The following is a 57,671-nucleotide window of genomic DNA, read 5'->3' on the forward strand; positions in this document are numbered from 1 at the left end:
CGCAAGTGGCTTTCGATATACGCCTGCATGGTCTATTTTGTTCCATACAAAATAAGACATTTCCTCCTTCCATGGCGGTCAGATGCAGAAGGTAGAGCGAAGCACGACTAAATAGTCTATTTTGTTCCATACAAAATGAGACATTCCCGCCATCCTTGGTAGTCAGATTTAGGAGGTACGAGACCAAGGATGGTCGAAGGTAGAATAATGCAGGAGCAATTATCGAGAGTAATGCATGGAGCGATTACCGAATGCTAGAGCCGAGAATAACTATTAGCTACAACCCACGTGCTTGTCTAAAGTGATTTAAATTCCCGCTGAATGGTCAACTCTTTAATGGAATTGGTATTAGCTGCATATTAATATAGCCCACTATTGATAAGATAGTGGGCTTTATACCAATCAGTATTATTTGTATCGGTGGGCAAGTTACTGCTTTACCGAGACCCAAACACTAGTGTTATGTTACTAACGTTTCGGCTGAAAATATAAGGTCTGCTTTAAGGTATTTTACGACGTAACATCGCAGTGAACCACAGTAAAAGTAGTGCGTAGCCAAGTGCACCACCGCTCGATTTCTCAGCGGGAGGATCGACAGGGGTAACGACTTGCTGGGCGGCAACGATGACACTGAATTGATCTGCAACACTAAACTCACCATCAGAGGCCGAGAGCGTTACGCTGTAACTGCCCGCTGCACTGAAGGTTACACTTAATGTATTATCCACAAGGCTAATTCCCTCAACACCTGACGCGGTTAGCGTTAGAGGCTGCTGTTCTGCATCGCTAAACACCTCGGATACATCAATATTGACGCTAACAGTGCCGTCAGACGACAGTTGAGCTTCAACATCGCTAAGTGGCTTTGCAACAGTCGGCGCCGTGTTTACTGGCACCTCGACAGGCGCGAGACCTGTCACTTTTATCAAGGTGCCACCGATATTGCGTACTAAGTTTGAGGTGGTGCCTAACTCAAGCAAGCCATAATAGACTTCACCTTCTTCAAGTGGCGTTACAGTTTGGCTATCATCTAGAAAACCGTTAACGCTCAGGGTTACGTCAAATACTTCATCTTGCGCAACGCTTGTTGGGGCATCAATATCAAAGCTGGCTTCGTTTGTGTAGTTAATATGGGTTAGCCGCACGGTGACATCGTCTGGCTCGTCTGCTGTTGTGCCTTCAAAGTTGTGTGCCAATATCCAGTAGTTACCTGTTCTCGGTGTTTCAATAACACATTTCTCGTTGGAATCGATTTCACCGCTTATACACACCAATGAGTAATACATCTCATAGGCGTCAGCTTTGCCGTCGTTGTTTTCATCGATACCGACATAGAGATCCATATCTGGCGAAGTTGAATCCGTTATCTCAACAACTAGGCGTTTGGTGTAAGGCTTAACAACCGTCGTGGTTGTGAACAGCACTTCTTGATTGTATGCCGGGCTATTACGTTCGACATCATTTGATGCGCCAATAGCTGTGCCGTTAGTGCTTGTCGATTTAAACAAACCAAAACCTTTGACTTGCAGGTCGTTGCTACCTGAGGTCTTAATGTCATTAAGTTCGATGACATTATCGACATTGTTTAGCTGCGCTGAAACCGTGTCGATGATCTCTCCGGCTTTAAAGCCAATAGTCGCCTGCAGATGGGTATCACTCATGCTGGCATCTGCATTGTGAAGATTAATGTAACCATGTACCCATTCATCAACGAGATCGACATTGGCAATGGCTTTAATCGTTAAGACTTGAGAGTCGCCTGCTTTAAGTGCAAATTGAGATGGTGTCACCTCAAATTCGAAGCCACTGTTTAAGTACTCATAACTGGCTGTCCAGCTGCTGTCTTGTGTTGCGGTGACAGTGCGGCTCCAAGTGCAGTTTGAAATACACTCGTTATTAACCATTGAACTCGTGTTTAAATCACCTGGGTTGCCTCCAATTTCAGGGTTAGCTGCTAGATACTCAGCTTTAGTGATGGCCATTAATAAGCCGGCTTTTAGCGCATTATTAATGCGAATACTGCCCGCCCCTTGAGTGAAGAAATCAGCGCGCTCTTTTACACCGTCATTGTCATCATCTTGGTAGGTTGTTTGAAAGGCCGTTGACATAATGGCTGATTGCGCTTCAGCTGGTGTCCACTGTGGATGCGCGGCTTTCAATAAGGCTAGCGCTCCAGCAACATGAGGGCTAGCCATTGATGTGCCCGACATCGACGTATATGCAATATGACCTGTTTGACCTTTAAATACCCTGTCTTCTGCATTGGCGGCATAGATATCAACACCTGGTGCGGCAATATCAGGTGCGAAAATATTGGGATAAGGTAGATTAGGGCCACGCGAGCTAAATACACCTGCAATATCGCCGAGTGTGTCATCGGTACTGGTGACACTGGCTTCTATTGTCGCTTGATGATTGCTACCGCTTGCTAGCCAATCAGTGAGTAATTGACCATCAGTATCATTTAAGTGAATAGCGGGCAGTACATGATTATCATCATTGACTGTGTCAGCTCCACCATCTAGATTGATTAGGATCATCCCACCAGCGCCGCCATCTCTTACGTTTATCCCTTTACGCACACGGGCATTGACGCCGCGTTCACACACAACGATCTCATCGCTATTGAAGGTGCCAGCGGCAAAGACCTGTTCACACATGGCGTCATCATAGTCTTTAGCTTGGACTATTTTACCGGTGAAGCCTTTGGTTATGCTGCGACCGAATAAGTCAGCAAGGGCTGTGTCACCGCCAGAAAATTGGGTTAGGCCTTTTTCATCAAAGCTCAGATTATGCGTATAAGCGGCAACAGTGGTCACCCACGGAGCATTACCGGGTGAGCCTAATGTGCTGGCCGTCGGGCCTGCGTTACCTGCCGCTGTGGCGACATGGATGCCGGCTTCACGGGCATTTAAAAATGCCTCAGTGCTCACAGAGCCCCACGGATCGCTGGCAGAACCACCGACGGAATAGTTAAGTACTTGGACACCATTTTCAATAGCATGTTCAAGGGCTTGGATCGTAAATTCAGGGTAGCAAGCACCGACGTCGTCACATACTTGATACGACACTAAATTGGCATGTGGCGCAACTCCGCTAATGGCTGGAAACTCAAAGGCGCTTTTCTCTGCAATAATATTGTCGTCATCTTCTTGAACTTCAAGATAGAAGCTGACGTCTTTAACAATGTTACCGGCGGTGGTGGAAGCAACGTGAGAGCCGTGGCCATGAAAGTCATAACCAACCTTGGCTTTATCAGCCAAATCGTCAAAGGATGAGTCATCAAGGTTATCGGCGGTACTGGCTCTGTGCTCGACAAGGTCTGGATAGCTGATGATGCCGATAAGTTTGTTATTACAAAATTTAGGATATTGCTGACAATCACCAAAATACTGATTTTCGCCCAGTGGGTTTTTATAAACATGACCATCATCGCCAACCGCTTTGAATGATGGGTGAGTAGCATTGATACCTGTATCCATAATGCCGACAATCACGCCTTCGCCTTTGGTACCAGGAATATCGTTAATGCCTTGCCAGACTTTTTTAGCGCCGATAAATTCAGGTCCGCTAGAGGTATGAATGAAGTGCATACCGACGGGCTCGACACTAAGCACATTAGCATCTTTTAAAATGATTTTAACTTCAGTTGCATTGAGCTTTACGGCTAATGCATTAGCAACTACTTGATATTGCTGTGTCGGTTTAAGTGTGCGGTTGATTTTGCCACTTAATCTTTGGGTAATTTGAGACTGTTTATTCTCTAGGTAGCGCTTATAAGTCACACTGGCTTGAGATTTGAGGTTTAATACTCCAGCAGCCGTTTTATTGGTTTGATTAGCCTTAATGCTGGTGGCGGTATACCCAGTTACCGAACCGTCATAGCTGGCGAGTGCACTGTCTTTTAGGCGCACAAAGTACAGCCCGTCCGTGCGTAGTTTATCGGCGCGTTCTAGTTTTAATTTTTCTTGGCCGGTATTGATGCTGTTAAGAGGTTTTCCTGAGTCTGCATGGCTGGTAAAAGCCAACATAGAAGTCAGCGCACTAAGAACCAAATATCTACTACTTGTTTTCATTTGATAACCTATTTTTGCTATATAGAGGGAAGACTCATTAGAGCCTTCCCTGCTGATGGATATGAAGAGATGCTTAACGGGTGTTAGGTGCGACGACGTAGCGCAATTAAACCTGCAAGTAGCAGAGACCAGATGCCTAAACTGCCGCCATCATCGCTATCAGCTTCAGGCTCAATGGATGCAATAACACTGAGGTTATGGCTGACTTGGTGCTGGCCATCAGATGCGGTAACCGTTAATTGATGGCTTCCCTCTGTATCTAGTTGGCCTGAAATTTCACTGCCAGAAATAGAGAGAGAGCTGAAACTTGAACCATCAACAGCATAGCTAAGAGGGTTGCCTTCGGCATCGGTAAATAGGCCGCCGATATTGAGTGTGAAGTTCGCTAATTCGCCCTGTTTAAAGGTCAGATTAGTGATAGAAAGTGCTGCTGCAACGTCTTCATTAACCTCAGGCGCAATGTCGTTAACGTCGGTTACCATGATGGTAATACTTTCCGTTTCTCCTATGCTATTGCCTTTTTGAGCGGTGATTTTTAATTCAAACTCTTGATTGTTTTCATAATCAATTGCCGCAGGGTTAGCCACATATAACTCATGGGTTTGCTGATTAATCGCAAATGGAGTACCCACTAAGGTGTTGCTGATATGCAGATAAAGCGCTGCATATTCTGTTGAGTCGTAAGTGAAGAAGCCTTGTGTGTCTAATTCAATCCTGCCAACGACAGTGCCCACTTCAACACCTTCAGCAACACTGAATACTTGGTTTGCATCCGCTTTTGCGATAAGTGAACCATCGCCATCGTCTAGAGAGTTGTAACCTAGCTGCATAAAGTCGTCGTTAACGCTAACGACCATAAAGCCTTTAGGTTTCGCTATTTGGCCAATCCCCGCTAGCTCAGATGCACCGACTGAAGCAATATAGATCTCTTCGCCCGGTTGCGCGGTGTAAGTCGGGGTGAATTCAAGATCCCCGATAGCCGCATCTTGCCCCGTAGCTGCAAAACCTATGTGTACCGTGCGATCATCGGCTGTGGTGCTGCATACAGTTCCGCCAGTCCATTCATCGAATCGGCAGGTTTCCATTTCGCTATAGTAGCCACTTTTAATGGGGTTAAATTGTGCTATAGCTTCATATTGTTCTGTACCAGTATGGCGATCGGTCTGGATATGAAAGCCAAAGTTTTGGTCAAAGTCTTCGACGCTATCGAGTTCATGATGGAACATATCTTCGAGACAAACCTGCGATACAACATTCTTGCCGTTATTGGCAAAAAACGCCGGTAATGATGATTCTTTATAGCGGCCGCTTGGATTGCTATAGTCATAGGGAACGTTGTAATCAATGACGTAAGTGGTTGGTTGGCCTTTGGCATTAAGCGCGACAAAAGGTTGGTTCACTTTTTGTGCGTCGTCCCATATGTTGGCGCCTTCAAAGCTCTCGTTCCAGCCATTTTCAAGTACCAGTGATTCTAAGAATAGATCGTAGGCAAATAACTGTGGTCCGCGCTCTTGATAGTTGGCAATCGCGACGTCTGCACGGTCAAATAGACTGACGGCGATATTGAGTTTTTTGCCGGTAACACTGCACATGGCATCGTCATAAACAGCGCCGGCTACGGCCTTGATTTTATGTCCTTTAATATTTTCTAATTCAGAGCGCACTTGGCTGTTTTGCAAGATCAACGGGTAGGCTTGGAAGCTGGTTTCTGTGGCTGAATCATTGATAAAGGTAGCCACATAACCTTGGTAAGAACCATTACCAAACTGATTATCCGGGTATAATTCTCTCCCCCAGGCTAGATGGTCCCATTCTGTCTTGGATATATCTGGATTCCAACCCAAATAGATGGGGAATTCAATGGCGTTGGGGCGTTTGGTGATAGTCGTATCGTGACGTGCCTTCACCATCCAGCCTAGATTAATTTCAGGCTTATCTTCAGAGTTGAGGCTAATGTAACCATTCAGTTCTGTCGCCTTTAGATTGACATCGCTGTGATCTGTTGTTCGTACCAGAGGCCATTGCGGCAGCTTTGCCGCGTCTACGATCATAGTGGCTGGGATAACCACACTTGAGTTAGCAGGTATGCTGACAGACTCTGGTAGATTTAACGTTAATGCTTGATGGGCCGTTTTGTCGCCAACCATCTTGAACGAGAGGGCGTAGGTTTGCGCGCTGTCAGAGAGGTTGCGCAGCGTAATATTTTTATTAATCGTCTTACTGCCAGCAATCTCGTGCATACCAAATTGAACATAAGGCTGATTCGAGCTGGTCTCCCAAGCGACTATTGGTGAGCTGATAGCTGCATCTACATTTTCAATACCGTGACCAATCGAGTAGATCTCAGCCGGTGTCATGCCGTCGCTTTCTAAAATGCTATCGATGTTGGCGGTATTGGCTAATAGCGCCTTAATCTCAACGGGACCAAAGTCTGGGTACTGACTCTTAATGACTGCAGCCGCTGCGGCTATTCTTGCCACAGCAGACATAGCCCCTGAACGAGTTCCGTATTTAGCGGCGGTTTCATCGGCATTAGAGATTTTTGCCACAGGTTGATCAGCAGTAAAGGTCACCACTTCTGGTTTTAAATTTTGTGAGCCACGGACTGGCCCCATGGCTGCCCAACTCGGAACGACCAGTGTCTCACCATCTTCGGCATAATCGACAGCACCCACGGTTATGGCAGAAGTCACGCTGCCTTCTGCGGAAATCCAATTACGATGTTTGGTATCAGCGTCACCGTAAAGTGAGTACTCGGCAAGGTCACCAGCATGAGTAATGACCGTCATGCCTTGTGCTGATACGCGGGCCAGTAACATCTGGATTAAACTGACGGAAGTATTGCCATCGATATCAAAAAATGCGCCAGCACCAGCCGCTTCTAATAGTGCGATATCGATACGATCACTGGTATCGCCATCTTGGTTAGGATCGAGTGCGTGTTCGAAAGCTTGCACTAATTTATCTAAGGTTGGCGCTGATGCCGTGATATAAGAGGGATCCCAGCTTGCGCCTGACACGTTAGAGATTTTATAGGCATGCAGGCTGGCTCCTGGCGCAAGCTGGTGGACAATACTGGCAAGCTCAGTTCCCATGCCTGTTGGGTACACCCAACCATTCCACGACTCGTAACTTAAGTTTTGATCGATTGGGTTGGCGTCGTTGCCGTAGTTCTCACTAGAGAAATCCCAGCCGCCAGCGATGACAGCTGTTGGAAAACCGCTGTACTCAATCGCACCGTTTTCCAAAGCCTCTAAATAACTACCTGCTGGAGGCGGAGTTTCTGGATCATCATTCTCGCCATACACACCTGAGCCGCCAAAAATAGGCAAAGTGTAATCGATGCCGGTAGACATTATCGCAACACTCACTCCAGCACCTGCAGAGTCGTTACCTGTATATGGCGTGAGTAAAGCCACCTCTTTCTCGGCTGTAGTCGATGCTGCTCGTGCAGTGTTCTGAAGACTATCTCTTTGCTTGACGCTTGAAGTATTGCTAGCACTGAAGACTCGCTCAATCGCTACAAGCGCTTTAATTTTTTGGAGTGAACTATTCTGCAGTTCAACATTGATCATATTGGCGACGAGTCCTGAGCGAGCAACAAGTGTCGCGTGTGGATCAATGGCCTTAATTTGGTTGAAAACTTGGTCTTGGAAGTGACTGACTTGAGCAAGGCGCTGCTTGTAGTTTTGGTTATTACCTTGGACTTCGGTAGCGGAGGGACTCGTTAAATACAGCGTATAAGTAGCACGTTCTTGTTGTTGAGTGCTTGTATATGCTGACAGTGATTCAGTCTGAGTATTCGCTTGTAGAGCACCCGACAGAATGGCGGTAGAGACGCATAATGCGAGTGTGCATTTATTAAACTTCATTTCCATTCCTTCTTATTATTAAATTGTAATGCCACCTGCAAAGTGGCCATTACAATTTAATAACCTGCAGCTAATGCAGGTACAATATGAAGGAACTCAAATATTAGCCGTATTTTGTTCTTTTAAGGTATTTTTAATGTCCGATAAACATCTATTTTTAATTTTATCAAATAGTTAATCGCATTCTAATTTTGATTTTCTACTAATGAATAACCAAAAATATCCGCCTCATTTGCGACTTTTAACGTGGCAAGAAACGACTGGTTATCCGCCGAGGAAAGGCCAAAAAATTTGCGGACAGAATTTGCTGGAAACTGCTTGATAATTTGAACCTCTGAGGTGTTTGTCACTGCAATACGTTCGATAATATCAAGCTTAGATTGCCGTGAAATATAATAGAGATAGCCTTGCTCATAATAGAACGAGCCAAAATCAAACTTCGCCAATTTATCGGTAACTTGTACGAGTTCACCTGTGACTTGGTCATAACGCCAGATGCCATTTTCGTTGAACTTGGACAGATAGATAACAGAACTTTTTTCGCCTTCAACGGCATAAACGGCATTATTTTGAATGATGCTCTCGAGCTCGCCTGAATTAACATGAAGCTTATAAATGCCGACTTGATCGTGACTAGAACCTTTAAAGTAAAGATACTCTCCGTCTTTAGACCAGCTGAGGTTATCGGCCTCTAGTCCATTGATGTCGATAGCACTAAAGTTTTCAGAGTTTATATCGCCTAAAAATAGTGAGGAGCGACCATTATCAGTGATGTTGACTGCAAAATCGGTATTGACGGGAGAGATAGCGGGTACGGTAACGTTGCCGAGATTTTTAGTTAAGTTTTTACTGCTGACTTGGTTATTTTTCCAAACAGACCATAGTTTGGAACGATTCGACATGAATAATATATCATCGTTAGTGGTTGAGTATCTGGCATACATATCTCGAGACGATGATGAAATACGTCTAATTATGCCGTCTCCGTTATAAGATTGCTGGGTAATATACTCTTTGGATATATGCTCAGTGATGTAGAGCTGGTCGTTGATATCTGATTGGGTGATACTGCTCGGTAAACTGGCGTTTCGAATAGGTGCTAACCTTGTGCCATCACTGCGAATACGTGAGATAATTGCGCTAGCACCATCGACGTTATTGACGTAAAAAAGATCGTTTTTGGTTGAATAATCAAAGTCGACAATGCTGGCGTTATTGGCGATTAGCGTTTTTACCTCACCATGTCTATTTTGTAGTATGAGGTTTGCTACTGTTGCCGTTCCACTCTCGCGTATATAGGCTATTTTACTATCAGCAGCTAGCCACTTTGGTGCATAATCGATCTCATTTCTGTTTGGGAAGGTAAGTTGTTTGCTGTGACCTGTGGTTAAGTTATAGCTGACTAGGGCGACACTGTCTTCATTTTGCTTAGCGTAAACTAAAAGGTCGTCATCCACACTAGACCAAGAAACTACGCGTTTGTATGGCAGATAAAAACAATCCGATGCGATAAGAGAATCAGTATTATTAACTAGGTTTCTGACTCTGACTTGGCACTCACCACTTTGATTAATGCGCACGTAGGCGAGCTTCTCATCTGAGACCGACCATGAAGGGGAGGCCTCTTCATTATTTTCAAAGGAGATAAGTGTCAGAGGTGCATCTACGCTAATAAGATCTTTAATATAGATCTTGCCAGTTAAGTTCTCTGTTCGCCACTGCATGGCAAGTTTAGTTCCATCATGTGACACACTAAGGTGCTCCTCAACACCTTCATAATTGGTCACCTTGATTTTACTCGTTTTGAAGATGTCTGTTGTCACCGCTGCAGGCTTGTTGGTTACCTCTTTAGCTGTACTTTGGAGGAAAAAGAATCCGATTATGCCGATAAAAAGCAGGCTAAGGGCGATGAGTACAATTTGCTTTTGGTTAATACTGCGCTTGGTTGTTGATGGTTCAGCGAGCTTAACTGTGAGTGTTAGCTGATAGCCTAATTTTGGTAAGGTATTAAAAACTTCATCTTCAACACCTAACTCTTTGAATGCTTTTCTGATCACCCAAATAGCATTGGTAAATCCCTTCTTGCCAACCGCTTCATTGCCTAGCCATAAGCTGTCAGTAGCTTGCTGGCGGGATACGATATTGTCTGGATTATTAATGAAGAGTAATAGTAGCTGGTAAACTTTTGATGATAGTTTTATGGATTGAGTCTGATAATTTAGCGACATAAGTTTGCAGTCCAACTCACACTCGCCGACTTGGTATTTAGCACTTGTCATTTAAAAAGTGAACCTATGACTATTGTAATTATTATTGAACTATCATAGGTGGATCACCCTGTATAACTCAATAGCTGAGAAAGAGGGTTTTAGCTGTTAATATTAAGCCTTTGTTTTATTTGGTTTTAAAAACGTTACAGTTTGTTTGGGTGGATGTATTTTTGTAAATGCTAATGTATAGGTCTTTTTTTGTATGGTTATTTTCTAGTATTTTGATTGTGACTATGGCTGCTATTTACTACAGAAACCAAGTATCGGTGGATAATGGCTTCTGTATTGGTAGTTAGAAAATATATGAGGTTAGGATTATTTCAATTCACTATTGCGAGCATTGATTAGTTGCACTTTGGGCGACTGAGCAGTTTAATAACGCCTCAGGACCTATACCTGCAAAACCTTTACCTAAAGCTACTTGGCCTGATATAAGATCGTGGTACCAGTCGATCCAAGGATATTGATAACCATACGCCGTTGCTGAGTGTAATATTAATTTGTCAGTTGGTGCTATTGGCGTATTGATGCCACGCTCTGGGTAAAATTGTTCTATCACCACATGTAACCACTCATGGGTCCAAACACCTGGATCGTTATTGAGGTATTCGGTGATTTTGTTTTTAACGCCCATCTCTTCAGGGTTGAACTTTACTGTGACATAGCCGGTTTTGTTGGTCTCTTCTGACATAGGTTCTAACCAGGCAAGGCCAAAGTAAGGGCTTTTAAAGCTACAATCTCGCTGCTGTTCGCGCCAAAAGAAAAATATGGTGTCGTATTCGCCAGGCTTTATATCTGTTAAGTGTGCTAAACCTTGTTCTGGCTCTAATGTGAACCATTGGTTTTTAGGATTGTAAGTTAACTCAGCTGGCTCGGTAAGATCTCGGCGATCAACTTGCCATTTTATGGTGTTGTAAGAAAAAGGCTCAACATGCTGCTTGAGGTTCTGTTTAAAGAATTCAAAGCCATCATCTAAATCAGTTTGACTGAAACTGGTGCTACATTTACCAAGCTCAGTTGTACCTTGGCTGGTTGGCACTCCAACAAACAGTGCTTTCCAGACTTTTGGTTTTACGAGGTTATTTTGATTTAGATTTACTGCTAGTGGCTTATCTTTATAAGTCACTTCACGCCTTAAATACTGCCTTTTTTCATCGGTACCTACCGAGATAATATGTTGACCGTCGTCAAGGTTGAGCATATTTGGCGTACTCAGCCCGGTATAAGCACCGTCTAAGTATATTTTGCCAGTATCCTCACTGGTAACTAGGGTATTGCCTTGGCTGCAATCGACAGTGGTTTGGCAGAGCTTATTGAGTATGCTGGCTTTACTGTCAGGCGAGAATTGTACACAAGCTATAAGTATTAAAGTTGAAATTTTTGTATTCACCAAAATCCCTTAAAATGGTTTCCTAAAAGAAAGGTGCTGCAATGTATCTGTTACAGCGAATTTTCATTCCCCTGCAGTTACTTCGCAGAATGAAATAAGCAAAGTCTTTGAAGAGTTATAGGCGAAATATAATGCTAATCATTCGCCAATTTTTGGGGGGAAGTTCAACATTGATACTGGACTGCTATGACAACTTTTTCTTCCTGAAATATAGTTGATTAGTCTCGAAAGCAAAGAGCAAGTGTATCAGGTAGTTCTACTTACTCTCTTTGCTCGAGGAATGCTGTGAATGCTCACTGCTTTTCTTCTCTACTCTTAATCTTTCAATGCGAAATAGATATCTGTAACCAGCTCGCTTTCTGAGACTTCTGGAAACAGATTGATGTATTGAAAAAATAGTGGGAAATCACTCAGAGATTCACCACTTTTAGGTAACCATTCACGATAAAATTGATAGATCTTGTCATCCATCTGTTGGTGAGATCCTAAGTGGCGGATCTTAGCGAAGCGACCACCTGGAATGGTCTTAGTCATAACGCCATCAACATTAGGTTGCACCTCTTTAGTAACTGAACCACAGATATCAAAGTGAAACTGCTCCGCCGGCACACTATTGGGGTCGTTATAAGGGATGCCAATAGTCTCACTTGATGCAATTGGAGACTCTTGACTAGCTTTGCGCCAAGTAATAAATTTTTGGATGGAATTATTTAAGTTGCTGGGCGCGCCATGGTGCTCAAAGACGGCAACCATGGTGGCTGTTCGTGTTGTTAATTCTACTTTCACAGAGTCATTCCTCGTTAGCTGTACCTTGTCATACTCGCTGCTCCATTGTTGCCAATTGGGAGTGAGTCGAAATTGAGACGGCGTTTGTTTAAAGGCTTTTTTAAATGCACGAGAGAAAGATTCAGAGTTTTCGAAACTAGCATCGAAAGCGATATTCGTTATGGGCTCATTCGTGTGAAAAACTAATTGGTATGATGCTCTTTTCAGGCGCATCATCGATATATATTTTCCAACGTTTAAGCCGGTGTATACCTGAAACTGCCGATGAAAATGGTACTTTGAAAATTGAGCTATTTGGCTCAGCTGCTCTACATCCAGTTTGTCATCTAAGTGCAGGGCTATATAGTCGCAAACCGTGACTATTTTTGCTGAATAGTGTTGCTTTTCCAGTGGGCTCAAATCAATCTCTCCTCAAGTGCACAGCTATTATTGCAGTGATGATTAAGCGATACCTGACCGAAATTGCTGCTAGAAAATATACTGACTAAAATCCACGGCGCTTCCAGAAAGCGCCGATTTTGTCATCTTCTTGGTTCATGTGAACTTTAAAGGTTTTCTCTGCAATGACCTTGCCCTTTAGCTCAAGTGTCATTCGCCATTTACCGACTTTGTTATGCTCAGGAGCCCAAATGGTATCACCTATATAGAACTTCCAATCGTTAGATTTTACGTAGACTTCGCCGTCAAATGGCGGGCGTATATCGCCGTTGTCATCTGGAATATTAGGATGGTAGATGCAGTAGCGTAGAACTTGATTCTTGGCTTTTTTAATTTGAGCGACAAAACCAAATTCAATATCGATTTCGGCTGGAACATGCACTGTAGCTTTAGTTAATTTTGGCAGTTCATCGCTATCTTCATCCCATTGGGTAAATATACCGCTGCGAATGATGGTGACATCAGGCTTGAGTTTAGACACAGGTTGCAGGTCTTCGTTTTATCTAGTTAGAGAGAAAACTAGGATACTTAAAATACTTCCTGTATGCATTCTATATTGGTTTAAGTTGAACGTGAATATTTCGATACAGTATAAAACACTGTTTGATTGGACATTATTAGTGAACAAGGTAATCTGAGGTGGTTTTTATACGAAGGGGCAGTCATTTGATGATGTTTCGGCAGTATGAGGGTGAATCCATCAATACTGTGGCTTATATCCATGCAAGTCCCTCAACTTTCAATATTGATTAATGATCAATTTACTCTGGGTAATGTCGACGATATGAATCTTGCAACGCTATTTTATGTTTATGATCCTATGTGCAGCTGGTGTTGGGGTTATAAGCCTACATGGACATTCTTGGAGGAGCAGCTTAAACAGCAGTTCCCGCAGCTTTCTATAGAATATCGATTGGGCGGGCTTGCAGCTGATACAGATGAACCTATGCCCGAAGAGATGGAAGAGTTTTTACAACAGACATGGCAACAGGTTTCACAGCAATTGGGCACAGAGTTTAATTTTGATTTTTGGGCAAAGTGCCAACCAAGACGTGCTACTTATCCTGCTTGTCGCGGTGTATTGTTGGCACGAGATAAAGGCTTGGAACAGCAGTTTTATCAAGCAGTGCAACAGGCGTATTATTTGGAGGCTAAGAATCCATCAGATGATGACACGCTAATCAGTATTGCAACTGAACTTGGTATGGATAGTTCTGCCTTTGCCTGCGCGTTAAACAGTGAGGATACTCAGCAACGTTTGCAGCAAGAGATTAATCAAACGCGTCGCTTGCCTATCCAAGGTTTTCCCTCGTTAGTGATGGCGTTAAATGGCGATCTGATATTAATTGAATTGGATTATAAAAATGCGCAAACAAGCTTTAAGCAGATAGAAAGCTTAATGCAAGAAGTGGTGCTCGATGCTTAACCCCATCGTTACTCTATGCAGCTTACTTGATGTTCTCTATTAATGGTGAGCGTTAAGACTTTCATATATTGGTTGTGAGTGACGTAGCCACAACGACCATTAATTTGTTGTCCAGAAGATAATCTTACTCGGTAGCTATATTCACCGTCAGCTTGTTCTGTGCTGTGGTGAATTCGCATGCTTTGTGATGGTTCAATACTGTCGAATACCAGATTGTTATTAGGCAGGCTAACTTCGACACGCGTTAGTAGTTGTCCTGACTCATTATTGATTTTGACGCTAGGCATAATAAAAAAGTAAGCGTGGTAGCCGATAAACAAGCACAGCGCAGTAAAAAGAGAAAATATAAGGGTGTTTCGCATAAAGCTCCTAAATGAATAGCAACATAATTTGATTATAGAAAACCGTTCAGCTTTAATTTACTCTGTTTATTATTGCTTTTGGTATTAGCCTCGATTAATGGTGATGTCAGAAATATAACCATGTTCTGTTGCTGTTAGCGCTTGCTTGAGCATTGTTGCCGCTTCGTCAGCACTCATAAAGCTATCGGTATTAAGGCTTTTGCCGCTGGTATCCCAAAAAGAGGTTGCCATACCGCCAGGGTATACAGCTATAAGTTTCATTGGCAGTCCTTTTAATTCAAGTCTTACCGACTCAACAAGACCGCGAACTGCCCATTTAGCGGCGCAATATGTCGACTCTTCTGCTTTGGCGATTTGCGCTGCAGTCGACATCACCATCACCACAGTAACAGGCTTATTTTTATAACGTTTTACAGCTTCACGTAACAGCATTATTGCTGAGGTGACATTGTTGTTGAGCAGATCTTTAATTGCGACAGCAGACTGTTGCTCAATAGCGCCAAAGTAGCCGCTGCCTGCACTATGAATGATCAGTGAAGGTGTGTGTGGCAGAGAATTAAACAGAGAGCTAACTGACTGCTCATCGGTTAAATCGCAACAGTAGGCATTTGCCTTGTCTTCAAGTGTTGCAGCGACTGCTTCTAAGCGCTGAGCATTGCGACCACTAATACAAACGGCTTGCTCTTGGCTATAGAGCTTTGCTAATGCGGCACCTAAGCCAGAGCTTGCGCCAGTGATCAGGATCATTGCGGTTTAACCTCTTAAAAATGTTATTCGATAACAAGAATAGCTTGTTCGAAATCAACTTGGTCGCCATCTTCAATGAGTAGCGTAGTTATGGTGCCACTTTTGTCAGCGGCAATGTTGTTCATCATGGTCATGGCTTCGATGACACACACTATGTCACCTTGCTTTACCTGTTGTCCTACAACCGACAGCGGCTTACCTGTATTTTTGTCATTGAGGTAAAGGATACCCACCATTGGCGACAACAGTTTGTGGATATCACTATCATCGATAATGCTACTGTCATTGCTTACGGTTGGAGTTGCGGTTGCCGCTGCAACACTGCTTGCCGGCGCCAAATAGGTTTGCGAGCCAGCTTGCATCGGTACAGGGCTGTGGCGACAAATACGCACAGACTCTTCACCCTCCTTGATCTCTAGTTCGGCAATATCCGACTCTTGAACCAGTTCTATTAACTTCTTTATTTTACGAATATCCATATTGACTGGCTGACCTTATTTCTGTTTTGTAGCGTTCAGTTGGGTGATCACTGATTGCAGCGCAAATTGATATCCCTGAGCACCTAGGCCGCAGATAACTCCAACTGCTTTGTCTGAAAAGTAGGAATGATGACGAAAAGGCTCACGGCTATGGACATTAGATAAGTGTACTTCAATAAACGGAATTGCAACGCCTAACAATGCGTCACGCAGTGCCACACTGGTATGAGTTAATGCCGCTGGGTTAATAATGACAAAGTCGGCATCTGTGCTGTGAATCGCCTCAATTAACAGGTGCTCAGCATTTGATTGGATATGCTCGAGTTGTAGATTGGCATCTGCAGCTTGCTGCTTTAAGCCATTAACAATTTGCTCAAGGGTGTGATGGCCATAATGGCCAGGCTCTCGGCGACCGAGCAGGTTCAAATTAGGACCATTAACGAGTAATACTTTTGCTTGGCTGCTCATGAAAAATTCCCTTGGATAAATCGTTTAAGATGAACTAATTTCAACAAAAAATCACCCTGTTGTCGAACTCAGAATTTGATAGTTAATTAATAACCGCTTTTGTTCTGTCTTAGGGCTTTGGTTGCCCCTTTCTGTTTTTTTGCATCGACTCTACGTCGTTGACTGCCTTTAGTGGGCTTGGTGGCGATGCGTTTCTTTTGCACTGCCGATACACTGGCGACCAAGGCGATAAACTGCTCAAGCGCAGTTTGACGATTAAAGTCTTGGCTGCGACTTTGTTGGCACTTAATGATGATTTTGCCACTCTTAGTGATGCGGTGATCAGCTTTGGCGAGCAGACGTGCTTGGTAAAACTCAGGCAAAGAGGAGTTTTTTATATCAAAGATAAGCTGGGCAGCAGTCGACACTTTATTAAGGTGCTGGCCTCCTGCGCCACTTGAACGGATAAATTGCCATTCCAGTTCGCTATCTTGAATCGAAACTGAGTTGGATATTTTGATTAATGCCAATGAATAATGCCCACTGTATAAGGTTCATTTCAAGACAAAGCCGATACTGCTAAGCTTGATGAAGGTCAATGTTAACAGACTTTAAGCTAAAATAAGGGCTTAAGCCGCTTTTCCTTCAACATTGATTTGCTATCATCAAGCAATTATCGATTCGACTTTCTGCATTAAAGTATAGCGTTATGGGGTCTAAATATGCTGTGTAAAATTCCGGATATCACTAAAGGCGTCATTAGTTTATTTGCCAGTGGTCGTTTGTCGACCGAAGATTATGGCCACATCCTGCAGCCGATGATTGAAAAATACCAAGATAACACCGGTAAGGTGTGTCTATATGTAGAGGCAGATGTGTTGCTCGAAGGTTGGGAGCATCAGTCGTTAGCGGGCAGCGGTGAGGTGCAACTACCTAATTTTGAAGCCTTAGTGCTTGTTGGTGGACCCGATTGGTTTGGTAATGCGGTTAAGTTGCTTGGGCCCTTTATGCAAGGTGAGGTGGCTTGGTTTCCGTTAGAGCAGAAACAACAAGCAATTGATTGGATTGCAGAGCGCACCTAACGCTATATTTTTGGGTATACTAGTGGCAATTAGCTTGCCAATATATAAAAGGATTATTAGATGTCTCTATCAAAAATTTCAGCTGCTAGCTTAGCACTAGTGCTTACTTTAGGCATGACAGCTTGCGCGCCAGAAGTGGGTAGTGAAGCCTGGTGTAAACAGATGAGTGACAAGCCGTCAGGTGATTGGAGTACCAACGAAGCTGCTGATTACGCTAAGCATTGTGTTTTTAAGTAATACCCAATAATAGACAATGTTAGAGTTGCGACTGAGTTCACTAAGTGCGATTTAAAAGTTGCTCTAAGTGAACTTTAGGCTACTATCCTAGTCTTATTGGCTACAGCTATATGTTTCATTTGATTTATTAAGGTGTCATTTGCGTTTATTTGCTCCCCAAAACCTTCTAAAGATGGCAACAGTGCTTATCGCTATTGTGCTGCTGCAGTTTGCAGGCGGCAACCTTGGCGCGCACCAATTGCATTTAGGAGATCACGAAGAGGAGAGTGAATCACACCCGCATATCCAGTTTACAGCTGATATCACCACCTTTGCTCAGTGTATCGGTGACTGCACTTGTCCTCTTGAACAGCAACAGAACGAACAAGCTGACCCGATAAAACATGAACATACTATTGCTAAAACGGAATCGCAGAATTTCGATCTGTGTCTAGATTGTCCCTGTCATGGTGGTCATGTTACCGCTATGGCTATTGAATCAATTTCCCCCTCAGTGCCTGTCGGCGATCTAGTTGTTAGTGTCGACAAACAATATCTTCCTCCAGTTCAACTGCGAGATTACCGCCCCCCAATCGCTTAATCCTAACAGTATTAGTGTCTCTACAGTCTTTGCTGAGCTTGCATCTTGATGATGTTTAGCTGCTGCACTGTTGTATGAGATCTTTGCTGAATCTTTAGTTTCTAATGAGTATGAATAAGCCGCAAGTGAGTTGTTGCTGCGACTGCTGTGCAGTTAACAGTAAGTGCTTATCCATACTGCTCCATAAAGATTGATACAGGCTGTCAAAGACCACGGTGTCTTAGGCAATCTGTATGACATTCGGCCGAAACACGGTTTTGATTAACGTACCGATGAGTTTGTGTTCTCTATGCATACTTAATAGGGCGTTAGTGGAAACGTGTTGCCGGATAGATAGGATCCGCGATGAAAAAAACCATGATCGCCACTGTTTTGCTCGGCTACTTGGCCAGTAATGCTATTACTTCACAGGTAATAGCAGCAGAAACAGACTTAATGGCAGTAGTACCTTCAATAGCGTTAAGCGCATCCAATTCTGGTGCCGCACAGTTTAATGACTGGTTACCAGAAGTGATGCTGCGTTTTAACACGCTTCCAGAAATCCAAGTGCAAAATGCACGTCGTCAGCAAGCTGAATTAAGTATTCAGGCGGCTGACAAAGCTGTTTATAACCCTGAATTGGGTGTGAGCTATCAAGCAAATGACTCTGAAGAGTCGGACGACACTTATAGCCTCGACATCAGTCAAACCATAGACTGGGGCGATAAACGCGGTGCTGCCACACGTATGGCACAGCTTCAAAGTGAAATACTACTGTCTGATATGACGCTAGAGCGCAGCCAAATGTTGGCTGAGCGCCTACAGGCATTGGTCAGCCAAGCTCAAGCTAAAAAGGCGTTGCAGTTTCAACAGCAACAATTTGAGCGCGCTAAAGCGCAATTGGATATAGCACGTCAACGCTTGGAGGTCGGTGATATCTCCACTGTTGAACTGCAGTTAATGCAACTTGAACTTGCCAACAATGCTGCTGATTCTGCCATCGCAGAGCAGGCATCAATTGCCGCCGATGGTGCAGTACTTGGCTTGTTTGGCGATATTGAGCTGCCATTTTCAGGCTTTCTGAATGCGCTTAGTCCCCAAGCTAGCCAGCCTGAGGTTTCCCCTGAACTACCCGCGCTAAAAAGTGCTTATCAGCAGGTGTTGATTGCCAAAGTCGCTGCCAAGCAAGCCAAAGCTGATAATGCCGCTGACCCAACGATTAGTTTAAGTGCTGAGCGAGAAGGTGAAGACAACAAAGTCGGTGTCGGTGTTTCTATTCCATTGCAATTTAGAAACAACTACAGCGAAGTTATCGCTGTGGCGAATGAAGAGATTGCTATCGCAGAACAAACTTACCTCGCCAGAGAGCGGGTGTTATTACAGCAACAGAAGCAGTTTAGCCTGAGCTTACCTAGGTTAAAGCAGCGCTATCAGGATTGGCATGAGTTAGTGCTTACTTCTGGTGGTGAGGCCGCTAAGAGCTTAGCTCAGCAATGGAAAACCGGTGACATCAACACCAGTGATTACCTGCAAAGCCAAAGGCAAATGAGCAGCAGTTATCTTGCTGGACTCACGTTGGAATCTGCTCTGTATGAGAGCTGGTTAACGTGGATGGGAGCAAGTGGTCAACTTGAGTCTTACCTCAATAGTCAACTTGCACAAGCCGCGCGCTCTCAAACTAAGTAAGGGTTAGATAATGAAAAATATTACAACAGACACCATCAAAATTAATCGCATCAATTCGGCAGAATATATGAATACCTCAACGCATAATGATCCTCAAAAAGTCGTCTTCGGATTTAACGCAATCACTCGAGCCATGAGTTTTGGTTTGATCATGGCATTGAGTAGTGCATTAGTGATGCCTATCGTCGCGAATGCGGGTGAAGGGCATGACCATACGCAGGAGCTGCCAGCTAAATCAGTGGTGACAGAGGATGATGGTCATGGTCATGGCGCTGTTACAGAAACAGAAGAGGATCATGGACTCGATGCGCTAACGTTGACGGCAGAGCAGCGGGAGTTAGCAGGGATCAAGGTGGTGAATTTAACCGAACAGAACTTCAGTTTAGAGGCCGTCGCCACGGCAACTCTGGTGGTTGATCGCGACCGCACTATCACGATAGCGCCACAAGTCGATGTGCGAGTACAAAAACGCAATGTCGTGCCGGGTCAGGAAGTGAAGCAGGGTGATGTGTTGCTGACTCTTGGTGGCGTTGCTGTTGCACAAGCACAAGCTGATTACATTAATGCAGAGGCTGAGTGGAGCCGAGTCCAGCGTATGAGCAAAAGTGCTGTCAGTGCTAGCCGCCGACTGCAAGCACAAGTTGATGCAGAGCTTAAGCGCGCCACGTTAGAAGCGATGAAGATGACACCCAAGCAAATTAAAGCGTTGGCTTCAAACCCTGAGAATATCGGTAGTTACCAATTACTCGCGCCAATTACCGGCCGCGTTCAACAAGATTTGGCCATGCTGGGACAAGTTATTCCCGCAGGTACTGCACTGATGCAACTCACCGATGAATCACATCTTTGGGTACAAGCAGAGTTAACGCCTACTCAAGCTGAGAAAGTCAGTATTGGTAGTAAGGCGATTGTTAAGGTCGGTAATAAAAGTTTAGAAGCTAAGATTATTGGCCGTTCCCATGAGCTCGACAGTGTTACCCGTACCGAGCAGATTCTGGTGAGTTTCGAAAATGCAGGTCATGTACTGCACGCAGGCCAGTTTGCTGAGCTATATCTACCTGATGCCCAGCAAGGCGGGGTGATTTTACCTGATGCAGCACTCACAAGAGGAGGAGATGGTGACTGGCAGGTGTTTATCGAAGATGAAGATGGTTTTGAAGCACAAGAGGTTGAAGTGGTTGAGCGTCAACGCGGTATGAACTTGGTTCGCGGTTTGGCTGCAGGCTCAAAAGTAGTGGTTTCAGGTGCATTCTTCTTAGCTTCCGAGCAAGCTAAATCTGGCTTTGATATTCACAATCACTAGGAGGCGAACGCTATGTTACAGAAATTAATAGACGCTGCGATCCGCAATCGTCTGATGGTGGTACTTGCGCTTATCGGAGCCTTAGTTGCCAGTGCTGCTATGCTGCCAAAACTTAACCTAGATGCATTTCCTGATGTAACTAATGTGCAAGTGACGGTTAACACTGCTGCGGAAGGACTTGCCGCTGAAGAGGTTGAGAAACTCATTAGTTATCCGGTTGAATCAGCCATGTACGCGCTGCCATCGGTGACAGAGGTGCGTTCACTCTCGCGTACCGGTTTGTCGATTGTCACTGTGGTATTTGCTGAGGGAACGGATATCTATTTTGCTCGCCAACAGGTGTTTGAGCAGTTACAAGCAGCCAGAGAGATGATCCCAGACGGAGTCGGCGTGCCTGAAATCGGCCCTAACACTTCTGGTTTAGGGCAGATTTATCAGTATATTTTACGGGCTGAACCCGGCTCTAATGTTGATGCATCGGAGTTAAGAAGCCTTAATGACTATTTGGTTAAGCTCATCATGATGCCTGTTGGCGGCGTGACAGAGGTGCTGTCGTTTGGTGGCGAAGTGCGTCAGTACCAAGTAAAAATCGATCCAAATAAGATGCGTAGTTATGGTTTGTCGATGGAGCAAGTCACTAGCGCATTAGAGAGTAACAACCGCAACGCAGGCGGTTGGTTTATGGATCAAGGCCAAGAGCAACTCGTGGTGAGGGGTTATGGTTTACTACCTGCAGGCGATGCGGGTTTAAAAGCGATTACCCAAATCCCACTTACAGAAGTTAGCGGTACACCAGTAAGGGTGAGTGATATTGCTAAGGTCGAGTATGGCAGTGAGATCCGCGTCGGTGCGGTAACCATGACCCGCCGTGACGATGCCGGTAATAAGCAAGTGTTAGGCGAAGTTGTTGCTGGTGTGGTGCTTAAGCGGATGGGTGCAAACACTAAAGCCACCATTGATGACATCAGTGCTCGCACTGCTCTAATTGAGCAAGCTCTACCGGATGGCGTGTCGTTTGAGGTGTTTTATGACCAAGCGGATCTCGTTGATAAAGCGGTAGAGACGGTACGTGATGCCTTGTTGATGGCATTTGTGTTTATTGTGGTGATCTTAGCGCTGTTTTTGGTCAATATCCGTGCGACCATGTTGGTGTTACTGTCTATTCCAGTGTCGATTGGCTTGGCACTGATGGTGATGTCTTACTTTGGTATGTCAGCAAACTTAATGTCACTTGGCGGTTTGGCGGTGGCGATTGGCATGTTGGTGGATGGCTCAGTGGTGATGGTTGAGAATATCTTTAAGCACCTGACTCAGCCCGATAGGCGCCACTTGGCAGCGGCTCAAACTCGCGCTTCAGGTGAGGTAGACCCTTATCATGCCGATGAAGACGGTATCGATGCAACTGGCCGCAGTGGTATCGCGATGCGGGTAATGTTGGCGGCAAAGGAGGTATGCAGTCCTATCTTCTTTGCGACCGCAATTATCATTGTGGTGTTTGCGCCGTTATTTGCCCTAGAGGGGGTCGAAGGTAAGCTGTTTCAGCCGATGGCGGTCAGTATCATACTTGCGATGATCTCTGCGTTGTTAGTGGCACTTATTGCGGTTCCTGCGTTAGCGGTCTACCTGTTTAAACGTGGTGTAACGCTTAGAGAAAGTGCCGTCCTCAAACCGATTGAAGCTGGCTATCGCAAACTGCTGACGGCCACAATGGCAAAACCGAAAGTGGTGCTAATCACTGCTTTAGTGATGTTTGCCATGAGTATGGCTTTACTGCCAAAGCTTGGCACTGAATTCGTACCAGAGCTGGAAGAGGGCACGATTAACCTGCGGGTCACTTTAGCACCAACTGCGAGTTTAGGTACCTCTTTAGATGTTGCTCCTAAACTCGAAGCTATGTTGCTTGAGTTTCCTGAAGTCGACTATGCACTTAGCCGTATAGGCGCTCCTGAGTTAGGCGGCGATCCTGAACCGGTAAGTAATATCGAGATCTATATTGGTCTTAAGCCGATAGATGAGTGGCAGCACGCCGAAACTCGTCTAGAGCTACAGCGTAAAATGGAGCAGAGACTCAGTATCTATCCGGGTTTATTGTTTACTTTCTCTCAACCGATTGCGACCCGAGTCGATGAGCTACTGTCTGGCGTCAAAGCCCAACTGGCCATTAAGATCTTTGGTCCCGACTTAGATGTATTATCTGAGCGAGGCCAAGTGTTAACGGAGTTAGTGACAAATATCCCTGGCGCTGTTGATGTGTCATTGGAGCAGGTGAGTGGTGAAGCGCAGCTCGTGGTGCGCCCTAAGCGTGATCTGTTAGCGCGGTATGGGATCAGTGTCGATACTGTTATGAGCTTGGTCAGCCAGGGTGTTGGTGGAGTTAGTGCTGGGCAAGTGATTGATGGCAATGCGCGTTACGATATCAATGTACGTTTGGCCGAAGAGTACCGCAGCGCACCAGATGCATTGCGTGACTTGCTTTTGACTGGTGCCAATGGCGCGACGGTGCGTTTAGGTGAAGTAGCCGATGTGGTTATCGAGATGGCGCCTCCTAATATTCGCCGAGATGATGTCCAGCGCCGGGTGGTGGTACAGGCTAATGTCGCGGGGCGTGATATGGGTTCTGTGGTCAACGATATCTATGCCGTGGTTCCCCAAGCTGAATTACCACCAGGCTACACTGTGGTGGTTGGTGGTCAATATGAGAACCAGCAACGGGCGCAACAAAAGTTAATGTTGGTGGTTCCTATCTCCATCGCATTGATTGCGCTGCTACTGTACTTCTCGTTTGGTTCAATAAAGCAGGTCGGGCTGATTATGGCCAACGTGCCGTTAGCACTGATTGGCGGTGTGGTTGCCTTGTATGTCAGTGGCACCTATCTTTCAGTGCCTAGTTCGATTGGCTTTATCACCCTGTTTGGGGTCGCGGTACTCAATGGTGTGGTATTGGTGGATTCGATAAATCAACGCCGTGCAAGCGTTAAGAGAGAGTCTAATGCGTCGCTGTATGATGCGGTTTATGAGGGAACAGTGGGGCGTTTGCGTCCAGTGTTAATGACGGCGCTGACCTCTGCATTAGGACTGATACCTATCCTTATTTCATCGGGTGTCGGCAGTGAAATTCAACAGCCGTTAGCGGTGGTGATCATTGGTGGTCTGTTTAGTTCAACCGCACTGACTTTACTTGTGCTGCCAACATTATATCGCTGGTTATATCAAGATACTGCTAAAAAGGGCATAAGTCAGGATTTTGAAGCTTTAGATTAAAGGAAACATCAAGCTCTATACACGCAGTGACTAGGGCGTAATAGATTGTCTTTAGCTGGATAGCTAGAGGAGGTTGCAATGAGAGGGCTCGGCTTTAGTCTGCCCGGGCGCTCTGTGCAACCTTTTTGGTTACAGTGGTCTTTTGGTGTGAGCAAGTAACAATTGATTAAGGCGTTGTTGGAGGCAGTGATTTTTTTGCTACCACAACGTAGGTTGCCTAACCTGCTTAATGATTGATCCTGGTTACTATTAGATTATTTAGTACGCGGAGCAGGAGTGCTCCGCTTTCTTACTTGGTTTTATTTTAACTCCCAAATTTCCCAGCTTTCGAATTGATATTTGTCTGCCAAGGCGAGTGCTTTTTCAAAGTGCAGCTGAGCTTTTTTTTCATCGCCATTTGCCTTGTAGTAAAGGCTGAGTTGTTTGTGCCAATTTGGACTTTGTTCACCCTCTAGCTTTACCTTCTCTAGTATGGTTTTAGCATGTTGGTTATCTCCTTTAATGAGTAACCCTTTGGCGATCTCAATGCTGACAATTGTTACTGACTCAGGAAAACTCTGTTCAATTGCAGCGAGTATTTCATCTACCTTATCGACCTGCTTCGACCAAAATAGGTATTTGGCAAACTGATAAGCTTGTAACCATTCAAACTGAAAGCCACCCCACTGTTTTTGCAGTGTTTGAAAGTGTTTGATTACCGCTTGGTAATCACCTATAGCGAGCATATCTGTGCCATCAGTGGCGTAGTTTGGCGCTAAGAATTGTAAACCATCGTATAGCGCAGGTAGCGCCGTGGTGAAGTGATTCTCTGTCGGGTAAGACTTGAATTGCCACTGCAGTGAATTATCAGCTGAAGCGGCAAAAGCTGCTGCAACCTTATCGACTCCCATATCTTCTTCACGAGCAACAGAGAAAAACAGTGGGGCAGATAGTTTATTTTTTTGTAGCAGCGACTCTAGTTTACTCGCCACACTGTAGTCATCAAACCAAGCGCTAGGACTCATGGCAAGATAAGCATTAAAAGGGCTGTCTTGCTGCATCATACTGTAAAGCGTAAACAAGCCCCCAAGAGAGTAGCCGGCGAGGGCTTTCTGGCTGTTGCTCTTGAACTCTTTATTTATCAGGGGGACTAGCTCGCCAGTAAGATAGTGATGAAATTCTGCCGCACCGCCAAATGCTTTATCTTCTGTTGCCCAGGTAGTGGTGTAGAGATAGTCATCGTCGCCTTGATTGGCGATGCCTACAACTATCATCGGCGGTAATTTCCCCATGCGTGCGAGGTGTTTTACCAGCGCCGAAACATGCTGGAACTGAAAATCAGCATCAATAATATACAGAGTCGGGAAATGTCTATCACTGGCATAGTAGCGCTCAGGAAGCGACACCATAAAGCGCCTAGGCTGTTTAAATACACTCGATTGGTGTGTGTACTCGTGAGCACTCACAATGGCAGTATGCTGTAGTCCTTGCGAGGAGGCATGAGCCATAATCTGACTGTTAATGATGAGCGATAGCAGCAATGTTAATAGATGTTTTATAAAGTATATGGCTGTTTTCATTGTTTTTAATTCTATTTGTGTTCGCGAGGTTTTTTCAGCTTATCAGTTCCACATAACAAGGAAATATCTAGAGGGTGAAGTCTTTGTAATCCTTGGTGAAGCTTCAGTGAAACTATAAATCTCAGCACACTTTGCACCTTAATCATTCAAGTAAAGATACTGTTGTTGTAGGGAGAAGTGGTCAATGACTCATTGCACTGAATATTCGCATTATTGAAGGCTTTAACTAAACTGAAAACTAAATGTAGCGAAGGATTGCTGCATAAACTCACAGGGAGGTTAGCCATGATATTCAAATATCGCTGGATAATAGCGACATTGATTATTTTCGGTTTCGGCGTATATCTATTGCAAGAGTCCAAACAGCAAGCAAGCTTTGTCAAAAGGGTTGAAATTGACGAAGAACACGCTCAATTATCACAAGCTAGCCGCATATTAGAACAGACCGCGATTGCTGCTGTCCCCGCCTTTGTCTTTGAAGCAGATAAAAAGTCCCACATTATCCTAGGGCTAAGATTATTTTTAGATCCTCAATTATCCTCGAATGGGCAAGTTAGTTGCGAGTCTTGCCATCATATTTATGCCAATGGTGCTGAAGATATTGCAGTCTCAACAGGAGTGAAAGGCGCGGGTAATCGAAACTCGCCTACGGTGTTTAATATTGGACTCAATAGCCGATTTTTCTGGGATGGACGAGCAAATAGTTTGTATGAGCAAATCGACGGGCCTATCCACAATCCATTAGAGATGAACAGTAATTGGGACGATATCGTGGCGCGATTATCAAGTCAGGCCAGCTATCAGAGTGCTTTTGCTGAGCATTATGATGAGGGAATTACAGAGGACACTGTTAAAGATGCACTGATCGTTTTTATGTTGCAGCTCAATACTCCGGACGCGCCGTTTGATAAATACTTACAGGGTGATACCAGTGCAATGTCCTCAGCTGCCGCTCTAGGTTGGCAAAAGTTTCAGTCGTTAGGGTGCATTTATTGCCACCAAGGACGCAATGTCGGTGGCAACCTGTTTCAGAAATTTGGCAGCGTAGAGTCGCTAGAGACGTTGAATGCAGATCTTGGCCGTTACCAGCAAACCAATGATATTAATGATAAATATGTATATAGGGTGCCGAGTTTACGCAATGTCGCAATAACAGCCCCCTATTTTCATGATGGCCGTGCTAAGAGTTTAGAAGAAGCCGTTTTGGTGATGGCTAAAGTGCAGCTTGGTAAAGATCTAGAAGCCACAACGCTAATAGAATTGGTGGCGTTCTTAGATTCACTTACCGCGCCTAAACCTCCGGTTCTTAAGGAATTAAATCGATGAAGGCTTTAAGTTATAAAACCAGCACTAACTGTTTAGTTATGTTGGCGACACTAACAGTATTGGTGGTCTCAATGTTGCTCGCCAAAGTTTATATTGTGCAGCAATATCAGCATGCTTATACCGAGCTGAGTCATAACATCCTCTCTGTCCGGGACGATGTTTTTAAAATGGAGGTGAGCAACGGCTTGGATTACGATGCTATTTCTGATGCGTTGGTAGGGACTGAGCGCCATGTGCAACAGCTACAAAAAAGTTTACTGCCGGAGAATCTTTCTATTGTGCAGTGGCTGTTGTTAAGCAATCCACAAATATCAGGTCATGCCACTCAGTTATCGGCTTCAGTGACAGCGTTGGTAACAGATCTTGAGACCATATTACGCCTCAAAATTTCACAGGAATACTCGAATCATACCATTAAGCTACTACAGCAGGATTTGTGGCAAAAAATGCCCAACAGTGATGATCGGATCCATATGATCGGGCAAACAATGTCTTTTCCTATTTCTAGCCTGGTTAGCCCTGAGCTTGCAAAGTCCAATAGTTTTAAAAGCTTACGCAGACATGCACAGATCCTAGCGGAAATAAAGCAGGATATATCTCTCAAAAACCAACAAATACTGAATGCTAAGGTGCGGCAGGATATTAATGAACAGGGGTTATTTTGGCTGTCAGTTGTTGAAGATACTAAGCAAAGCCTGCTGGTCAGCTGCATGTTGCTGGTGGTTATTTTCTCATTTTACTATCGTGTGCAATTGCAGGAGCAGACCCGCAAAGAGCGATTGATTTTACAAAGCCTAACAGCATCGGAGAAAGAGAAAGATATGTTGGCTTTGGTTGCTGAGCATGCTCAAGATGGCTTTATTATCACCGATAAGCAGGGGGTTGTTACCTGGCTAAATAAAGGTTTTACCACCATCTCGGGTTATGGCCTAGCAGAGTTGCAAGGTAAGAAACCTGGTGATGTATTGCAGGGTGAAAATACCAATAAAGAGGAGGTCGATAAAATAGGCCGAGCAATGAGGGCTGGCCAGTCTGTTGCATCGGAGGTCGTCAACTACCATAAAGATGGGACTCCCTATTGGGTCGACATGAATATCAGTGCGGTCACCGATGAGCGGGGAGAGGTGAGTAACTTTATTGCAGTTGAAAGAGACACTACTGCCCGCAAGCAGATGCAAGAAGATTTAGCACAAGCGGTTATTAAGGCTGATGTGTCTAACAAAGCCAAATCAACCTTCCTTGCGACAATGAGCCATGAGTTAAGAACACCGCTAAATGGTATTTTGGGAATGGCGCAAATTATTGAGCCTAATCTAGATAATCCCGAACATCGCAAGCAGATCCAGATTCTATTGGAATCGGGTAACCATCTAACCTCGTTGCTCAATGATATTCTCGATTTTTCAAAAGTAGAGCAAGGCAAGTTGGAATTAGAAAGTGAAGTCTTCAAATTTAGTAGTGTGCTTGAGCCTATTCGTAATACCTACGAGCCTATCTGTGAAGAGAAAAATATTAGATTATTTGTGCAAAATGGCATCGATGAAGATCAATCTTTTAAAGGTGATAAGTCTCGGATAAGACAAGTGATTTATAACCTGATGAGTAATTCGGTTAAGTTTACAGAGCAGGGCAGCGTGTCTCTTAGATTTAAACAAGGGGTAAATGCAGAGGGGAAACAGGGCGTAGAAATTACCATCACTGATACCGGAATAGGGATCCGGCAGGAGCGGCTGGCATCGATCTTTGATCCTTTTGTGCAGGCAGAGTCTTCAACAACTCGCCAATACGGCGGCACCGGGCTTGGTTTGTCCATCGTCAAGCAACTCGTTGAGCTAATGGACGGTACGATCTCTATTACCAGTAAAATGGGGGAAGGCACCTGCTTTGCCATTTTCTTGGCTATTACACGGGCTAAATCACAACCTAAAACCACTACAAGCAAAGATACTACACCTAGCAATTTACCTGAGAACATCAATATATTGATTGCTGAAGACAACAAAATTAATGCCTTAGTGGCTAAAACCTTTTGCCAGCGATTAGGTCATAGTGTCGATGTCGCTATCAATGGCTTAGAGGCCATTCAGATGGTGCAAAACAAGCAGTACGATTTAGTGGTGATGGATAATCATATGCCAGAGATGGACGGCATTGAAGCGACAGAGTTTATAAGGAAAAATCTTAAGCTAGATATCCCTATTTTTGCCTGTACTGCTGATGTTTTTCAGCAAGCCCATGACAATATGATTGGTGCAGGCGCTAATCACGTATTGACCAAGCCTTTACAGGAGCAGAGCTTTCGAGATGCACTAGGTCAGCATGCGCATTTGATCTGCAAAACGCATTTGGCTGATCAAATAAGTCAGGCAGAGAGTTGTGACAATAAAGTGGTAGCGCTAGCGCGTCATAAAAAGGAAGAACTTAACATCACAGAAGCTGATATTGACTTCAAACAGTTGCTCGAAATTCACGATAATAACTATGTCAAAATAGAAGAGCTGGTTGACTCATTTAAAGAGTTTGCGGAGCATTCTATTACTCAACTTATACAAGCTTTTGATAAGGATGATGTTAGAGATATCCATATTCTTGCTCACTCGATACAAGATATGGCAGCAAACTTCTATGCCAGCCGTTTACATCATCTAGCTAAAGAAGTCGAAGCGGTTACTGCAACTGATATTATTCCGCCACTAGAATCCTTGCAGCATTTAATCAACCTACTTGAGGTCAATATCCATCAAAATCAGCGTGTCATTGCCAGATATCGTAGACAGAATAAAAACCATCAAGTGAGCTAAACTTATTTAGAAATAGAAACTCGCTTAAGCTTATAGCAATGGTAAAACTATCCTAATGGTATGAGGTGAGGCTTAATTGTGTGAATAAACTTAGCAGCAACAGCGCCTTGGTGTGGTTGAACGTCATCTTTTTGCTGGCAAGTTCAACTGCATTTGCTAACCCGTGGGAGCGAGTAAATAGCCCTTTTAACGGCGATGCCGCCGCAGTCGGTAGCTATGCTAATGGCTGCTTAGCTGGTGGCGAAGCACTGCCTTTGTCAGGCGTTGGTTTTCAAGTTATTCGTACTGAACGGCAACGTTACTTTGGTCATCCGCAACTGATTTCTTTTATCAGCGATTACAGCCACAAACTACAGCAATATCAGCAATCCAATGTGTTAATTGCTGATATGTCTATGCCACGAGGTGGCAATTTTTCTCATGGTCATTCAAGTCACCAAATTGGGTTAGATGTTGATATCTGGCTTAAGCTTACTGAGCAGCCGTTAACGGTAAAGCAACGTGCTCAACCAGAACCCATTGATATTGTTAATACCAAGCAGTTCAGCCTTGATAGCAAGCAGTGGCAAGCGCAACATACTCGTATGTTGCAGTTAGCAGCGGAAGATAGTCGTGTTGCACGCATTTTTGTCAGTCCTGTGATTAAGCAGCATCTATGTGACATGAAGCTTAGCGATGACGCATGGCTTAACAAGGTGCGACCTTGGTGGGGGCATACCTACCATATGCACGTCAGACTGAAATGCCCCAAAAATGATACTAGTTGCATCAATCAGGCAGCGATTCCAAAGGGTAATGGTTGTGGTGAACTTAGTTGGTGGAAGCAACAATATACTCAGCCAAAGGAGCAGCCTAAAAGTAAGCCGAACAATAAGCCTGCTAAAAAGAGAGAGAAGACAAAGCCAAAACGGTGTCAGCAGATCCTGAGTTCCTAATCCTGTTAAATAAAAAGCCCTGTATTATCAGTACAGGGCTTATTGTTCTTCTCAACTATCAATAGTCTATGAACTCAATGCATAGCCGCCTTTAAGGTGAGAAACTTGCTCGAATCCAAGTCGATGCATTGCCTGCGCTGCAATCATAGAGCGACTGCCACTGCGACAAACTAACACCCATTGCTTATGCTTTTGGTTTTGATGCTCTTGGATAAACTGCACTAAGCGCGTTAACGGTACATTTTGACTCGACTGCGTGGAGTGGTTCAGTGCATATTCATGGGGTTCACGGATATCGATAATACAGACATTATCATCTTGTTTAATTGCCGCAGCCAAGCTTGTTGCGTCAAATTCTTTAATATTGGATTTATCACAGTTACCAATAATTGCACCACACATTATCTCGGTACCGACTTCATCATTTAGGTGGGTATCAAGGTGTGCTTTACGTTGCAGGAAAATATCCACCGATATTTGATTTTCTAGTACGGCTTTAAGCAATTCATTACGGCTCACTTCAGCGTTTAGGCTGGTGGTGAATTCGTTATTATAATCGTGGCTGGCGCAGATCAAAGTCGTATTACTTATACTGTCTCTAATCAATTTTAAGCTATTAAACAGCGCTTGGCTGCAGCTTGAGTCGAAGTTGGTTCGTCCTAGGCTACCCATCAAAATGGTATCACCACAAAATGCATATTGTGTTTGCTGTGCTAGTTGGCTGGGCGATACTGGAGCCTCGCATAGCAACAAGCTAATGCTATCGCTAGTATGACCTGGTGTTGGCAGTCTGAGTAATTGCTTTGAACCTATAGAGATAGCCTGCAGCTGCAGCGATAAGTGCTCGACGCTATCTTGAGTCTTTGGCCAGCCTAATACATCGGACTGTTGTTGCGCTAAAAAGCGTGCAGCTAAAGCTTCACGTCCAGAGACATGGTCGGCGTGGCCGTGGGTATCAATGGCGGCTACCAGAGTCAATTTCTGGCATTCAATCAGGGTTTCAAGTCTTTGTTGTAGTTCTGGCAGCGGGTCAATAATAAGTGCTTGCTTGCTAGATGAGTCCACGAATACCCAGGTACAACTCGCACCCGATCGCAGCTGCAGCAAGCCGTCTAAATCGCTTCTGTCAGAAATATCGCTAGTATCATCTAAAATCATGCAACTTTGTGTCAGTGCTTGTGATGCTGTTTTAATACGTGCGCAGGCGCTATCGACTTCAGCTTGAGTTATCGCAGGGCCAAAAGACATGCGAATAGCCGCTTCACTCTGCCAGGCGGGTAGCCCCATGGCATCGAGTACAAAACTGCGGGTAACCTTTGAGCTACAAGCGGAGCCAGAGCTTACGCGAATGTTAGCCGCATCAAACAGATCCATTATCTCCTTGCTACTAAAGCCTGGTACCGCGAAATTAATTGTGGTCGCAACGCTATGCTCAAAACTATTGTTAAACACAATATCGCTAAAGCACTCTGTTAGCGTTGCTGCAATCTGTTGTCTGTATTGTTTGAGCTGCTCAGAACTTGAAAATGGCGATGATTCTTTGTTGAGTAACATCTCAAAAATCACATTCAGTGCAGCCATACCTGGAAGATTTTCTGTACCAGAACGCAACCCGCTCTCTTGGCCACCACCAGCAATAAAAGGTGTAAATGGCGCTGAATCCCTGATATAGACAAAGCCTATCCCTTTAGGTGCGTATAGCTTATGTCCGCTAAAGGGCGCGTAATCTATCGTTGTCGTTTTTAAATCTAGCTCGGTTTTACCAAGTGACTGAACACAATCAACCATCCAAAATATATTTGAGTTTGCGCTGCGAATCGTCTTTTCTAATGCTGAAAGATCTTGATACACACCGGTTTCATTGTTAACAGCCATAGTGCAGATCATTAAGGCGTTTGGTGCGTGTTGGCTAATAAATTTATGATCAAGTATGCCAAATTCATCTACCGGAATAGCGGTAACTTCAGCTGTTATATCGAGTACGTCCAGCCAATGCTTTATCGACTCTGGTACGGCTTTATGTTCAGTTGCTCCATAAAGCACCGAGTAGCTTTTATCTGCAGACATACTGCTTTTAGCGGCGATTAATGCAGACAATATTGAGGTTTGAATTCCCTCAGTCGCACCACTAGTAAAGATGAGTTTGCCATCACCGCTGCCAAGCAAAGTTTGCGCTCTTAAACGAGTTTGCTCCATCAGATTTTTGGCCTTTAGCCCTGTAATGTGGCTACTACTCGGGTTACCGAATAGGTTTTCCATGGCTGATAATGCAGCAGTAGCCGCTTGGGGTAACACTGGAGTTGTGGCATTGGCATCAAGGTAAATTTGGGTTAACTCGGTGGTGTTTTTCATAGTGTTTAGCTCTTAATTTTTATTATTCTAAAGCCCAAAACTGCTTATTACTTTTGGCTATAACTAATATCTTGAGGCTATATTAGCAGGTTGCGAGTAATGATCAAGATCACATTTTTTTTGAGAGGGATAACAGAATATTCTTTGGAGAGATGCTATTTATTAGCCGATTATATTGTTAATTCTTACCTGCAAACAGGAGAGGCTTGAGAGATTAGAACTAAAAAAAGCGCCATAAGGGCGCTTTAATTGCTTCAAAGTTAAACTTATTTTAACTCTGCTTTTACTGTTTCAATCAGTGTATCCCATTGCGGGTACTCGGCTAAGCTTTCAGAAAGGTTGCCCCATGGCTGCATTGTTTGCTGTTTGAAATCTAGGTTATCTGCTTTACCTCTTTTTAGCTCATAAAGGTAATAAAAGGCAGATGCCCGATAATTGGCAGCGCAGTGGATTAAAATATTCTTGCCTTCATTGGCATCCATAATGGCAAAAAATTGTTCAACATTAGCGGTTGTAGGTTGCTGCCAATCGACATCTATCTGTTGATATTGCATGCCAGCGTTGGCGACGAAGTCAGCTTCATCGTCATGGCCATTTGGGTTGCCAATCGGGATAAGATTGATGACCAATTCAACACCCGCTTGTTGTAACAGTGGGAACTGTGACTCGCTTGGTAAGCCAGCAGTGATGATACTGCCACCATTAAGCTGCAACGCTTTTACCTCTTGTAGCTTTTCTGGTGATACAGCAGCAATAGCGATACTGCTAAATAAGCTTACCAGTATAATCATTAATCTCATGTTATTAGCCCCTATTTTGATGCTAAATTTTAACTTTTATGACCACTTTACGCACCTGTTTCGGCGTAGCACTGGTGCCTGGCATATGCATGTCTTGTGGGAAAAACAGTGCAAACATACCTGCTTTAAAAGGAATAAATGCAGCTAGGTCTTTATTTGATTGATAGTCATATTCAGCGTAATCATGCTTGGCAAAATAGGGCTTTGATGGCGTTTGTTCTGCTAAAGGCAGGTAACCAAACTCCTCTTCACCGCTGACAACGAATTGCACATCAATATATTGCTGGTGGACTTCGAAAGGCTCAACTTCTCGAGGTTTAGTTTCATAGTCATTGACGATAACAAATAAGTTCTTACCATCAAGCTCGTAACTGCCAACTTCAAGCTGACTGAAATCGGTTTCAGCCAAATGGTTTAGCGCTTGTGTTATGCGCGGGCTTATGTGGCTGTATAGATCGCGGTTGGATAAGGTGTCTACAATCATAATCTTCTCGTTAATAGGGTCGCTTAACTCAGCTATTTAACTGAGTTTAAGACTTCAATAAAGGGAAGTTTAGCGCTTATGACCGTTAGGCGATACAGGAGTTCACTTCAAACTGGATCCCTTTAGATTCAAAAGCCTGTTTTAGCTTGGCTGCCATTGAGGACTTAGGTTTTAATGGGAAGTTGATTTTTCCGCTACTTGAGTGGATAAATAGGTGATCGCCTAGCAAGCGAACTGAATCGATATCTTGGTAATTCAGAGTCAAAGTTTCTGGCATTGTGGTATCAGATTTCACCATCATTTTGATAAACGTGACTTCAGCGGCTGCAAATATAATGCGTTGAGTCCATAGCAGATGGATGAGCCAGGCAGTAGAGAGTACTAGGTTAATTAATATGATGTAATCCCAGATTTCATTGTCATTGCGTGAATAAATCGCCATAAAAGCGATGACGATAGCAATAAGCACAAAGCCTGCTTTTTGAAAGGGTTTAATAACCGTTGTATTTTCCATAACACTTCCTTGTTGCTTCCATTAAGCATCAAGTTTACGGTACTGATTATGTAAAGCAAAAGTTAATTATTGTTTATTGAGGTGAGTGTGTCTTCTCTACGATTTATAGCGGGTTCAAAGGCCTTTAAAGCATTAAGTGAAAATGGCCTAAAGCCAGAGTTGTTTAGTCAGCTATTAGCCGCATCCGGTGGGCCCAAGTGGATTGGGATTGCCGGACTCGATAGATATCTCTTTGGAGAATTTTTTAAGTCACATCGCCAACCTTTACATACATTAGGCGCCTCATCTGGTGCTTGGCGGTTAGCGTGTTTGGCGCAAGATAACCCGTTAGCGGCGTATCAGCGACTAGAAGATCTGTATATCGGTCAGCGTTATGACCGTAAACCCACAGCTGTAGAGGTGTCTGAGCAAGTAAAAGGGATCCTTGCAGGTTTATTGGGTAGCCAAGGTGGCAGTGAAATAGTGTCAAACCCTTTTATCAATAGTCATTATATTGCTTGTCGTGGCCGTCATTTAAACCGTGTGGCTAACAAAGCTTCACTTGCTGCTGGACTCGCGACCGCAGCGACCACTAATTTTGTCAGCCGTAAAACACTCGCTTGGCATTTTCAGCGCTACGTATTTGGGGTTGAGCAGTCACAATCTCCTTTTGCTAACCTCAGTGATCTACCTAGCCAATTTTGTGGACTGTCTAAAGATAATGTTCATCAAGTATTGTTAGCAACAGGCTCTATCCCTTGGGTACTGGCGCCTGTTACAGAGATAAACGGCGCGCCTGCTGGTCATTATTATGATGGCGGTATTACTGATTATCACTTTGACCTACCGCTTAATAAGCCGAAAGGGCTGACGCTGTACCCTCACTTTTTTGCCCGAATGTCGCCGGGTTGGTTCGATAAATCACTGCGCCGCCGAGATGCTAAGCGTAATTATGATAATGCGCTTATCTTGGCGCCAACAGATGCTTACTTAGCAAGTTTACCCTACGCAAAATTACCCGATCGTAATGATTTCTCACATTTTGATAGCGATTCTAGAATTAAGTATTGGTGTCAAGCGGCGGCGATGAGTCAGGTATTAGCGGATGACTTAGCTGATGTTATTGCTAAGCAGTCTATAGCTGAGCATATAGAACTGCTCTAGACTTGTGCACCAAGCTGCAATAAATCCTGGTTAAAAGCTGTCTAATAAGTGAGTAGGTGAGTGAAAGGCTTGTGGCTGAAATTTAACCAGCTGCTACACTTTAGCTTTATTGACGATCGTCAAAAGATGGTCTGACCTACCTATATTGGAGGTTATTATGCGAACAGAAGAGATGGCGTTATTAACGCACGATACTTTACTGTTACCTGAGGGCAGGGTTGAGATCCGCGTGGTCGACCCTGCTTACTTGAGCATAATAGCTGAAGTACTAAAACTGCATTATCCACTGGTGTTTGGCGTCAACAAAGCCAATAGTCAGCCTCCCTGTTATGAGATGGCAACGCAGTGTGAAATTATTGATTTTAACCAGTTAGATGACGATTCTCTTGGCATTGTACTCGAAGGTAAGCAGCGAGTTAAAATCTTGTCGGCTGCGCAGCGTCGAGATGGTGTTTGGATCAGTCGCACTTTAGCCTGCAATAACTGGCAACAAGAGCCGATTATTGGTGAGTTTGAGTTAATAAGCGCAGCGTTAGAACAGTTTTATGAGGTAAACCCCGACCTATTTGGTTTATATGAAAATGACATACACTTAGAGGATGCAACCTGGGTCAGTCAGCGTTGGTTAGAGGTGCTACCTTTATACAACAAAGACAAGCTACGGCTAATGAACCAGCCTAATTGCCACAAAACCATGAATTTTGTGTTAGAACTTATTAAGTCACATGCGAGTGCTATAAGCTAGTTTTTGCTAAAATAGCGCTCTGTCTAGATTACTGTGATAAATCGAATGAGCCAATCTGTCCGCGCCGCCCAAGCTTCCTATATTGTGCTACCTGAAACTGTCACCGATAAACCAACAGTGTTGAGCTTTCTCGTGAGTCACTTTAGCGCGATTGCACAAACGACTTGGGTTGAACGTATCGAAAACGGTAAAGTCCATTGGCGTGATGGTGAATTAATTACTTTAGAAAGTGAGTTTGTGCCTCGTGCGCGGGTTTATTACTACCGTGAAGTACAACAAGAGTCCATTATCCCGTTTGAGGAGAAGGTATTACTGCAAAATGAACAGATTATTATCGCTTTTAAACCACATTTCCTCGCCGTTAATCCCAGTGGTAACTTTGTCAACGAGTGCTTAGTCAATCGGCTGCGGATCAAAACAGCAAATGAGCAGATCGTGGCCAGCCATCGACTCGATCGCGCCACCGCCGGGCTGATGTTGTTATCACTGAATGCTGATACGCGGCATGATTATCATCAGCTGTTCAAAACTGGCAAAATCACTAAAACCTATCAAGCGATAGCTAAGCTTTCTGATGATTTAATATCACAAGTAACAGCTAATACTCTAACTCTGCCTACACACTGGACGGTGAAAAACCGTTTAGTTAAAGCCGAGCCGAGTTTTATGATGAAAGTAGGTACAGGTGAGGCTAATAGTCATTCTGAGATCAGCCTTGTAGAGGTTAACAATGGCTTGGGTTTATTTGAACTCACCCCGGTGACTGGCAGAACTCATCAATTGCGAGTGCATATGATGAGCTTAGGGATGCCTATTTTAAACGACAGGCTTTATCCAAAATTGCTTGATAAAGCAGCTGATGATTTTGACAAGCCATTAAAGCTGATGGCCAAAAGGTTAGCATTTACTGACCCGCTAACAGGTGAGCAGGTTGATATCAGTTGTGACGGCTTTTTGCTTTAGGCTTAGCTACGTCTGGGTGGTAAAAATTCAGTTTCACTCATGTCTGCGTGCAGCACTGCAATTTTAGTCGGGGCACCATTGGCGGCTAATTCAACTCTACCAATGCCACTTTTATTCATTAAGCGTTGGCTACGAGCACCATTAGGGCGACGGCCACGGACTGACATGCGTTTGCGCTTGGTGAAAAAGTTTAACGGTGAAAAATGACCATATAACCAGCCATTAAATTTGTCGAAGTAGGGCAGTAGTTTTTCTGGGAATTGGTTTTTAATACCACTACAGGTGATCTGGTAAATCGCAGGGCCAGCATCTCTAAAACGGATACTAATATCGTAGCTGAATGAGTAGTGCACATCGCCAGACAGAATAACGAATTGCTCAGGTGTTTTGCGGTGCTGGAAAATACTCAACAGTGTATTTGCGGTACCGGGATGCGCCATCCAGTTCTCGGCATCAACCAGCAGCGATGCGCCGCAAAAGGTTGCCATTCGCTGCACAGTCTCAATCAGCTTTACCCCATACATGGGGGCTGCTGACACAATAATCACATTGGGTTGGTTCACTAGTTCAGCTTGGAATTCCATTAACGCTTCCCAATCCATTAACCCTGAAGGCTTGCCAAGGTTTGACTCGCTGCGCCAGCGACGGGTACGAGTATCGAGCACGATAATTTTTGGACTGGTTTGTAAGCAGTAGTGCCAGTCTTCAAAATTGAGCAGCTTGTCGATTAGGCTATCTTGAACTGCAGCATCTTGAGTGGAGCTATCTAGCGAATTAAACAGAGCATCTAACTGAGGTTTAACTTCAGCATCAAATTTTTCTGGTGCATTACCTAGGCCCTGAAACAAGGTGTAGGCAATAAGGGCATTGCCTATTATTCGTTTAGAAAAAGCATGGTTGTAGGCGGCCATCTCCCATCTGGCGGTGAGATTCCAATCATCGGTAATGTCATGATCATCGAAAATCATATAGGTCGGCAGATGAGCAAATAGGCGTCTAACTTGTTGAAGTCCACTTTTGAATTCGAGCAGGTGAGTCCATTCTCGCTGCCAGCGTTGGCTGTTAGCTTTGCCGAGGCCGCTCACCTGTTTGGGAATATCAATCAGTTGCCACAGCTCAGGCGACCAACTCAGTAGATAAAGTGCGATCAGTTCATTGAGGCTAACTAAATGATTTTCAGCAATGGAAGAGGTAAAAATTGGATGATTAATATACCAACGTTTAATTGCCGTTTTGGCTTTGTACTGCGTTTTTGGGAGCAGATTTAAGTGGCGCTGATACATTGCCGCCGGTTGGTAGCTTATCTGGTTGCTATTGGCTAGGTTGCATTCGGAAAACGGTTCTTGGTTTAAACCTAACAGAGTGATGACTTGGCCAATGGCATAGAGCATCGGTCCTGCGATATCATCAACATAGACTTGATCGCCGCTTAACATCAACAGCGCCGGCCTTGCTTGAGGGCTTGCTAGTTGCGCTATTTGGGTGTCTGCGGCAACAAGTGCATCACCACTATGATGATGCGGATTACGACATGAGCCATGCAGTAAATTGTCAACTTGGGGTTTGACGATGAACTCTATCTCGCTTTTACCTGTGTAAGTTAATCCATCGATATTGGCAAATAGGTCAGTATGTTGAGCACTTCCAACTTGGTAGCTTAAAACCGTATCAATAGGCAACAGATCTGCTTGAGAAAGTCGGATTAAATATTGATAGGCGTGTTGGCCTAATTTTACGACGTGAAGCTCTTTCTCTGTCAGTTCTCGGTTAAAGCCTGCATTGGTTATCGTCAAATGCAGTTGCGAGAGCGGTTCGCTGCTCACGAACCACAAGGTAAAATGTTGCTGATCGCAGTGCCGCAAACTTGGGCCGGCAATAATGAGTGGCAATCCATTTTCAGACGACATTGAGTTGTTCTTAAGTAAATATTAATTTATCCACAATAAACCAGTGCTTAGACGATGAAAAGCCCTTAAGCTAACCAAGCGGTAATTCAAGGAGCAGAACATGGTGAAGGTGATGGTAACGGGTGCGACAGGCTTATTGGGTCGTGCTGTGGTGAGCGAGCTTCAAACTCAGGCTGAGATTGAAGTGCTAGCTTGTGGCTTCAGCCGTGCCCAAACAGGCGTACATAAGCTTGATTTAACTAAAGCTGCCGATGTGACCAGCTTTATTGAGTATCATAAGCCTGATGTGATTATTCACTGTGCCGCAGAGCGTCGCCCCGATGTTTCTGAGCAAAACCCTGCCGCCGCGTTGGCGCTTAACGCTGATGCGACGCGCTCGCTTACCCTGGCAGCTAGCCAGTCCGGTGCTTGGTTGTTATATATTTCAACCGATTACGTTTTTGACGGAACAGCGCCACCATACCATGAACATTCAGCCACTAACCCTGTGAATTTTTATGGTGCCTCAAAGCATCAGGGAGAACTGATTGTCACTGAGGCCAAGCAAGGCTTTGCTGTTTTGCGTTTGCCTATTCTTTATGGCGTTGTAGAAACTCTAGCAGAATCAGCTGTGATGGTATTACTCAAGCTGTTGCTTGATGAACATGAGCAGTTTGTTGATGATTGGGCTGTGCGTAGCCCAACTTCTACTGCTGATATCGCTTGTGCGATAGCGCAAATGATCCAATTACGGATAGCTGGGACTCACATTGCTGGTCACTATCATTTCAGTGCGAGCGAGACCATGAGCAAATATCAGATGTTGTTAGCCATGGGCGATTTACTTGGCCTAGAGACTGGCCACCTTAAACCCGTGACCAGCCCCACAGATAGTGCAAAGCGACCCCATGATTGCAGCTTAAGTTGTGAGAGACTTGCCAGTTTATCGATTCAAAGCAAAGTAATGTTTAACTCTGGAATTAAAAAAGCGCTGCAGCAGTCACCAGTTACAATGGCTCTGCTTAAAAAATAAAAGAACAGTGATTAATGATAAATTCAAAATTGAAGAATCCATTCAGTAGCTTACTTAATAGTAATTTCGGCGCCACAGATCAGTTAGCCTTATTGCGCATTGCTGGATTAATGCTAAAACTTGGGCTGACTTTTTTTGCGGCTGAGACCTTTGGACTGTCGTTAAGCAGCCCTGTTTTGTATTGGGGCATGTGCCTAGAGGCTATGTATTTAGCATTCACCTTTAGGTTACGTGAACCGATTGCCCGTACAGAATCAGGACTGTTTATTGTGTTGTTGCTGGACACCATATTTTGGATCTCTTGGCTATATTTCACCGGCGGTGCGACCAATGCTTTTATCTCTTTGTTATTACTGCCGATTGCTATTGCTGCAATCACACTGCCTAAATGGGCACCATGGTCGCTGACGTTACTGTCGACTGTCGCCTATAGCTTGATGATCTTCTCGGTGCCAGAGAGCCAGATGAAGCATCACGGTATGGACATGAGCTCTCACTATTTGGGTATGTGGTTTAACTTCCTCATCTCTTCATTGGTACTGACGACTAGTGTGGCCTACATTGCACAGCGTATGCGCAAACAAGATGTTGAGCTAAGTTTTATGCGAGAAGCACAGTTGCGACAGGAGAAATTACTCGCTCTTGGTACCGCATCGGCGCAAATGGCGCATCAGTTGGCAACACCTTTAGCGAGCTTGCGATTGCTGGTCGATGAAGTGGTAGAGGAAACGCCAACGCAAGAGACTGGCTTAACACCCATTTTGTCAGAAATGGACAGCGCACTGCTGCGCTGCGAGCAAACATTACACTCTTTACGAGCAGCAACGGAGTCTATTAGAGCTCAAAAACAAACAGTGCTTAGTGCAAATCAATTGCTTAATACTTTGAAGCAGCAAGTGTTGTTACTGATGCCGCAAGTTAAATTAGAGATCGAATTATTGGAGGAGTCTAACCAAGGCTCATGTGCGACCATTGTTACTGATGCTAGTCTGCTGCCTGCATTGATGTCATTAGTGGAAAATGCAGCAAGTGCAAGTTTGGCTGCAACCGGGGAGGAGCGAGTTAAAGTTTCAGCATTAGTTGCTAGTCAAAGTCATCGACTGTGCATATTGGTGAAAGATAACGGTTTAGGTATACCTAAGAAGATGCATGCTCAACTAGGGCAGGAGTTAATTGAAAGTGAACAAGGTATGGGCATGGCATTGTTGCTGAGCCACGCAAGCTTCGAGCGCTTGGGAGGGCGGCTATTATTGGCGGGTCTTCCTGAAGGGGGGACGGTTGCGGAAGTGAGTTTTCCAATGCAGAAAACGGTAGGCGTAGCAAAATGAATCGATTACTGATTATTGAAGATGATGTTGCACTAGCGGCAATATTAACTCGGCGAATGACAAAGCAGGGTTTTGAGTGTCAACAATGTCATGATGCCAGCCAAGGTTTGCTACTAGCTCGACAATTTATTCCAACTCATGTGTTGCTCGACATGAAATTGGAGCAGGAGAACGGCCTTAAGCTTATCTCGCCGTTGCGGCAATTACTGCCTAACGTCACCATGGTGCTATTAACTGGCTACGCGAGTATTGCTACCGCAGTTGAGGCGATTCGCCTCGGTGCTGATAACTACTTGGCAAAACCTGTCGATACTCAAACTTTACTGAATGCACTATCTGTCGCTCCAGATGATAGCGTTGTCGAAGCTTTGTTGGAGGAACCACTATCAGCTAAAAGGCTTGAGTGGGAACATATTCAGCAAGTGTTAACAGCAAATAGCGGCAACGTTTCTGCAACTGCTCGGCAGTTAGGTATGCATCGGCGCACACTGCAGCGAAAATTACTTAAAAAGCCTGTGGTGGATCATCGCTAAACGTTTTGCTTTGGCCTAATCGTAGAGGCTATATTTTGCAATGGTTAAAATATTAGTGCTTTATATGGCCATGCTATATTTTGACTGTGCTTACGGCGATTAGTGCTGAAAATGGCTGCTATATTGGACAAAGTTGCTGTTATGTAGCTATGCTGACATCAGATGAGTAGCAACAATAATGATGGCTCATCTTGATGTGGAGCTTTCTATGACCAAAAATGCTGTGTTTAATACTGATTCCTTTTTACTTGAAGATCCGAACGAACTTATCTCAACCGACAAATGGCAGAAAACGGTCAATCTGCTTGCCAAACTTTTTGATGCTCCCGCCAGTTTTTTAGTTCAGTACACCCAACAAGGCTATCAAGTCACCATTGCTAGCGAGCAGGAATCTAATCCTTACCCTGCTGGTATCATTATTGAACCTGAAGTTAATATCTTTTGCCGGCGTATCGTCGAAACACGTCAACAACTGTATGTGAGCAATGCACTGCTAGATAGTTGTTGGGATAGTAACCCCGAAGTGCACAATGACGGTTTTAGATCTTACCTAGGCGTGCCAGTATTTTGGCCTAGTGGTGAGCCATTTGGTACCTTCTGCGTCATGGATTATAAAGAAACTGACTACCAAACGACTTACCTTGAACTTATTTGCCACCTTAGAGATATTCTGGAGTCTGATCTATCGCTAATTGGTGCGTACGCTGAAATGCAAAAGTTAGCAATTACCGATCCCTTGTCAGGTGTTAATAATCGCCGGGGCTTTAGTATTCTTGCTGAGCAACGGATAAAGCTTGCCCAAAGGACTGAGAGCCAGCTGGGGCTGTTATATTTAGATATAGATAATTTTAAAGCGATAAATGACGAGTATGGCCATGGTGTTGGCGATGATGTCATCACCCTTATTGGCTTGGTATTGAGCCAATCTGTACGTCAGTCAGATGTTATTGGCCGTATCGGCGGTGATGAGTTTGTTGCCTTGGTTATGTACGATGAAAAAGAGGAACTTGCTAGTGTAAAGCATCGTATTGCGGAGTCATTTTGTTCTCACCATCAGCTTGAAAGGTTACCCGTTTTTAGTGTCTCTATTGGTATTACAGATGCCAAGCCTTCTGCTTCAATCAGTGAACTATTAGATATGGCAGACAGAGATATGCTTAGTAAAAAGAGGCGAATGGCAGAGTAAAAAATCCCCGAGACAGAGGAGTCAGCTCGGGGGAATGAGACGCAGTGGAATGCTCCTCGAAGTTTGTAATTACTTGAAATTAGAAGCGGTATTCTCCAGTTAGCCAAGCATTTAGTCCCGTACCCGGCATACGTTGTCCTGGGGTTAAATCGCCACCCATAACTCGGTTATAAGCGGCTAAGTGGTCTTCATATTCCGTATCAAATAGATTGTCTACCCCGGCTTTTACTAACCAGTTATCAGCATCAAAGCCGACAGAGATGTTGACTAAAGCGTAGCCTGCAGTTGTTTGTTCAAGTTGACTTTCTGATACATCATCCTGCGCCGATACGGCGAGTGTTTCTATGCGAGCAGTCCAGTTATTGCGCTGGTAGTTAACGCCAACGTTTACTTTTGGCGGGCTTATTCTATAGAGGTTATCGTCAATATCTCTGCGCTCACCTTTGACATAGCTGGCATTCATATCGACTAACCAGTTAGAACTGATCTGATAGCTAGCAGTAACATCCATACCGTAGAGCTGTGCATCGACATTAGCGAACTGCATAGGGTTGTCATCTCCCCTCATTTGAGCCGCCATAATCACTGCGGGATCGGTCGCGGCAACACCTTGAATATAATCATCAATACGTTGGAAAAAGATGCGTGGGTTAACGCTAAAACGATCAGTTTGATACTCGCTACCAAGCTCAATTTGGTAGGCTGTTTCTAGGTCAAGATCCATTTGACCAACATAGGTGCGTCCATCAGCTAAACCGCCTGTCGATTGCATCGGTACCCATAAATAACGTTGCTGATAACTGGCGCTATCTTGCTTTCTCGCCAGTCCTACAATCCAGCTCAACTGCTCGGTTTGTGCATAACGGCCATTTATGACCAGATCGAGTCCTGTTTGTGACTGGGATCTGTCCGCATTATTATATCTATCCATCAATACTTTAATCGCAGGCATAGAGCCTGCCATTGAATGACTTACTTCATCAGCATCGGTTTGATAGTGTTTAACTCGAGCGCCTAACTCCCACTGCCATTGGTTAACATCTTGCTGCCACTGGGCAAACGCACTGTATGTGTTGTCGATAACGGCATTGAAATTATCAACCTCGAACATAGGTTTTGTTGGGTCGCTGATCACTGAATTATGTTCACTTAGTTGGCTATCTAAGCCAAATAACCAGCTATTTTTGCCAAAAGTAAATGCGGCATCGTAGCTTTGACTCTCGGCATTGTTATAGCGCGCGTTCATGCTTGGCATTTTCATGCGCTCACTAAAGTTATCCATTCCATGTCTGGCGTCGCTATAGGCAAGGTGCCAATTCAGCTCCCAATCATTGATGCCATGATTGCCCTCAAGTTTGACGCGATCTGTTTTAATAAAGTCGATATCCATTGGCAGCGCAGGTGTGCCGGCATTATTGGTGTCTAAATGTTGGTAGCTGATTGCAATTGATTCATCGCTGCTGTTACCGCCAAGGTTATAGCGGTACTGGCCGCCAAACATGTTTTTGTCATAAGTGGTTGGCGAGATAGTTTGCTCGCCACCGGTGGTGACATTCTCGTTACCGTTGAGCACATCGGCATAGAGCAAGACCGCATGTTGTTCGTTGGCAAAATTGCCTTTTGCACCAACATGGCTTCGTTGACCATTGTCTTGGTATTGGGCTGCTACTTTACCGCTAATTTCATCGAAGCTCGCTTGAGACTCTATCACCTGTACGCTACCACCAAGTGTGTTAGTTCCCGCTGCAACAGGCGCGATTCCTCGGGTCATCTCTAAACGCTCGGTTAGAATTAAACTGGCATAACTGAGTGGGGTATCCATCGCATTTGGACCGGCGCTGGATAGGGTCATGCCATTAACTTGGGTATTGACTCTATCGCCATACAGACCACGATATTGAGCGATACCTGTAAGTGGTCCGTTGCCGTTGACTGAAGCGCCGGGTAGGTTGTTAAGCAAGCCACTGATGTCTGTTTGCGGTGTGGCAGCTTCTGGTGTCACTGCGCTGTAGCTGCCTTGATGTTGTCCTGTGACTTCAATCACTTCGAAGCCAGCGTCATCGGCAAATGTGTGTAACGGAAATAGCGCGGAAATGATGGAAAGTGAAACTAAAGATAAATGTAACTTCATAATAATGTTGTTATTTTGTTTTGTGTGCCGCAGATGGTGTCAGGATCTCTTTTGACTGGCAAAGCGAAATAACTAATCTGCGACACCATGTCGCAGGTAAATGACTAACGCGACAACCACCACTGCCAGTCGGCATGTTCTTGGGCTATACAGAATCTACTGGGTTGATGATTAAGATGAATTAACTTGGTTTAGAAGCTTAAAGCTCCCATAGTAAGGTTAGCTATGTTAGTTAAGGTGCACTGCGAATTATTAAGCGCTAGACAGCCCTTGGGACTACCTTGGCGAATATAGCTTTTATGGATATAAATTAAAGGGAATATTTTACATGTTGAAACCAGTGCTATTGGGGTTAATGTTGGCGACCACTTCGGTGAGTGCCGCCACATCTAAAGATTTGATTAAATCGACGCAATCATGGAATGGCGATAAGTTGCCTGCTTATGCGTTAACTCAGCCAGAAGTGACCATCAAAGAGATAGTGATAGCCCCGGGCGAAAAGCTACCTTGGCACCAACACCCAGTCATTAATGCTGGTATCTTATTAAGTGGCGAGCTGGTAGTGCAAACTCGCGACGGTAACAAGCTACACCTAAAGGCTGGTGATACGCTTATTGAGCTGGTGAATACCTCGCATACAGGAACCAATATTAGTAGCGAACCTGCCAAAATAGTGGTCTTTTATCTCGCTGAACAAGGGGTAGGCGTAACGATTCTAGATGATGAGCATAGGGACTAACATGAAGCGGCTATCACGATTTAAACTATCAATGCTGTTGTTTGCCTTAGCACTCGTCGGGGCTATAAGTTATCAGATTATCGGCAGCCACATTGATGAAAATGGCGTGTTGATTGAACCATTTTGGTTGATCCCAACTTCATGGTTCTGCTTATTTGCAGCCATTATCTCTGCGCTAATCACCCTACTGCGCTTACGTAACTCCAAATAGGCCACGGGCCTATATACCCATCCCACAGAATCATGCTCCTTCAGGTGGGATGGGGATATGTTGTTTAATGGGGAGCAGGATACTGAGCTGCAAATTCGATGAATTTTTGCTTGATAAAATCGATAACGGCTCGGACTTTATGTGCCGGATAATCTGATTGCAGATAAACCAATTGCAAAGGAATATTCTCTGCGAGTTGGTCGCTAAATAATAGTTGCAGCTTGCCTTGTTTTACCTCTTTTGCAACATCAAACCAGCTCTTATAAGCAATGCCTTTACCTGCCAAAGCCCAGTCTTTTATTACTGCCCCATCATTGCTGCTTTTGCTGGCAACGACATTAACTTCGTATTGTTTCTGTTTATAGCTAAAACGCCATTTTTGCCAAGGTTCGCCACCACGGTTGAGCACTAGAACGTTATGTTGCGACAGTTCCTTGGGGTGAGAAGGCTGGCCGTATGTTGCTAAATAGTCACTGGAGGCTACTGCGACACGCGGCATCATCGCTAATTGGCGGCGCATTAGATTTGAGTCCTCAAGCTGGCCATAACGCAATGCTAGGTGAACATTCTGGCCGATAAGATCGGTCATCTGATCGCCAAAATAGAGACTTAAGTTAAGCTCGGGCGCTGTTTCCATAAATTCATCTAACCAGCTGCGCACGATATTACGGCCAAGATCAGAAGGGAGTGCAATTCTTAGTTCACCCTTTAGCTCGCCGCGATTGTCTGCCAGTGCATTACTGGCATCTCCCAATAGGTTGAGCGCTTTACGAGCAGTTTCGATAAATAGCTGACCCTCTTCGGTTAAGGTCATTTTTCTGGTGGATCTGGCAAATAGCTGGCAAGCCAGCTTTTTCTCTAAACGTTGTAATGCAGCACTTGCTGCCGCTGGAGTCATGCCTAGCTCTCGACCAGCGCCTGAAACGCTCTGTAAATCTGCGATACGTACGGCGAGTTGAAGATCGTTAAGATGATACATATCAAATAATTTTTGAAAATGATTTTAATATTAGCCTAATTATCAAAATTTGTTAATGGATATACACTGTTTCACATCATTTGAACCTTGGCTGAGTCGCTTATGGCAATCACATTCAACCACCTCAATTTACTTATGTCGAAAGACAACGATGCTCATTACTTGCTAACCGAGGTCATGGGGTTAGCAAGTGGTAGTCGTCCTAACTTTCCATTCCAAGGGCAGTGGCTATATCAAGGTGATAAAGCGTTAATCCACGTTATTGAGTCTGATAAACAGCAGGCCGAAATTGGTCATATTGCATTTGAGATTGATGTGAAACTAGACGTACTGACACAAAAACTGAATCAGGGACAGATTAAATACAATGTGCGGCAAGTCCCCGATAGTGAATTGGTACAGGTGTTTGTGCGTACAGGAAACGTGGTATTTGAATTGATCACCATAGATAAGCCGAATCAGCAAGAGTTCGACATCTTTAGTCAACATGAGGAGCTATCATGAGCCTTTTTACCCCTTATAAAACATCAACATTGTCACTCAACAACCGTATGGTTATGGCGCCAATGACACGTTCAAGAACGACTCAACCTGGTAATGTGCCAAATGAGATGATGGCGACTTACTATGCACAAAGAGCATCTACAGGTTTGATTATTAGTGAAGCGACACAGATATCAGATGACAGCCAAGGCTATTCGTTTACGCCAGGTGTTTATACGGAGCAGCAGATAGCAGGTTGGCGGCAAGTGACTGCAGCTGTGCATAATGCAGGTGGAAAAATCTTTAATCAGCTGTGGCATGTAGGTCGGGTATCGCATCCGGTGTTTCAAGGTGGAGCAGCGCCAATAGCGCCTTCAGCAATCAAACCGACTGATACCCAAGTATGGGTGGTTGATGACAAGCATCCAGATGGACAGATGGTAGATTGTCAGACGCCGAGAGAGATGGAGCAAGTCGATATCGATCGCGTTGTGACAGACTTTGCGCAGGCGGCTAAAAATTCGATTGATGCAGGCTTTGACGGGGTCGAGATCCACGGCGGCAATGGTTATCTAGTTGATCAATTTTTACGTACCAATTCCAACCATAGAACAGATGCATACGGTGGCTCGCCACTAAAACGCATTCAGTTTTTATTGGACATTGTCACCGCGGTAAGCCGCAAAATAGGCTCAGATAAAATCGGGGTTAGACTCGCGCCATTTGTGACTTTTAAAGATATGGCCTGCCCAGAGATTGTCGATACCATTTTGCTTGCGGCAGAATATCTTGGTCAGCAGGGCATTGCTTATATTCATCTTTCGGAAGCTGATTGGGATGATGCACCGCAGATCCCAGAGGATTTTCGTGTCAAGTTAAGACAGGTATTTGATGGCACCATTATTGTGGCTGGCCGATATGATGTTGAGCGTGCTAGCGCGGTGATAGACAAAGGTTATGCGGACTTAGTTGCTTTTGGTCGCTCGTTTATTGCTAACCCAGACTTGCCTTACCGTTTGCAACACAAATTATCGCTAGCGCAGTTTGATAAAGGCCCTTTATTTGGCGGCGGCGCAGAAGGCTACATTGATTACCCAGCTTTTATCAGTTAGTACAGTGTTGATGATCTTTTGCTGGGCATGCTTTTTTGCTAAAAGCTAAAAGCTAAAAGCTAAAAGCTAAAAGCTAAAAGCTAAAAAAGGACGCCTATGCGTCCTTTTCTACAAGAGAATGCCTAATATCAATGTTTAAGATCTGAATAGAGGTGCCATTGGCGCCTGCCCATCTCTAGTAACACTCCTACGGCAAGGCCTGCAGCAGTATTGACAACAAGACAGATCGCAGCGGTTGCTAGGATAACAAAAATACAGAAAGGTTTGCCATCAATAAAACGTTTTGACCATGCCAATTGAGTGCCTGCAATCGCCAGTAAACTACCTAATACCGCCAGTGGAATAAGCGATAAAATACTGGCAATGCCTTGTCCCCAGAAAGCGGCGATTAATAGACAGGTCGAGCCAAATATTGACGGTGCTAACCAAGTGCGAGCGCCAAAATGATGCTGCACAGCCAAGCCGCCAGCGCCGTGACACATCGCGGTTGCGCCAAAAGGTGCGAGTAGTAAGTTAGACCAGCCAGAGCTTATTGCGAAGCGCTGCGGTGCAAACTTATCTTTGTTGTCATCAGGAAATTTCTCTTTGGCCATTGCTGATGTTGCTATCACTGCATTGGTTAGCGTTAGCGCTAACTGAGGCAGCACCAGTAAACCCGCCGCTGAGCTCCATTCAGCGATACTCGGCCAGTTTAATTGCCAAGGTGTATAAGTTGAAAGGTCAAAACTTGGTGGCATACCACTATTTAACTGCCAGATAATACCTAAGCCGATAACCAAGGGCATGGCTAAATAGCGCAGTGGTACAAATTTACTGCCAAACAGCAGGCCAAAGGCGATGATTCCAATAAGCCATGTTTGGCTCATCATCTGTCCGCCCATCCACATTAATTGAATGCCAATGGCAAGCTGAATACCAATGCTGATAGCGGGAGAAAGCTGTTTTGCCATCCATTTAATGGCGCCACTGTAAGCCAATATCAACAAGATTATGCCCATCATCATGCCACTCGCTTGCAACATGCCAGGGGTTAATCCCTGTGCTATCACGAGCGCGGTAATCACTTTCATTGGCTGAACTGGAATAGGGCGGCGATAAAAAAATGCGGTAAACAGTGCAAATAAACCAAAGCCGATGAAGATCCCTTGCGGGGAAAAATGGTTGAGGGCAATTAACCCAAGTGCTAAAGGTAGAAAGGTGCCTAAATCGGCAAAGGCGCCACTGAATTCTCCTGAATATTGGTTAACACTATCAAATCGGTTGGTCTTACATGTCATATAGCTTGCCGTGGGAAAAATACCCTCTGTCTATCGCAAGTTTGATGCCAGAAATAACAGCCTAAGCTTGCCGTAAAAACCGATTGAGTAAGCTATGTACCAAGTTGGGTGAGACAAGTTGACGCATCTGTGTCTAAACTATGGTCATTAGGTCTAATATTCAAGCCCGCTAAACTAGGTTTTTGATGGAATGAATTGACCTGTTTATTTAAAAAAGCAGTGAATTTATCACTGCTTTGTTGGTTTCATCACTGCTCAGGTTTAGTCAGGCTAAAGTTGATTATGCATATCGTTTAGCGCTTGATGCAGCAGCTCATCATCGTTTGCTTGATCAGCAACTTGATGCTCAGCTAATTCATCAACAGGAGTTAAATCAGTATGGTGTAAGCCATGTTTATCGTCATCATCTAGCGGATTTGCAAATGCATCTGCTTGATTGGTGTCTAGCATGTCAGCTTCGGTTGCAGAGCTGCTAAGTTCTTGCACACTCGGTAGCGCACTCATGGCGGGGCTATCTGTTTGTGGTGCTAGATCTTGCTGGTTCATACCCACCATCTGTAAGTAGTGGTCGATGGGGGCAGTTGCTGCAGCTGCAGTCACTGGCGTTGGTGATAATGGTTGTGACGTCGATTCCGTCTCAGCTTCTGTTTGAACTTGAGCGGTTGCATCATCTGATGATTGTGTGTCCTGCCCAGCGTGTTGCTGTTCGGTGTGAACCGCGGCATCATCAACCACTATATCGTCTAGATTGACACTGATCTCAGCACTGGCATCATTTTGGGGAACATCATTAGCATCAGCGGCTGGAGGTGGTGGCGGTGGTGCAGGGTGACTAAAGGTTGGCGTCACCGTCATATCAAGCACTTCAGAGCCTAAAGTAAGCTTACCGCTATGGCCAGGACCACGGCTTAATATGCTCACCTGAACATGCATGATGACATCGTCATGGTGTGAGCCTTGAAGGGCGACTTCAAATCTATCTTCATGTACGCCAACATTCTGAGCGCTGCCATGAGGGCCTGTATGGGTATCTGCGTGTTCTTGGTAGTTTAACTGACCTGTTTTGGGGTTAATGGTCAGGGTGCCCCATTGGCTGGTATAGCTCGTTTGATAGTGGCCATTGACTAAAATTTTCCAGCCTTGCTGAGCCGAAGGTACAGGGGTTTGTGTTGGTATTAAGGTCGGTACGCCCAAAGAGGCACCAATATGATGGCTACCAGGCGGGGCGGTGACGACGATAGGTTCAGGCTTCGCGCTTGCAGCAATATTGAGGGCAGAGTTAACGTTACCGTGCTCATCGGTCATGATCGCTCTAACAATACTACTGGGTGCAACTTCAAGGTTGATACCATGGGCTAAACTGTTGGCATCAAGTATATGGTCAACGCCATTAATACTCAGGTGTTCGCCTACTTGAGCATCAGCTGCAGCATGCACTGTTGCGGTCACGGTACCTGCATGACCTTGAGCAATTTCGGCTTTGCTGTAGGCGTTGTCACTACCTGGGTTTTCAAAGGTAATGGTTGGCATGCCTACGTGTGTATCGCTGCTATAGTGCATCACTTGTGAAGCACTGGCTGAGTTACCTGCGCTGTCGGTGGTTACCACGCTCGCTGTTATCGAGGAATTTGATGCTAATTCAGAACCTGCAATGTTCACGCTAAAGTGGCCGCTGCCATCAACCGTGGCGCTATAGCTATGTTGCCCGACGACTAAACTTACACTATCACCTTGATGCACATCGCCACTGACTTGACCTGTTATGCCGATATCGGTTGCGCTTTCTTGGGCGTTAATAATATTGTCGCTAGTGATGGGATCAAGCTGGATAGTGGCGTTGGCTTGGGTATCAATTTCAACATCGAGCACCGATGATACCGCAGGCATTATGGATGATGGTGCTAGCGCCTTGGCTGATAGGTTATGCAGCCCTTCAGTTAAGCTTGTTAAGGTTGCACTATAGTCACCACTTGCATCAGAAAGTGCATGAGCAACAGGGTTATTACCGTCGTAAATTGTGACCCTAGAAAAGGGAATATCGGTGTGACCCGTTATGGTGGGTGTGGTGTCATGGGTTAAGTTGTCGCTATTGGCGCTACCTGAATCACTGTTGGCACTTAAATCGATACTGACATGGTTGGTTATTGGGCTTGTAGCAATATGGCCGCTTGGCAAGGTGTCAGTGACTAGCGGTTGAGCTGGAACACTGCTTGTAATCACTACAGTGCCTGCGGTGCTGCTTAGGGTTGCTTGGGCATTAAAACTGATAAATTGACTTGCCACGCCACCGTGATTGTCACTGACCTTAACTTCAAATACATCGACACCGCTATAGGTTGCTGTGACGGGGTTATAGCTCATATGCGCCACAGAATTATTCTGGGTATAGATATAAGCGCCGCTGTCAGGATCAACAGATAAACTGCCAAAGCTGCCAGTCATAATTGGCGCTGAAAATGTATGGGTATCGCCAGTATCAACATCGGTTGCGACTAAGTTTCCTTGGGTGTGACTGGTCTGGTTAATGGTTAACACTGGCAAATCATTCACAGCGGTAACGGTGAGTACAGCGGTATGGGCGGCAGAATCTTGATGGCCGTCATTAGCGACATAGCTGAAGTGAGCATCACCGTTAAAGTTGGCGGCAGGCCTAAACCGCAGATGATCAATATCATTGGCGTTAATGGTTTGCCCCTGCGTAATAGTTTGACCATTAAGCATCAAGCTCCCTGCGCTGGGATCGGGCAGCTGAGTAATAGTAAGATCCGCTAAGGCATCATTGTCACTGTCTTGGTAACCAAAACTAGCAGCGCTAAAGTTATAATCCGTGTCTTCCGCTGTACTGGCGCTAATGGTTTGCACTGTGGGTTGATGATTGGCGTTTATATGGATATTTAGCGTATTTTGGCTGTTATCTTTATAGTCGCCATGAGTATCAACTACTCGGTAAATAAACTCTGGCACATTGCCAGTAAAGCTGGCATCGGCAGTAAAGCGATAGTCGCCATTGGTTGCTATGTGGATTGTACCAACCCCAGTAATCGACACGTCCTGCCCAGCATGAACAGTGATGTAATGCTGGGTATTAGGATCTTTAAATTGCAGATCTTGCAAAATTAGCTGAGCACCATCATCAATATCGCTAGCGCCTTGCAGTAAGTTCCCAGTTACTGGCCCGCTATATTGATCTGAATTTGCATTAAAGCTGTGGATCACAGGGGCGTCACTGGTGCCAGTTATGACTACTTGCGCCTGTTGGCTGGATTGATGCGGGTTACTTCCCGAGCCTTCTTGTAGTTGGTAGTTAACCCAGATCTTGTGTTGAGCACCATTAGCGAGGTGATCATAACTGCTGTTGGCAGGATCCACTTCTAACGTATGGCCATCGCTGCCTAAACTAAACCCTGCAGGGAGTTGGCTACTGAAGTTGATGCCATCCGTTGAGTATTGCAGTTGGCTAATGCCGTTACCTTGAATACCTGCGTAAAGATCTAACCCTTGGGTTGCGCCTGCCTCTTGCAGTTGCAGGGTCGGGGTGTCGCTATGGCCGTGGATGGTAATCGCAATAGTCTTACTAGCTGTGCCATCGGGTGAGGTAACCGTTATCGTGTCTGTTAATTGCTGCCCAGCGTTCAGCATATTCACTAGGGGTGAGGCGTTATTAAGCGCGTAATGCCAGCTGCCATCTTCATCAACTGCGAGCTGACCATATTGACCACTAAATTGGGTATTGGCTGCAAATTTGTCTTCGCCAGTATCTGGATCCACTAACGTTAATTGGCCCGATATTGTGCTGGTGGCTGAATCTTCAGTAATTGAAGCACTGACTGTGGACTGTGTTTGTCCATCAATGGTGGCTGCATCATTGACTGGGGTAATATGCAGCGTGTTGCTTGCTTTAGCTGAATCTACATGGCCGTCGTTAACGGTGTAAGAGAAGCCTACATCTCCATTAAAGTTATGTGCTGGCACAAATTGTAGTTTGCTTATATCGCCTGCTGCAATCACCTGATTGGTGCTAATGTCTTGGCCATCCAGCATGAATTTACCCTCTGACGGGTCGGGTTGGTCGGTGATGGAAACTGAATGCAATGTATCTTTGTTATCAACATCTGTGAAGCCAAACTGACTAGCCTGCATTTGATAGCTGATATCTTCACTGCCGTGAGCTAGTGTGTGAACACTAATGGCAGGAGCATCGTTCGTACCGACCACATCAACGGTAATGTTATGGGTATCGCCGCCTCTTGAGCGCACTTGGTAAGTGACTTGTACTGTTTCGCCTTCAGCAAGATGATTTAAGTTGGCATTAGGTACCGAGTAGGTCCAATCGCCAGCGCGGCCAATAGTTAAATGACCATGCAAAGGATCGTTGATGGCATGAACGTTACGACTGGCAACAAACTCGTTTTCATTAGCATCTGGGTCAGTAACATTGAGTACTCCAGACACTGCAACACTCTGGTCAGCATCACCTTGAACATGTCGATCTTCTTTAATCGAACCAATGTCGGCGCCACTGAATGTGGCGGAATCGCCTACTGCGGTTAAGGTTGTTGTGGCGCCTGTATGGCTAACACCGCCATGGGCATCTTTTACGTCATAGCTGATATGTACTTGACCGTTGTAATCTTTTTCTGGCGTGAGAGTATATGTGCCGTCATGATTATCTCGAAGAGAACCATGTTCGACATGAAGATTCGCAACCGTCAGTTTGCCTATGTCATTGGTGTCCACGTCTACGGTATTTGTTAATAGTTCGCTGGCTGTGATGGTTTGAGCCAGATCTTCTTTGCCGCTGTTGAGCTGTACCTCTGAAGAGCAATATGGGCGGTCATTGTCGCCATGAATGGTGATAACAATGTCGTGTGTGGTGCCATCGGCTGACTTAACGGTGACTGTATCGGTTAATGTTTCACTTTTTCCTAGGTGATCAATCGCTCTGCCGGTTGCATCTTGGCCGATGGAAGCATAGTAGGTCCAGTCCCCGTTAGTTTGAAGTATGATGCGACCATGTGAACCATAATAAACGCCTGTTTGGGCATGGCTTTCACCAGTATCAGCATCCACTATCGTTAGGTGGCCGTCGGTATGAATTTCATCGTTCCATAATTTTCCGATGTTTCCGTGCATATGGTCAGGAGAACGGTCATCAACACTGCCGCCAGTCATACTGCCATCTGGTGCGGTAAATGTGTGTCCTTCATGCACATCACCAGTATCAACACCTGATATAACGGCTTTATCTCCAACCGCATTAATATGAAGCGTATTGGTGGCCTCTTGAGAGTCAACATGACCATCGTTAACAGTATATTTAAACTGCACATCGCCATTAAAATCTTTGGTTGGAATGAACTGCAGTTTACTGATGTCAGCTGTAGGGATGTGTTGCCCCGCTGTAACATCGTGGCCATCGAGGACAAACTTGCCTTGTGCCACTGATGGTAGATCGGTAATCGCTACCGAATGTAGCGTATCGCCAGTGTCGATATCGGAGAATCCAAATTGACTGGCTTGCATTTGGTAGTACGTATCTTCAGTGCCATGTGCAAGTGTAGTCGCAGTGATGGTCGGTTGATCATTGGTGCCTGTCACCGTTATTGTTATATCGTGGGCAGTGTGGTCTGCAGAATAAACACGGTATACAACCTTTTCTACTTCACCTTCAGACAATGATTGCAAACGACTGTTGGCTACTTCATATCCCCAAGCGCCACTTGGTGTAATGCGTAAAAAACCACTAAAGGGATCGTGAATCGCCTGTTCTCCTAGCAAATTCACCTGAAAATGGTCTTGTCCTGCATCGGGATCAGTCACACTCAATAAACCCGACGCAGTGACAGGCTGTAATGAACTGTGACCAACATTATGATCTTCAATAATCGCCCCGGTATCAGTACCAGTTATAACCGCTTTATCAGCAACAGCACTTAAACTGGTAGTCGCTCCGGTATGCGTGACACCGCCATGCGCGTCTTGCACGTCATAGCTAAAATGAACTTGGCCGTTATAGTCTTTGGCTGGGGTAAAAGTGTAGGTGCCGTCTTTGTTATCGACAACAGAGCCGTGATCGACTAACAGATTAGCAATGGAAAGCTTACCCGCATCATTGGCATCAACGTCAATCGTATTTTTCAGCAATTGCGCCAAAGTGATGGTTTGTTGAGTATCTTCAGTACCAGCTGCAAGTGTTACTTCAGATGAGCAATAAGGTCTATCGTTATCACCGTGAATGGTAATAACGATGTTTTGGGCTGTACCATCTTTAGAAAAAACGGTAATTGTATCCGTTAATTTCTGCCCATCACCTAATTGATCGATCTGTGTAGCTACGCTTTGTTGGTTGCTACCAACGGTCACCTTATAATGCCAATTACCATCTGCATTCAATATCAATTGGCCATAGGTACCATGGTATGAGTAGCCCACACCTTTAGTGTCAAATTGGGCTTCGCCAGTGTCAGGGTCTATAATCTCTAACTTGCCATCAGCGTATAAAGGGTCATTGGTTAATTTAGCCATCCCAGGCTGCGCGTAGTTTGGTGACCTGTCATGATAGGTGCCATGCCCTTCATCGACATCACCAGTTGTAGTTCCAGTGATTACTGCTGCGTCCGCAACTGCATCAAAGTGAACAGTATTTGTAGCCTCTATAGAGTCGGTATGCCCATCGTTAACAGTATATTTAAACTGAACATCGCCATTAAAATCTTGCGCAGGGATGAAC

General features: G+C 44.7%; 42 protein-coding genes (1 of these 42 cut by a window edge). 21 read left to right on the forward strand and 21 right to left on the reverse strand.

The window, feature by feature from the left end:
- Nucleotides 1–500: 500 nt before the first annotated feature.
- The 6 genes from AB4135_RS03905 to AB4135_RS03930 all read right to left on the reverse strand — a co-directional run bounded on the left by AB4135_RS03905 (nucleotide 501) and on the right by AB4135_RS03930 (nucleotide 13,313).
- Nucleotides 501–4,076, reverse strand: coding sequence for a S8 family serine peptidase (locus tag AB4135_RS03905; protein WP_371990479.1), 3,576 nt, complete (start codon nucleotides 4,074–4,076; stop codon nucleotides 501–503).
- An 83-nt stretch (nucleotides 4,077–4,159) separates the two neighbouring features.
- Entirely contained in the window at nucleotides 4,160–7,948 is a 3,789-nt protein-coding gene (locus AB4135_RS03910) for a S8 family serine peptidase (protein ID WP_371990481.1), read from the reverse strand.
- Nucleotides 7,949–8,133: 185 nt separating this feature from the next.
- The gene (locus AB4135_RS03915) at nucleotides 8,134–10,227 is read right to left on the reverse strand and encodes a winged helix-turn-helix domain-containing protein (protein WP_371990483.1); all 2,094 of its coding nucleotides are present in this window, start codon (nucleotides 10,225–10,227) and stop codon (nucleotides 8,134–8,136) included.
- 319 nt (nucleotides 10,228–10,546) lie between these two features.
- Entirely contained in the window at nucleotides 10,547–11,608 is a 1,062-nt protein-coding gene (locus tag AB4135_RS03920; RefSeq protein ID WP_371990484.1) for a hypothetical protein, read from the reverse strand.
- A gap of 315 nt (nucleotides 11,609–11,923) precedes the next feature.
- Complete coding sequence (locus AB4135_RS03925; protein WP_371990486.1) at nucleotides 11,924–12,793, reverse strand: GyrI-like domain-containing protein; 870 nt, start codon at nucleotides 12,791–12,793, stop codon at nucleotides 11,924–11,926.
- 85 nt (nucleotides 12,794–12,878) lie between these two features.
- The gene (locus AB4135_RS03930; RefSeq protein WP_371990488.1) at nucleotides 12,879–13,313 is read right to left on the reverse strand and encodes a DUF3859 domain-containing protein; all 435 of its coding nucleotides are present in this window, start codon (nucleotides 13,311–13,313) and stop codon (nucleotides 12,879–12,881) included.
- Between the two features lie 240 nt (nucleotides 13,314–13,553).
- On the opposite strand from AB4135_RS03930, the gene AB4135_RS03935 reads away from it, so the two are divergent.
- The gene (locus AB4135_RS03935) at nucleotides 13,554–14,258 is read left to right on the forward strand and encodes a DsbA family protein (protein ID WP_371990490.1); all 705 of its coding nucleotides are present in this window, start codon (nucleotides 13,554–13,556) and stop codon (nucleotides 14,256–14,258) included.
- Nucleotides 14,259–14,266: 8 nt separating this feature from the next.
- Here AB4135_RS03935 and AB4135_RS03940 read toward each other — a convergent pair whose 3' ends face one another.
- The 5 genes from AB4135_RS03940 to arfB form a co-directional block, all read right to left on the reverse strand.
- Entirely contained in the window at nucleotides 14,267–14,620 is a 354-nt protein-coding gene (locus AB4135_RS03940; RefSeq protein ID WP_371990492.1) for a hypothetical protein, read from the reverse strand.
- Nucleotides 14,621–14,704: 84 nt separating this feature from the next.
- Nucleotides 14,705–15,367 (reverse strand): SDR family NAD(P)-dependent oxidoreductase, encoded by a 663-nt coding sequence (locus AB4135_RS03945; RefSeq protein ID WP_371990494.1) that lies wholly within the window; start codon nucleotides 15,365–15,367, stop codon nucleotides 14,705–14,707.
- A gap of 23 nt (nucleotides 15,368–15,390) precedes the next feature.
- The gene (gene accB / locus AB4135_RS03950; RefSeq protein ID WP_371990495.1) at nucleotides 15,391–15,846 is read right to left on the reverse strand and encodes an acetyl-CoA carboxylase biotin carboxyl carrier protein; all 456 of its coding nucleotides are present in this window, start codon (nucleotides 15,844–15,846) and stop codon (nucleotides 15,391–15,393) included.
- Nucleotides 15,847–15,861: 15 nt separating this feature from the next.
- Nucleotides 15,862–16,314: a type II 3-dehydroquinate dehydratase gene (gene aroQ, locus AB4135_RS03955; RefSeq protein ID WP_371990497.1), complete on the reverse strand. Its 453-nt coding sequence runs from the start codon at nucleotides 16,312–16,314 to the stop codon at nucleotides 15,862–15,864.
- 86 nt (nucleotides 16,315–16,400) lie between these two features.
- Nucleotides 16,401–16,823 (reverse strand): alternative ribosome rescue aminoacyl-tRNA hydrolase ArfB, encoded by a 423-nt coding sequence (gene arfB / locus AB4135_RS03960; RefSeq protein ID WP_371990499.1) that lies wholly within the window; start codon nucleotides 16,821–16,823, stop codon nucleotides 16,401–16,403.
- Nucleotides 16,824–17,015: 192 nt separating this feature from the next.
- Here arfB and AB4135_RS03965 point away from each other — a divergent pair, with 192 nt between their 5' ends.
- The 6 genes from AB4135_RS03965 (at nucleotide 17,016) to AB4135_RS03990 (ending at nucleotide 24,421) form a co-directional block, all read left to right on the forward strand.
- On the forward strand, nucleotides 17,016–17,375 hold the full coding sequence (locus AB4135_RS03965; protein ID WP_371990501.1) for an STAS/SEC14 domain-containing protein: 360 nt from the start codon (nucleotides 17,016–17,018) through the stop codon (nucleotides 17,373–17,375).
- Nucleotides 17,376–17,435: 60 nt separating this feature from the next.
- The gene (locus AB4135_RS03970; RefSeq protein ID WP_371990503.1) at nucleotides 17,436–17,612 is read left to right on the forward strand and encodes a DUF3012 domain-containing protein; all 177 of its coding nucleotides are present in this window, start codon (nucleotides 17,436–17,438) and stop codon (nucleotides 17,610–17,612) included.
- Between the two features lie 172 nt (nucleotides 17,613–17,784).
- Nucleotides 17,785–18,192: a hypothetical protein gene (locus AB4135_RS03975; RefSeq protein WP_371990554.1), complete on the forward strand. Its 408-nt coding sequence runs from the start codon at nucleotides 17,785–17,787 to the stop codon at nucleotides 18,190–18,192.
- Between the two features lie 345 nt (nucleotides 18,193–18,537).
- The gene (locus tag AB4135_RS03980; protein WP_371990505.1) at nucleotides 18,538–19,857 is read left to right on the forward strand and encodes a TolC family protein; all 1,320 of its coding nucleotides are present in this window, start codon (nucleotides 18,538–18,540) and stop codon (nucleotides 19,855–19,857) included.
- A gap of 67 nt (nucleotides 19,858–19,924) precedes the next feature.
- Nucleotides 19,925–21,160, forward strand: a complete 1,236-nt coding sequence (locus AB4135_RS03985; protein WP_371990555.1) for an efflux RND transporter periplasmic adaptor subunit — start codon at nucleotides 19,925–19,927, stop codon at nucleotides 21,158–21,160.
- Between the two features lie 12 nt (nucleotides 21,161–21,172).
- Nucleotides 21,173–24,421: an efflux RND transporter permease subunit gene (locus tag AB4135_RS03990; RefSeq protein ID WP_371990507.1), complete on the forward strand. Its 3,249-nt coding sequence runs from the start codon at nucleotides 21,173–21,175 to the stop codon at nucleotides 24,419–24,421.
- A gap of 299 nt (nucleotides 24,422–24,720) precedes the next feature.
- On the opposite strand, the gene AB4135_RS03995 is transcribed toward AB4135_RS03990, so the two are convergent.
- Nucleotides 24,721–25,980, reverse strand: a complete 1,260-nt coding sequence (locus AB4135_RS03995; RefSeq protein ID WP_371990509.1) for an alpha/beta hydrolase-fold protein — start codon at nucleotides 25,978–25,980, stop codon at nucleotides 24,721–24,723.
- Nucleotides 25,981–26,265: 285 nt separating this feature from the next.
- Between AB4135_RS03995 and AB4135_RS04000 the strand changes: the two genes are divergently transcribed.
- The 3 genes from AB4135_RS04000 (at nucleotide 26,266) to mepA (ending at nucleotide 31,042) form a co-directional block, all read left to right on the forward strand.
- A complete protein-coding gene (locus tag AB4135_RS04000) occupies nucleotides 26,266–27,306 on the forward strand; it encodes a cytochrome-c peroxidase (RefSeq protein ID WP_371990511.1) in 1,041 nt (346 codons plus the stop codon).
- The gene (locus AB4135_RS04005; protein ID WP_371990513.1) at nucleotides 27,303–30,107 is read left to right on the forward strand and encodes an ATP-binding protein; all 2,805 of its coding nucleotides are present in this window, start codon (nucleotides 27,303–27,305) and stop codon (nucleotides 30,105–30,107) included. Before AB4135_RS04000 ends, AB4135_RS04005 begins: the two co-directional genes overlap by 4 nt.
- Nucleotides 30,108–30,187: 80 nt before the next feature.
- Nucleotides 30,188–31,042, forward strand: coding sequence for a penicillin-insensitive murein endopeptidase (mepA, locus tag AB4135_RS04010; RefSeq protein ID WP_371990515.1), 855 nt, complete (start codon nucleotides 30,188–30,190; stop codon nucleotides 31,040–31,042).
- A 66-nt stretch (nucleotides 31,043–31,108) separates the two neighbouring features.
- Here mepA and AB4135_RS04015 read toward each other — a convergent pair whose 3' ends face one another.
- The 4 genes from AB4135_RS04015 to AB4135_RS04030 form a co-directional block, all read right to left on the reverse strand.
- Entirely contained in the window at nucleotides 31,109–33,394 is a 2,286-nt protein-coding gene (locus AB4135_RS04015; protein ID WP_371990517.1) for an aminotransferase class V-fold PLP-dependent enzyme, read from the reverse strand.
- Between the two features lie 266 nt (nucleotides 33,395–33,660).
- Nucleotides 33,661–34,194 (reverse strand): protein tyrosine phosphatase family protein, encoded by a 534-nt coding sequence (locus AB4135_RS04020; protein ID WP_371990519.1) that lies wholly within the window; start codon nucleotides 34,192–34,194, stop codon nucleotides 33,661–33,663.
- 22 nt (nucleotides 34,195–34,216) lie between these two features.
- The gene (locus tag AB4135_RS04025; RefSeq protein ID WP_371990521.1) at nucleotides 34,217–34,678 is read right to left on the reverse strand and encodes a YhcH/YjgK/YiaL family protein; all 462 of its coding nucleotides are present in this window, start codon (nucleotides 34,676–34,678) and stop codon (nucleotides 34,217–34,219) included.
- 85 nt (nucleotides 34,679–34,763) lie between these two features.
- On the reverse strand, nucleotides 34,764–35,192 hold the full coding sequence (locus tag AB4135_RS04030) for a hypothetical protein (protein WP_371990523.1): 429 nt from the start codon (nucleotides 35,190–35,192) through the stop codon (nucleotides 34,764–34,766).
- Between the two features lie 87 nt (nucleotides 35,193–35,279).
- On the opposite strand from AB4135_RS04030, the gene AB4135_RS04035 reads away from it, so the two are divergent.
- From AB4135_RS04035 to AB4135_RS04045, 3 genes are all read left to right on the forward strand, one after another.
- A complete protein-coding gene (locus AB4135_RS04035; protein ID WP_371990525.1) occupies nucleotides 35,280–36,335 on the forward strand; it encodes an alpha/beta hydrolase in 1,056 nt (351 codons plus the stop codon).
- A 157-nt stretch (nucleotides 36,336–36,492) separates the two neighbouring features.
- The gene (locus AB4135_RS04040) at nucleotides 36,493–37,080 is read left to right on the forward strand and encodes an LON peptidase substrate-binding domain-containing protein (RefSeq protein ID WP_371990527.1); all 588 of its coding nucleotides are present in this window, start codon (nucleotides 36,493–36,495) and stop codon (nucleotides 37,078–37,080) included.
- Between the two features lie 45 nt (nucleotides 37,081–37,125).
- Complete coding sequence (locus tag AB4135_RS04045; RefSeq protein WP_371990529.1) at nucleotides 37,126–38,043, forward strand: pseudouridine synthase; 918 nt, start codon at nucleotides 37,126–37,128, stop codon at nucleotides 38,041–38,043.
- 2 nt (nucleotides 38,044–38,045) lie between these two features.
- Here AB4135_RS04045 and AB4135_RS04050 read toward each other — a convergent pair whose 3' ends face one another.
- Nucleotides 38,046–39,950, reverse strand: coding sequence for an alkaline phosphatase D family protein (locus tag AB4135_RS04050; protein ID WP_371990531.1), 1,905 nt, complete (start codon nucleotides 39,948–39,950; stop codon nucleotides 38,046–38,048).
- Nucleotides 39,951–40,050: 100 nt separating this feature from the next.
- Between AB4135_RS04050 and AB4135_RS04055 the strand changes: the two genes are divergently transcribed.
- From AB4135_RS04055 to AB4135_RS04070, 4 genes are all read left to right on the forward strand, one after another.
- Nucleotides 40,051–40,962 (forward strand): dTDP-4-dehydrorhamnose reductase family protein, encoded by a 912-nt coding sequence (locus tag AB4135_RS04055; RefSeq protein ID WP_371990533.1) that lies wholly within the window; start codon nucleotides 40,051–40,053, stop codon nucleotides 40,960–40,962.
- A 14-nt stretch (nucleotides 40,963–40,976) separates the two neighbouring features.
- On the forward strand, nucleotides 40,977–42,290 hold the full coding sequence (locus tag AB4135_RS04060; protein ID WP_371990535.1) for a sensor histidine kinase: 1,314 nt from the start codon (nucleotides 40,977–40,979) through the stop codon (nucleotides 42,288–42,290).
- On the forward strand, nucleotides 42,287–42,823 hold the full coding sequence (locus tag AB4135_RS04065; RefSeq protein ID WP_371990537.1) for a response regulator transcription factor: 537 nt from the start codon (nucleotides 42,287–42,289) through the stop codon (nucleotides 42,821–42,823). The genes AB4135_RS04060 and AB4135_RS04065 overlap by 4 nt, the downstream gene beginning before the upstream one ends.
- Before the next feature lie 208 nt (nucleotides 42,824–43,031).
- Nucleotides 43,032–44,009, forward strand: coding sequence for a sensor domain-containing diguanylate cyclase (locus tag AB4135_RS04070; protein ID WP_371990539.1), 978 nt, complete (start codon nucleotides 43,032–43,034; stop codon nucleotides 44,007–44,009).
- Between the two features lie 79 nt (nucleotides 44,010–44,088).
- Here the strand turns inward: AB4135_RS04070 and AB4135_RS04075 are convergent, their stop codons facing one another.
- Nucleotides 44,089–46,140, reverse strand: a complete 2,052-nt coding sequence (locus AB4135_RS04075) for a TonB-dependent receptor (RefSeq protein ID WP_371990541.1) — start codon at nucleotides 46,138–46,140, stop codon at nucleotides 44,089–44,091.
- Nucleotides 46,141–46,468: 328 nt separating this feature from the next.
- On the opposite strand from AB4135_RS04075, the gene AB4135_RS04080 reads away from it, so the two are divergent.
- The gene (locus AB4135_RS04080; RefSeq protein ID WP_371990543.1) at nucleotides 46,469–46,879 is read left to right on the forward strand and encodes a cupin domain-containing protein; all 411 of its coding nucleotides are present in this window, start codon (nucleotides 46,469–46,471) and stop codon (nucleotides 46,877–46,879) included.
- A gap of 1 nt (nucleotide 46,880) precedes the next feature.
- Entirely contained in the window at nucleotides 46,881–47,090 is a 210-nt protein-coding gene (locus tag AB4135_RS04085) for a DUF3955 domain-containing protein (protein WP_371990544.1), read from the forward strand.
- A gap of 64 nt (nucleotides 47,091–47,154) precedes the next feature.
- On the opposite strand, the gene AB4135_RS04090 is transcribed toward AB4135_RS04085, so the two are convergent.
- The gene (locus tag AB4135_RS04090) at nucleotides 47,155–48,069 is read right to left on the reverse strand and encodes a LysR family transcriptional regulator (RefSeq protein ID WP_371990546.1); all 915 of its coding nucleotides are present in this window, start codon (nucleotides 48,067–48,069) and stop codon (nucleotides 47,155–47,157) included.
- A 102-nt stretch (nucleotides 48,070–48,171) separates the two neighbouring features.
- Between AB4135_RS04090 and AB4135_RS04095 the strand changes: the two genes are divergently transcribed.
- Entirely contained in the window at nucleotides 48,172–48,573 is a 402-nt protein-coding gene (locus AB4135_RS04095) for a hypothetical protein (protein WP_371990547.1), read from the forward strand.
- A complete protein-coding gene (locus AB4135_RS04100) occupies nucleotides 48,570–49,664 on the forward strand; it encodes an alkene reductase (RefSeq protein WP_371990549.1) in 1,095 nt (364 codons plus the stop codon). Before AB4135_RS04095 ends, AB4135_RS04100 begins: the two co-directional genes overlap by 4 nt.
- 128 nt (nucleotides 49,665–49,792) lie before the next feature.
- Here the strand turns inward: AB4135_RS04100 and AB4135_RS04105 are convergent, their stop codons facing one another.
- A complete protein-coding gene (locus tag AB4135_RS04105) occupies nucleotides 49,793–50,941 on the reverse strand; it encodes a putative sulfate/molybdate transporter (protein WP_371990551.1) in 1,149 nt (382 codons plus the stop codon).
- Between the two features lie 270 nt (nucleotides 50,942–51,211).
- Nucleotides 51,212–57,671: part of a VCBS domain-containing protein coding region (locus tag AB4135_RS04110; protein WP_371990552.1), annotated on the reverse strand (this coding region is incomplete at its 5' end). The annotated region continues 2,615 nt past the right edge of the window; the window shows 6,460 of its 9,075 annotated nt.

Origin of the sequence: Shewanella sp. 10N.286.54.B9 (assembly GCF_041468565.1) — a bacterium.
Lineage (GTDB): Bacteria > Pseudomonadota > Gammaproteobacteria > Enterobacterales > Shewanellaceae > Shewanella.

Excerpts from the sequence above, each read along its gene's own strand:
- AB4135_RS03905 (WP_371990479.1), bottom strand. The coding sequence starts at position 4,076 with ATGAAAACAAGTAGTAGATATTTGGTTCTTAGTGCGCTGACTTCTATG.
- AB4135_RS03910 (WP_371990481.1), bottom strand. The coding sequence starts at position 7,948 with ATGAAGTTTAATAAATGCACACTCGCATTATGCGTCTCTACCGCCATT.
- AB4135_RS03915 (WP_371990483.1), bottom strand. The coding sequence starts at position 10,227 with ATGACAAGTGCTAAATACCAAGTCGGCGAGTGTGAGTTGGACTGCAAA.
- AB4135_RS03935 (WP_371990490.1), top strand. The coding sequence starts at position 13,554 with ATGCAAGTCCCTCAACTTTCAATATTGATTAATGATCAATTTACTCTG.
- AB4135_RS03940 (WP_371990492.1), bottom strand. The coding sequence starts at position 14,620 with ATGCGAAACACCCTTATATTTTCTCTTTTTACTGCGCTGTGCTTGTTT.
- AB4135_RS03945 (WP_371990494.1), bottom strand. The coding sequence starts at position 15,367 with ATGATCCTGATCACTGGCGCAAGCTCTGGCTTAGGTGCCGCATTAGCA.
- accB (WP_371990495.1), bottom strand. The coding sequence starts at position 15,846 with ATGGATATTCGTAAAATAAAGAAGTTAATAGAACTGGTTCAAGAGTCG.
- aroQ (WP_371990497.1), bottom strand. The coding sequence starts at position 16,314 with ATGAGCAGCCAAGCAAAAGTATTACTCGTTAATGGTCCTAATTTGAAC.
- AB4135_RS03965 (WP_371990501.1), top strand. The coding sequence starts at position 17,016 with ATGCTGTGTAAAATTCCGGATATCACTAAAGGCGTCATTAGTTTATTT.
- AB4135_RS03970 (WP_371990503.1), top strand. The coding sequence starts at position 17,436 with ATGTCTCTATCAAAAATTTCAGCTGCTAGCTTAGCACTAGTGCTTACT.
- AB4135_RS03975 (WP_371990554.1), top strand. The coding sequence starts at position 17,785 with ATGGCAACAGTGCTTATCGCTATTGTGCTGCTGCAGTTTGCAGGCGGC.
- AB4135_RS03980 (WP_371990505.1), top strand. The coding sequence starts at position 18,538 with ATGAAAAAAACCATGATCGCCACTGTTTTGCTCGGCTACTTGGCCAGT.
- AB4135_RS03985 (WP_371990555.1), top strand. The coding sequence starts at position 19,925 with ATGAATACCTCAACGCATAATGATCCTCAAAAAGTCGTCTTCGGATTT.
- AB4135_RS03990 (WP_371990507.1), top strand. The coding sequence starts at position 21,173 with ATGTTACAGAAATTAATAGACGCTGCGATCCGCAATCGTCTGATGGTG.
- AB4135_RS03995 (WP_371990509.1), bottom strand. The coding sequence starts at position 25,980 with ATGAAAACAGCCATATACTTTATAAAACATCTATTAACATTGCTGCTA.
- AB4135_RS04000 (WP_371990511.1), top strand. The coding sequence starts at position 26,266 with ATGATATTCAAATATCGCTGGATAATAGCGACATTGATTATTTTCGGT.
- AB4135_RS04005 (WP_371990513.1), top strand. The coding sequence starts at position 27,303 with ATGAAGGCTTTAAGTTATAAAACCAGCACTAACTGTTTAGTTATGTTG.
- AB4135_RS04015 (WP_371990517.1), bottom strand. The coding sequence starts at position 33,394 with ATGAAAAACACCACCGAGTTAACCCAAATTTACCTTGATGCCAATGCC.
- AB4135_RS04020 (WP_371990519.1), bottom strand. The coding sequence starts at position 34,194 with ATGAGATTAATGATTATACTGGTAAGCTTATTTAGCAGTATCGCTATT.
- AB4135_RS04025 (WP_371990521.1), bottom strand. The coding sequence starts at position 34,678 with ATGATTGTAGACACCTTATCCAACCGCGATCTATACAGCCACATAAGC.
- AB4135_RS04030 (WP_371990523.1), bottom strand. The coding sequence starts at position 35,192 with ATGGAAAATACAACGGTTATTAAACCCTTTCAAAAAGCAGGCTTTGTG.
- AB4135_RS04040 (WP_371990527.1), top strand. The coding sequence starts at position 36,493 with ATGCGAACAGAAGAGATGGCGTTATTAACGCACGATACTTTACTGTTA.
- AB4135_RS04045 (WP_371990529.1), top strand. The coding sequence starts at position 37,126 with ATGAGCCAATCTGTCCGCGCCGCCCAAGCTTCCTATATTGTGCTACCT.
- AB4135_RS04050 (WP_371990531.1), bottom strand. The coding sequence starts at position 39,950 with ATGTCGTCTGAAAATGGATTGCCACTCATTATTGCCGGCCCAAGTTTG.
- AB4135_RS04055 (WP_371990533.1), top strand. The coding sequence starts at position 40,051 with ATGGTGAAGGTGATGGTAACGGGTGCGACAGGCTTATTGGGTCGTGCT.
- AB4135_RS04060 (WP_371990535.1), top strand. The coding sequence starts at position 40,977 with ATGATAAATTCAAAATTGAAGAATCCATTCAGTAGCTTACTTAATAGT.
- AB4135_RS04065 (WP_371990537.1), top strand. The coding sequence starts at position 42,287 with ATGAATCGATTACTGATTATTGAAGATGATGTTGCACTAGCGGCAATA.
- AB4135_RS04070 (WP_371990539.1), top strand. The coding sequence starts at position 43,032 with ATGACCAAAAATGCTGTGTTTAATACTGATTCCTTTTTACTTGAAGAT.
- AB4135_RS04075 (WP_371990541.1), bottom strand. The coding sequence starts at position 46,140 with ATGAAGTTACATTTATCTTTAGTTTCACTTTCCATCATTTCCGCGCTA.
- AB4135_RS04080 (WP_371990543.1), top strand. The coding sequence starts at position 46,469 with ATGTTGAAACCAGTGCTATTGGGGTTAATGTTGGCGACCACTTCGGTG.
- AB4135_RS04085 (WP_371990544.1), top strand. The coding sequence starts at position 46,881 with ATGAAGCGGCTATCACGATTTAAACTATCAATGCTGTTGTTTGCCTTA.
- AB4135_RS04090 (WP_371990546.1), bottom strand. The coding sequence starts at position 48,069 with ATGTATCATCTTAACGATCTTCAACTCGCCGTACGTATCGCAGATTTA.
- AB4135_RS04095 (WP_371990547.1), top strand. The coding sequence starts at position 48,172 with ATGGCAATCACATTCAACCACCTCAATTTACTTATGTCGAAAGACAAC.
- AB4135_RS04100 (WP_371990549.1), top strand. The coding sequence starts at position 48,570 with ATGAGCCTTTTTACCCCTTATAAAACATCAACATTGTCACTCAACAAC.
- AB4135_RS04105 (WP_371990551.1), bottom strand. The coding sequence starts at position 50,941 with ATGACATGTAAGACCAACCGATTTGATAGTGTTAACCAATATTCAGGA.